General features: G+C 69.6%; 53 protein-coding genes, 2 rRNA genes, 1 pseudogene and 1 riboswitch (1 of these 57 running past the window's edge). Of the genes and pseudogenes, 22 read left to right on the top strand and 34 right to left on the bottom strand.

Annotated features, from left to right (window positions below):
- The first annotated feature begins 53 nt into the window (after positions 1-53).
- On the top strand, positions 54-551 hold the full coding sequence (locus tag OG285_RS31420) for a hypothetical protein (RefSeq protein WP_371792852.1): 498 nt from the start codon (positions 54-56) through the stop codon (positions 549-551).
- 136 nt (positions 552-687) lie between these two features.
- On the opposite strand, the gene OG285_RS31415 is transcribed toward OG285_RS31420, so the two are convergent.
- From OG285_RS31415 to OG285_RS31385, 7 genes are all read right to left on the bottom strand, one after another.
- Positions 688-1,125 (bottom strand): hypothetical protein, encoded by a 438-nt coding sequence (locus OG285_RS31415; RefSeq protein ID WP_356832492.1) that lies wholly within the window; start codon positions 1,123-1,125, stop codon positions 688-690.
- Between the two features lie 125 nt (positions 1,126-1,250).
- Positions 1,251-1,934 carry a uracil-DNA glycosylase gene (gene ung / locus OG285_RS31410; protein ID WP_356832404.1) on the bottom strand — a complete coding sequence of 228 codons (684 nt, stop codon included), beginning with the start codon at positions 1,932-1,934 and terminating at the stop codon, positions 1,251-1,253.
- 148 nt (positions 1,935-2,082) lie between these two features.
- Entirely contained in the window at positions 2,083-2,838 is a 756-nt protein-coding gene (locus OG285_RS31405; protein WP_356832406.1) for an SDR family oxidoreductase, read from the bottom strand.
- 26 nt (positions 2,839-2,864) lie between these two features.
- Complete coding sequence (gene fabG, locus OG285_RS31400) at positions 2,865-3,626, bottom strand: 3-oxoacyl-ACP reductase FabG (RefSeq protein WP_356832408.1); 762 nt, start codon at positions 3,624-3,626, stop codon at positions 2,865-2,867.
- Between the two features lie 145 nt (positions 3,627-3,771).
- On the bottom strand, positions 3,772-4,170 hold the full coding sequence (locus OG285_RS31395; RefSeq protein WP_356832410.1) for a DUF3037 domain-containing protein: 399 nt from the start codon (positions 4,168-4,170) through the stop codon (positions 3,772-3,774).
- Complete coding sequence (locus OG285_RS31390; RefSeq protein WP_371793660.1) at positions 4,167-5,018, bottom strand: HipA family kinase; 852 nt, start codon at positions 5,016-5,018, stop codon at positions 4,167-4,169. The genes OG285_RS31395 and OG285_RS31390 overlap by 4 nt, the downstream gene beginning before the upstream one ends.
- A gap of 489 nt (positions 5,019-5,507) precedes the next feature.
- Complete coding sequence (locus OG285_RS31385; protein WP_371792851.1) at positions 5,508-6,344, bottom strand: lysozyme; 837 nt, start codon at positions 6,342-6,344, stop codon at positions 5,508-5,510.
- 262 nt (positions 6,345-6,606) lie between these two features.
- Here OG285_RS31385 and OG285_RS31380 point away from each other — a divergent pair, with 262 nt between their 5' ends.
- From OG285_RS31380 to OG285_RS31370, 3 genes are all read left to right on the top strand, one after another.
- On the top strand, positions 6,607-6,990 hold the full coding sequence (locus OG285_RS31380) for a VOC family protein (protein ID WP_356832414.1): 384 nt from the start codon (positions 6,607-6,609) through the stop codon (positions 6,988-6,990).
- A gap of 870 nt (positions 6,991-7,860) precedes the next feature.
- Positions 7,861-8,373, top strand: a complete 513-nt coding sequence (locus tag OG285_RS31375; protein ID WP_356832416.1) for a hypothetical protein — start codon at positions 7,861-7,863, stop codon at positions 8,371-8,373.
- Between the two features lie 396 nt (positions 8,374-8,769).
- Complete coding sequence (locus tag OG285_RS31370; RefSeq protein WP_356832496.1) at positions 8,770-9,177, top strand: SRPBCC family protein; 408 nt, start codon at positions 8,770-8,772, stop codon at positions 9,175-9,177.
- A gap of 253 nt (positions 9,178-9,430) precedes the next feature.
- Here OG285_RS31370 and OG285_RS31365 read toward each other — a convergent pair.
- Positions 9,431-10,827: pseudogene (locus OG285_RS31365) on the bottom strand (geranylgeranyl reductase family protein).
- A 250-nt stretch (positions 10,828-11,077) separates the two neighbouring features.
- On the opposite strand from OG285_RS31365, the gene OG285_RS31360 reads away from it, so the two are divergent.
- Positions 11,078-12,253 (top strand): trans-acting enoyl reductase family protein, encoded by a 1,176-nt coding sequence (locus tag OG285_RS31360; protein ID WP_371792850.1) that lies wholly within the window; start codon positions 11,078-11,080, stop codon positions 12,251-12,253.
- Between the two features lie 226 nt (positions 12,254-12,479).
- On the opposite strand, the gene OG285_RS31355 is transcribed toward OG285_RS31360, so the two are convergent.
- Positions 12,480-12,929, bottom strand: a complete 450-nt coding sequence (locus OG285_RS31355; RefSeq protein ID WP_356832422.1) for a spore-associated protein — start codon at positions 12,927-12,929, stop codon at positions 12,480-12,482.
- Positions 12,930-13,075: 146 nt separating this feature from the next.
- Positions 13,076-13,849, bottom strand: coding sequence for a hypothetical protein (locus OG285_RS31350; RefSeq protein WP_371792849.1), 774 nt, complete (start codon positions 13,847-13,849; stop codon positions 13,076-13,078).
- 354 nt (positions 13,850-14,203) lie between these two features.
- Here OG285_RS31350 and OG285_RS31345 point away from each other — a divergent pair, with 354 nt between their 5' ends.
- Entirely contained in the window at positions 14,204-15,118 is a 915-nt protein-coding gene (locus OG285_RS31345; protein WP_371792848.1) for a hypothetical protein, read from the top strand.
- 286 nt (positions 15,119-15,404) lie between these two features.
- Positions 15,405-15,854 carry an SRPBCC family protein gene (locus OG285_RS31340; RefSeq protein WP_371792847.1) on the top strand — a complete coding sequence of 150 codons (450 nt, stop codon included), beginning with the start codon at positions 15,405-15,407 and terminating at the stop codon, positions 15,852-15,854.
- A 93-nt stretch (positions 15,855-15,947) separates the two neighbouring features.
- Here the strand turns inward: OG285_RS31340 and OG285_RS31335 are convergent, their stop codons facing one another.
- From OG285_RS31335 to OG285_RS31325, 3 genes are all read right to left on the bottom strand, one after another.
- On the bottom strand, positions 15,948-17,969 hold the full coding sequence (locus tag OG285_RS31335; protein WP_371792846.1) for a glycosyltransferase family 2 protein: 2,022 nt from the start codon (positions 17,967-17,969) through the stop codon (positions 15,948-15,950).
- Positions 17,970-18,272: 303 nt separating this feature from the next.
- Positions 18,273-18,740 carry a CAP domain-containing protein gene (locus tag OG285_RS31330; protein WP_356832431.1) on the bottom strand — a complete coding sequence of 156 codons (468 nt, stop codon included), beginning with the start codon at positions 18,738-18,740 and terminating at the stop codon, positions 18,273-18,275.
- Positions 18,741-18,965: 225 nt separating this feature from the next.
- The gene (locus OG285_RS31325) at positions 18,966-20,018 is read right to left on the bottom strand and encodes a protein kinase family protein (RefSeq protein WP_371793659.1); all 1,053 of its coding nucleotides are present in this window, start codon (positions 20,016-20,018) and stop codon (positions 18,966-18,968) included.
- 223 nt (positions 20,019-20,241) lie between these two features.
- Between OG285_RS31325 and OG285_RS31320 the strand changes: the two genes are divergently transcribed.
- From OG285_RS31320 to OG285_RS31295, 6 genes are all read left to right on the top strand, one after another.
- The gene (locus tag OG285_RS31320) at positions 20,242-20,490 is read left to right on the top strand and encodes a hypothetical protein (protein ID WP_371792845.1); all 249 of its coding nucleotides are present in this window, start codon (positions 20,242-20,244) and stop codon (positions 20,488-20,490) included.
- On the top strand, positions 20,487-21,200 hold the full coding sequence (locus tag OG285_RS31315) for a maleylpyruvate isomerase family mycothiol-dependent enzyme (RefSeq protein WP_371792844.1): 714 nt from the start codon (positions 20,487-20,489) through the stop codon (positions 21,198-21,200). Before OG285_RS31320 ends, OG285_RS31315 begins: the two co-directional genes overlap by 4 nt.
- Before the next feature lie 307 nt (positions 21,201-21,507).
- Positions 21,508-23,067 (top strand): AMP-binding protein, encoded by a 1,560-nt coding sequence (locus tag OG285_RS31310; RefSeq protein ID WP_371792843.1) that lies wholly within the window; start codon positions 21,508-21,510, stop codon positions 23,065-23,067.
- 141 nt (positions 23,068-23,208) lie between these two features.
- Positions 23,209-24,336, top strand: coding sequence for an NADH:flavin oxidoreductase (locus OG285_RS31305; RefSeq protein ID WP_371792842.1), 1,128 nt, complete (start codon positions 23,209-23,211; stop codon positions 24,334-24,336).
- Between the two features lie 72 nt (positions 24,337-24,408).
- Entirely contained in the window at positions 24,409-24,561 is a 153-nt protein-coding gene (locus OG285_RS31300) for a hypothetical protein (RefSeq protein WP_371792841.1), read from the top strand.
- A gap of 107 nt (positions 24,562-24,668) precedes the next feature.
- Positions 24,669-26,786 (top strand): prolyl oligopeptidase family serine peptidase, encoded by a 2,118-nt coding sequence (locus tag OG285_RS31295; protein ID WP_371792840.1) that lies wholly within the window; start codon positions 24,669-24,671, stop codon positions 26,784-26,786.
- On the opposite strand, the gene OG285_RS31290 is transcribed toward OG285_RS31295, so the two are convergent.
- On the bottom strand, positions 26,787-27,437 hold the full coding sequence (locus tag OG285_RS31290) for a cysteine hydrolase (RefSeq protein ID WP_371792839.1): 651 nt from the start codon (positions 27,435-27,437) through the stop codon (positions 26,787-26,789). It abuts the gene before it with no gap.
- A gap of 140 nt (positions 27,438-27,577) precedes the next feature.
- Between OG285_RS31290 and OG285_RS31285 the strand changes: the two genes are divergently transcribed.
- Together OG285_RS31285 and OG285_RS31280 are read left to right on the top strand one after the other, a co-directional pair.
- Positions 27,578-28,039 carry a pyridoxamine 5'-phosphate oxidase family protein gene (locus OG285_RS31285; protein WP_371792838.1) on the top strand — a complete coding sequence of 154 codons (462 nt, stop codon included), beginning with the start codon at positions 27,578-27,580 and terminating at the stop codon, positions 28,037-28,039.
- Positions 28,040-28,190: 151 nt separating this feature from the next.
- The gene (locus OG285_RS31280) at positions 28,191-28,529 is read left to right on the top strand and encodes a hypothetical protein (protein WP_371792837.1); all 339 of its coding nucleotides are present in this window, start codon (positions 28,191-28,193) and stop codon (positions 28,527-28,529) included.
- On the opposite strand, the gene OG285_RS31275 is transcribed toward OG285_RS31280, so the two are convergent.
- Positions 28,520-29,851, bottom strand: a complete 1,332-nt coding sequence (locus OG285_RS31275) for an aminotransferase class I/II-fold pyridoxal phosphate-dependent enzyme (RefSeq protein WP_371792836.1) — start codon at positions 29,849-29,851, stop codon at positions 28,520-28,522. The genes OG285_RS31280 and OG285_RS31275 overlap by 10 nt on opposite strands.
- A gap of 35 nt (positions 29,852-29,886) precedes the next feature.
- On the opposite strand from OG285_RS31275, the gene OG285_RS31270 reads away from it, so the two are divergent.
- Complete coding sequence (locus tag OG285_RS31270; RefSeq protein WP_371792835.1) at positions 29,887-30,576, top strand: pyridoxamine 5'-phosphate oxidase family protein; 690 nt, start codon at positions 29,887-29,889, stop codon at positions 30,574-30,576.
- 33 nt (positions 30,577-30,609) lie between these two features.
- On the opposite strand, the gene OG285_RS31265 is transcribed toward OG285_RS31270, so the two are convergent.
- The 3 genes from OG285_RS31265 to OG285_RS31255 form a co-directional block, all read right to left on the bottom strand.
- The gene (locus OG285_RS31265; protein WP_371792834.1) at positions 30,610-31,572 is read right to left on the bottom strand and encodes a DMT family transporter; all 963 of its coding nucleotides are present in this window, start codon (positions 31,570-31,572) and stop codon (positions 30,610-30,612) included.
- Positions 31,573-31,756: 184 nt separating this feature from the next.
- Complete coding sequence (locus OG285_RS31260; RefSeq protein WP_356832448.1) at positions 31,757-32,737, bottom strand: EamA family transporter; 981 nt, start codon at positions 32,735-32,737, stop codon at positions 31,757-31,759.
- A gap of 34 nt (positions 32,738-32,771) precedes the next feature.
- Positions 32,772-33,305, bottom strand: a complete 534-nt coding sequence (locus tag OG285_RS31255) for a Clp protease N-terminal domain-containing protein (protein ID WP_371792833.1) — start codon at positions 33,303-33,305, stop codon at positions 32,772-32,774.
- Positions 33,306-33,599: 294 nt separating this feature from the next.
- Between OG285_RS31255 and OG285_RS31250 the strand changes: the two genes are divergently transcribed.
- Positions 33,600-34,028 carry an SRPBCC family protein gene (locus OG285_RS31250; RefSeq protein ID WP_371792832.1) on the top strand — a complete coding sequence of 143 codons (429 nt, stop codon included), beginning with the start codon at positions 33,600-33,602 and terminating at the stop codon, positions 34,026-34,028.
- A gap of 80 nt (positions 34,029-34,108) precedes the next feature.
- Here the strand turns inward: OG285_RS31250 and OG285_RS31245 are convergent, their stop codons facing one another.
- Positions 34,109-34,708 (bottom strand): PadR family transcriptional regulator, encoded by a 600-nt coding sequence (locus OG285_RS31245; RefSeq protein WP_356832453.1) that lies wholly within the window; start codon positions 34,706-34,708, stop codon positions 34,109-34,111.
- 140 nt (positions 34,709-34,848) lie between these two features.
- Between OG285_RS31245 and OG285_RS31240 the strand changes: the two genes are divergently transcribed.
- A complete protein-coding gene (locus OG285_RS31240) occupies positions 34,849-35,658 on the top strand; it encodes a PhzF family phenazine biosynthesis protein (protein WP_356832455.1) in 810 nt (269 codons plus the stop codon).
- A gap of 90 nt (positions 35,659-35,748) precedes the next feature.
- Here the strand turns inward: OG285_RS31240 and OG285_RS31235 are convergent, their stop codons facing one another.
- On the bottom strand, positions 35,749-36,549 hold the full coding sequence (locus OG285_RS31235) for a CPBP family intramembrane glutamic endopeptidase (RefSeq protein ID WP_371792831.1): 801 nt from the start codon (positions 36,547-36,549) through the stop codon (positions 35,749-35,751).
- A 653-nt stretch (positions 36,550-37,202) separates the two neighbouring features.
- Between OG285_RS31235 and OG285_RS31230 the strand changes: the two genes are divergently transcribed.
- A complete protein-coding gene (locus OG285_RS31230; protein WP_371792830.1) occupies positions 37,203-37,457 on the top strand; it encodes a hypothetical protein in 255 nt (84 codons plus the stop codon).
- Between the two features lie 65 nt (positions 37,458-37,522).
- On the opposite strand, the gene OG285_RS31225 is transcribed toward OG285_RS31230, so the two are convergent.
- Positions 37,523-39,046 carry a glutamate--cysteine ligase gene (locus OG285_RS31225; protein WP_371792829.1) on the bottom strand — a complete coding sequence of 508 codons (1,524 nt, stop codon included), beginning with the start codon at positions 39,044-39,046 and terminating at the stop codon, positions 37,523-37,525.
- A gap of 541 nt (positions 39,047-39,587) precedes the next feature.
- Here OG285_RS31225 and OG285_RS31220 point away from each other — a divergent pair.
- Entirely contained in the window at positions 39,588-40,178 is a 591-nt protein-coding gene (locus OG285_RS31220; RefSeq protein ID WP_356832463.1) for a hypothetical protein, read from the top strand.
- A 303-nt stretch (positions 40,179-40,481) separates the two neighbouring features.
- Complete coding sequence (locus OG285_RS31215) at positions 40,482-40,685, top strand: DUF5999 family protein (RefSeq protein WP_356832465.1); 204 nt, start codon at positions 40,482-40,484, stop codon at positions 40,683-40,685.
- A 95-nt stretch (positions 40,686-40,780) separates the two neighbouring features.
- Here the strand turns inward: OG285_RS31215 and gcvP are convergent, their stop codons facing one another.
- The gene (gene gcvP, locus OG285_RS31210; protein WP_356832467.1) at positions 40,781-43,666 is read right to left on the bottom strand and encodes an aminomethyl-transferring glycine dehydrogenase; all 2,886 of its coding nucleotides are present in this window, start codon (positions 43,664-43,666) and stop codon (positions 40,781-40,783) included.
- Between the two features lie 187 nt (positions 43,667-43,853).
- Positions 43,854-43,952, bottom strand: a riboswitch (glycine riboswitch).
- Between the two features lie 140 nt (positions 43,953-44,092).
- On the opposite strand from gcvP, the gene OG285_RS31205 reads away from it, so the two are divergent.
- A complete protein-coding gene (locus tag OG285_RS31205; protein WP_356832469.1) occupies positions 44,093-44,470 on the top strand; it encodes a PRC-barrel domain-containing protein in 378 nt (125 codons plus the stop codon).
- Here OG285_RS31205 and OG285_RS31200 read toward each other — a convergent pair.
- The 12 genes from OG285_RS31200 to OG285_RS31145 all read right to left on the bottom strand — a co-directional run.
- A complete protein-coding gene (locus OG285_RS31200) occupies positions 44,386-45,960 on the bottom strand; it encodes a DNA polymerase IV (RefSeq protein ID WP_371792828.1) in 1,575 nt (524 codons plus the stop codon). The genes OG285_RS31205 and OG285_RS31200 overlap by 85 nt on opposite strands.
- A gap of 56 nt (positions 45,961-46,016) precedes the next feature.
- Positions 46,017-46,589: a MerR family transcriptional regulator gene (locus tag OG285_RS31195; RefSeq protein WP_371793658.1), complete on the bottom strand. Its 573-nt coding sequence runs from the start codon at positions 46,587-46,589 to the stop codon at positions 46,017-46,019.
- A gap of 186 nt (positions 46,590-46,775) precedes the next feature.
- Positions 46,776-47,249, bottom strand: a complete 474-nt coding sequence (locus OG285_RS31190; RefSeq protein WP_164266948.1) for a bifunctional nuclease family protein — start codon at positions 47,247-47,249, stop codon at positions 46,776-46,778.
- A gap of 54 nt (positions 47,250-47,303) precedes the next feature.
- Complete coding sequence (locus tag OG285_RS31185) at positions 47,304-48,047, bottom strand: MerR family transcriptional regulator (protein ID WP_356832473.1); 744 nt, start codon at positions 48,045-48,047, stop codon at positions 47,304-47,306.
- Positions 48,048-48,064: 17 nt separating this feature from the next.
- Positions 48,065-48,931 carry an FHA domain-containing protein gene (locus tag OG285_RS31180; protein WP_371793657.1) on the bottom strand — a complete coding sequence of 289 codons (867 nt, stop codon included), beginning with the start codon at positions 48,929-48,931 and terminating at the stop codon, positions 48,065-48,067.
- A 148-nt stretch (positions 48,932-49,079) separates the two neighbouring features.
- Complete coding sequence (locus tag OG285_RS31175; RefSeq protein ID WP_371792827.1) at positions 49,080-49,979, bottom strand: DUF881 domain-containing protein; 900 nt, start codon at positions 49,977-49,979, stop codon at positions 49,080-49,082.
- A 20-nt stretch (positions 49,980-49,999) separates the two neighbouring features.
- A complete protein-coding gene (locus OG285_RS31170; protein ID WP_164266945.1) occupies positions 50,000-50,332 on the bottom strand; it encodes a small basic family protein in 333 nt (110 codons plus the stop codon).
- Complete coding sequence (locus tag OG285_RS31165) at positions 50,329-51,252, bottom strand: DUF881 domain-containing protein (protein WP_371792826.1); 924 nt, start codon at positions 51,250-51,252, stop codon at positions 50,329-50,331. Before OG285_RS31165 ends, OG285_RS31170 begins: the two co-directional genes overlap by 4 nt.
- Positions 51,253-51,349: 97 nt before the next feature.
- Positions 51,350-53,845 (bottom strand): mannose-1-phosphate guanyltransferase, encoded by a 2,496-nt coding sequence (locus OG285_RS31160; RefSeq protein ID WP_356832479.1) that lies wholly within the window; start codon positions 53,843-53,845, stop codon positions 51,350-51,352.
- A 113-nt stretch (positions 53,846-53,958) separates the two neighbouring features.
- Entirely contained in the window at positions 53,959-54,567 is a 609-nt protein-coding gene (locus tag OG285_RS31155) for a CDP-alcohol phosphatidyltransferase family protein (RefSeq protein WP_356832481.1), read from the bottom strand.
- Between the two features lie 173 nt (positions 54,568-54,740).
- Positions 54,741-54,857 (bottom strand): 5S ribosomal RNA (rrf, locus tag OG285_RS31150).
- A gap of 79 nt (positions 54,858-54,936) precedes the next feature.
- Positions 54,937-57,671: ribosomal RNA gene (locus OG285_RS31145) — 23S ribosomal RNA — on the bottom strand (it continues 390 nt past the right edge of the window).

Below are 57,671 nucleotides of genomic sequence, written 5' to 3'. Positions count from 1 at the left end.
CAATCTCCGCTCCTGGTGCCGGAACGGCGCCTGCGAGCCGCAGAGTTGGGCGGGTGCACCGAACAAAGATCATCACCCTGGCCCTGCTGGGGGCGGCCGTGTCGGCCGCTTCGGGCTGCGTAGCCGTCCCCCCTGCGCCCGCACCATCAGCCGGACCGTCGCGGACGCCCGGTCACCACACCCAGGACACCGGCCCGCAGATCGTGCAGGGACCCCCGGTCGCGGCGCTGGAGACCGTGCCGCCCGGGCCGGGGCCCGGCCACCGGCCCGCCACCGCTCCGCCAGCGCGGCGTTCGGGCGGCGAGGCGGGGGCGGAACCCCGTACCGGTACGGATCCCGCACCGGCCCGCCACACGGTCCGGCCCGCACGCCCCCGTACGGCGCACCCCCGTGCCGCCGACCGCGCGCAGCCGGTCCCGCACCGGCATCCGAAGCACGCGGCCCACCCGTCCGGTGCCACGGCGGATGTCTGCGGGCTCGGCGAAGGCTACGGAGGCTGGACGCCGGACAGCCCACAGGCGCGGATCTGCCACCAGACGTACGGGCGGTGACGCGAGGGCGGTGACGCACCAGCAGGGGCGCACGCGTGCGGGCCCACGGCGTCTGACGTCCGGGCCCGCCCCCACGCCCCCATCCCATCCCATCCGCTCCCATCCGCGCGGCCCGGGCCGATCCGAACGAGAGGCCCTACCCCTCCCCCAGCCGCCACTCCAGCCGCTCGATCGCCGCCCGTACGCCGTCCCCGTAGCCGTCGTCCGCCAGTGCGCCCGTCGCGGACCGCGCCCGGCCCAGATGCACGCGCGCGGCCTCTTTTCGCTCCAGCTTCAGATAGTCGGCAGCGAGGTTGAGATGCAAGGAGGGGTAGAAGCCGCGGACCGCGACCCCCGCGTCGTGGCGGCCGAGGCGCTCGTCGTCCAGGCCCTCGGCCGCGGCCAGCGCCCGCAGGTCCCAGAGCAGTTCGTCCTCGGGGTCGTCCTGGGTGTCCGCCATGTAGTGCGCGAGAGTGCAGCGGTGCAGGGCGTCACCGGACTCGCCGATCTCGTCCCACAGCCCGGCGAACCGGTTGCGGGCCTCCTCCCGGTCGCCGCCGTGCAGCAGCATGATCACTTGGCCGATCCTGCCCATGACGACGTCCCCCGACGTCTCCTGCTGCGACTCCGCCACCGCTGCCTCCTGTACCCGCAGACACACGTATGTCCGGTTTGTCCCGGCTTACCTCCGACGCTAAGGGTTGTCGCCGGTGATTCCGGTCAGCCCAGGTCGGGGATCCGCCAGTCGATCGGCTCGTGGCCCTGCTCGGCGACCGCCTTGTCGATCTGCGTGAAGGGGTGGGAGCCGAAGAACTTCTTCGCGGAGAGCGGCGAGGGGTGGGCGCCCTTCACCACCACGTGGCGCTCCTCATCGATCAGCGGCAGCTTCTTCTGCGCGTAGTTCCCCCAGAGGACGAAGACCGCGGGATCGGGCCGTGAGGCCACCGCGCTGATCACCGCGTCGGTGAACCTTTCCCAGCCCTTGCCCTTGTGGGAGTTGGCCTCCGACGCCCGCACCGTGAGCACCGCGTTGAGCAGGAGGACGCCCTGCTCGGCCCACGGCATCAGATAGCCGTTGTCCGGGACCGGATGACCGAGCTCCTCCTTCATCTCCTTGTAGATGTTCCGCAGGGAGGGCGGCGTCCGGACGCCCGGGCGCACCGAGAAGCAGAGACCGTGGCCCTGACCCTCACCGTGGTAGGGGTCCTGGCCGAGGACCAGCACCTTCACCCTGTCGTACGGCGTGGCGTCCAGTGCGGCGAAGACCTCATCGCGCGGCGGGTAGACCGGTCCTCTGGCCCGCTCCTCCTCGACGAACGCCGTGAGCTCCCTGAAGTAGGGCTTCTCCAGCTCATCGCCGAGTACGCCGCTCCAGGACGCGGGCAGCATGTCGGTTCCGGTCACGTCAACAACCTCCGGTGTGCGATCCGTTCTTCGTCACAGAACCTACCGGCGACCACTGACAACGGCCCCGGACAGGTGTCCGGGGCCGTGCGGTGACCGGGCTTCAGGGGTGGAACCCCTCGGGCGGAGCTTCCGGCAGGACCGGGGTTCAGCCCACGCCGGCGTTGAGGAAGATCCCGCCGTCCACCACGAGGGTCTGGCCGGTGACCCAGCCCGACTGGTCGGACGTGAGGAACGCGGCGGCGCCCCCGATGTCCGCCGGCACTCCGAGCCTGCCCAGCGGGTACGCGGCGGCCGCCTCCGCCTCACGGCCTTCGTACAGCGCCTCGGCGAACTTGGTCTTCACCACGGCGGGCGCGATGGCGTTGACCCGGACGGCCGGGGCGAACTCGTGCGCCAGCTGGAGGGTGAGGTTGACCATCGCGGCCTTGCTCATGCCGTACGCGCCGATGAACGGTGAGGCGGAGACCCCGGCGACGGACGCGATGTTCACGATCGCGCCGCCGTTCTCCTTCTGCCACGCCTTCCAGGTCTGCTGGGCGAAGCCGAGCGCCGAGATGACGTTGGTCTCGTAGACCTTGCGTGCCACGTTCAGGTCCATCTCGGCCATCGGGCCGAACACCGGGTTGGTCCCGGCGTTGTTGACCAGGTGGTCGACCCTTCCGAACGTCTCCATGACCCGCTCGACGGCCACCGCCTGGTGCGCCTCGTCATGGGCCTTGCCCGCGACGCCGATGGCCCGGTCGGCGCCGAGCCTCTCCACGGCGGCCTTGAGCGCGTCCTCATTGCGTCCGGTGATGCAGACCCGGTCGCCGCGGGCGACGAACGCCTCGGCGATGCCGTATCCGATACCGCGGCTCGCGCCGGTGATCAGCGCGACCTTCCCGCTGTCCTGTGCAGTCATGTCCGTCGATTCCCTTGCTTCCCTGATCAGTTGAGCGGGCCGCCGGCGACGTACATGACCTGACCGGACACGAATCCCGCGTCCTCACCGGTGAAGAAGGCGATGGCGTTGGCGATGTCCTCGGGCCTGCCGACGCGCTGCACCGGGATCTGGGTGGCAGCCGCGGCCTGGAACTCCTCGAAGCCCATGCCCACCCGCGCCGCGGTCTGTGCGGTCATCTCGGTGACGATGAAGCCGGGAGCGACGGCGTTGGCGGTGACACCGAACTTGCCGAGCTCCTTGGCGAGCGTCTTGGTGAAGCCCTGCAGACCGGCCTTGACGGCGGAGTAGTTCGCCTGGCCGCGGTTGCCCAGCGCGGAGCTGGAGGACAGGCTGACGATCCGGCCGAACTTGGCGTCCACCATGTGCTTCTGGACCGCCTTGGACATCAGGAACGCACCCTTGAGGTGGACGTTCATGACCGTGTCCCAGTCGGACTCGCTCATCTTGAAGAGCAGGTTGTCCCGGAGGACACCGGCGTTGTTGACGAGGATCGTCGGGGCGCCGAGCTCGGCCGCGACCCGGGTCACCGCCGCTTCGACCTGGGCGCTGTCCGAGACGTCGCAGCTCACGGCGATGGCCCGGCCGCCCGCGGAAGTGATCTTCTCAACGGTGTCCTTGCACGCCGCCTCGTCGAGGTCGAGTACGGCGACGGCGCGGCCCTCCGCCGCCAGACGTACGGCGGTGGCTGCGCCAATGCCGCGCGCGGCCCCGGTCACGATGGCAACGCGCTGCTCGGTGGTGGACATACTGGCTCTCCTCGCCCTCGGATCGCGGCCCTCGATCACTGAGCAACCGCTTAGTACCTTCAGCAGACGAGACGCTAGAAGGCCTGGCACCCGGTGTCAACGGCACACGGGATCAGCAGTGAACGTCACACCGGGTGCCACCCTCTCAGCGCACCAGCAGCCCGAGCAGCCGGTCGGCCTCGGCGGCCGGGTCGGTGGTCAGCCCGGTGTGCACTGGACCGGGCTGTACGACGGTCGAACGGGGCGCGATCAGCCACCGGAACCGGCGCCCCGCGTCGTCGGGGCCCGCCTGCCCCGCCGCCTCGCCGCCGTGACATACCCCTTCGACGGCGCGCAGCGCGGCGCGTACCCCGACGACGTCGGCGTGCGGGTCGAGCATCCTGAGCTTCGCCTCGTCCAGATGTGTGCGCGCGGCGACGAACGACCTGGCCCGGCAGTAGACCAGGACCCCCGCGTTGAACATCTCGCCGCGCTCGACCCGCGGCATCACGCGCACCAGGGCGTACTCGTAGACGTCCCGGCGACCGGAATCAGGCTCGGTCATCGGGTGCCGTCCTTCTTCTCGTCCTGCTGCCGCGCGGGGGGAGCGAGGCGCTCGGAGAGCCAGCCCGGGGCGCGGGAAGGACCGGTGGGCGTCGGCGGCCCGAAGGTGATCCGGGTGTGCACGGAGGCGGCCCGCTCCAGCAGGACCTGCACATACGCGCGGCGCAGCTCATCGGTCGTACCGAATCCGGCCTCCTCCTCCAGCCAGGCGTCCGGGACGTCGGCGGCGACCTCGGTGAGCAGCTCCTCGGTGACCAGTGGCGCCAGCTCGGCGGCGGCGGAGGCCACATCGGGGGCGAAGGTCGCCAGGACGTGGTCGGAGGCGTCGTAGGGCTTGCTGCCGTAGTTCTTGGCGGACGGCCAGTTGTGATGCCAGATCATGGTGGCGCCGTGGTCGATGAGCCAGAGATCGCCGTGCCAGACGAGCATGTTGGGGTTGCGCCAGGAACGGTCGACGTTGTTGATCACCGCGTCGAACCAGACGATCCGCCCGGCCTCCTCGGGACCGACCTGGTAGGCGAGCGGGTCGAAGCCGAGCGATCCCGGCAGGTAGTCCATCCCGAGATTCAGCCCGCCGCTCGCCTTCAGCAGCTCCTGCACCTCCTGGTCGGGCTCGGAGAGTCCGATGACGGGATCCAGCTGCATCTGCACCAGCTCGGGCACGCGCAGCCCGAGCCTGCGGCCGAGCCGGCCGCAGATGACCTCCGCCACGAGTGTCTTGCGCCCCTGCCCGGCGCCGGTGAACTTCATGACGTACGTACCGAAATCGTCCGCCTCGACGATCCCCGGGAGCGAACCGCCCTCACGCAGGGGCGTGACATAGCGGGTCGCAGTCACCTCATCCAGCAATTTCCACGCCACCCAAGTCTCTGGCACTGCAATCCACGAACAGCCCCAAGCGCACACATGCCGGGGAATCTGCCACGTCCACCGGTCGGCGCGCGAACTTGCTCCCGGCCTCCGGCATGAAGGAAGCATAGTAACCGAGCGTGATGGCCGGCGAGGAGTGCCCCCAGCTGCTGCACCGACGTCATCGCCACCTCTTCCCGCACCGGCGGGAAGAGGCGGCCGTCGACGCGTTCCACCCCGGGCGAGGGCCACGGCGCCTCGGAGGAAATCGAGGAAATCAATGATCAGCGCAGAGGGGTCGACGACGCGGTGCGGGCGGAACACCGCCGCCGCGGTTGCGCCGGACTGGCCGACCCTGTGGGCACGGCAGGCGCCCTGCCCTCTTCCGTGCGCGGGGCTACCGCCGCCCCCGGACCCGGCCGGCACGCGGCGTGGTCACGGGCCGGTCCCGGGGGCTGCGCCCACCTGCCGGCGGGCGGGAGGCGCCGGTCAGCCGTTCGCGAGGGCTTTCACGCGGTCGAGATTTCCGTTGAACCGGTCATGGTCACCGACCGTCGCCCCCTTGGAGGTGTACTGCCACACGGTCTGGTACTTCCAGCCCGCGGGCAGGACTCCGACGGACGAACCGTAGTGCGGCACCCACAGCGGATTGGTCCTGCCGAAACCGGAGTTGTTCCCTGTGCAGGACTTCCACCAGTTGGTGGATGTGTACAGGACGACATCCCGGCCGGTCTTCGCCTTGTAGGTCCTGGAGAAGTCCCTGACCCAGTTGACCATGCTCTGGTGACTCAGCCCGTAGCAGGTGGCGCCGTAAGGGTTGTACTCCAGGTCCAGAGCGCCGGGCAGGGTCCTGCCGTCCTTGGACCAGCCGCCGCCGTGAGCGAGGAAGTACCGGGCCTGGGTGGCGCCACTGGAGGTGTTGGGGGTGGCGAAATGGTAGGAGCCCCGGATGATGCCGGCCTTGTACGACCCGTTGTACTGCTGGGCGAAGGACGGGTTCCGGTAACTGGCGGACTCCGTCGCCTTGATGTAGGCGAACCTCACGCCGGACTTCCGCAGCGAGGACCACGCGACGCTGCCCTGATGGCTGCTCACGTCGACACCCTCGGTACCCCGGGCAGCGGTGCGCGCCAGGCCGCTCCTGCTGTTGCCCTCATGTCTGAGGATCTGGGACCCGGCGAAGTCATCCCCGGGGTGAGAGGGCTCGGGGACGCCGGTGGCGGCGCCTGCGGTACTGGACAACACGAGAGCAAGGGCAGGAATACCCACGGCCAGAGTGGCTAGGACAGTCGACATCCGGCGAGGTGTGCAGGCAGGCACAGACATGAGACGCCTCCAAGGGTCGGGCCCAGCCTGCGTGGGTCCGGGGGGACGCCACGTGAGGCGCGCGGAGGAGGCCGTTCACGTCACCCGATACGCCGTACGGTGGACGGCGGTCGAAGGCCGGAACGGCGGAGAGAGCGTGGTGCCGGGGCGGAGGTTCGGTCCGCGGGAGGGGGTGTAGGTGCGTGAGGCGGGCGCCCGGCATTCCCGTCCGGCACACGCAGACCACGGCCGATTCCGGGATTGCCCACCTACTCTGACGGGCATGGCATGCCGCATCAGTGAACTGGTCATCGACTGCGCCGATCCCGACCGGCTCGCCGCATTCTGGAGCGAGGTCCTCGGCTACGTCGAACTCGGCCGGGAGGACGACGGAAGCATCGAGATCGGGCCGTCCGACGCCGGCTTCGGCGGCCCGCAGCCCACCCTCGTCCTCAGTCCCGGCAGCGACGCACGGACCGGGAAGCTTCCCCTGCACATCGACGTCAACGCCACCGACCGCGACCAGGACGCCGAACTGGAGCGGCTGCTCGGTCTCGGCGCCAGGCCCGCCGAAGTCGGCCAGGCCGGCACCGAGAACTGGCACGTCCTGGCCGACCCCGAAGGCAACGAATTCTGCCTCCTGCACCACCGGCTCCAGCCCCTCTGACCCGCGCTTCCCAGCGCCGAACCGCTCGGCCGCAGGGGGAGGCCGGATGTTTGCCCGGCGACCGGATCCGCGCGAAGACCCGGCGCGGCAACTCGACGCGAGAGGACGGAAGTACGGGGCCGGTTCTCCCTTGATGGACATGGCCGCCGAGTTCGGTCACTGCGGCCGTAAGCCGCGCCGACGGCCGCGGAGGAGTCCCGGCCCCGGCAGGCACCATGTCTACGGATCAACGGCGATAGGGCCGGCGCGGTGCGGCAGCCGGAGGGAATACCGAGTGCGGCGGGAGCTCCTCGTCTTCGTCGGGCGGGGGCAGTTCCGTGCTGAAGCGGGGTTCGACGAACAGGTTGTGGTGCTGTGGCGGGGCAGCGGGTACCGGCGTAGGGCGGGCAGAGGCGGTGGTCAAGGTGGTCCATCCGGTCGGGCCGGGGAGGCAACATCGCTGTTGCGGTCCGGCAAGGTGTGCGTCGGCGTGTTCTGCCCGGCTTCCGCTGTCGATGACAACGTCTCACCACCGGGCACGCGAGCGGTCCCAGTAGAGCAGATGTCTGACGTGACGGGCTCACGGCTGGTGACGTGAGCTGCTTCGGGCAGCTGGGCGAGCCCAGTTCGGTGGGCGGAGTCTCAGGCACTTCGGCTTCCGGGCCCGCCACGGCTGGACGTGGCCCTGCTGATGGCCGGTCTCATGCTCTCACTCCAGCGGCCCAGCCTGTGATCCGTTCGGCCCCTGTCCGGCATTTCGTGCGGTCGATTCGCTTCTCTCACGGTTTGCTGTCGTGTCACGGCGCGTCCGGCCGGGCTGTCGGCCCGCAGGACGTACGGGCCGCACCGTCGAGGAGATCACCGGGGACGGACGAGGAAGAGGAGCTCAGCATGCACGCCGACAAGCTCGGGATCTACCTGAACGATCACCTGATGGGTGCCACCTTCGGCGTCGGGCTCGCGCGGCGCATCGCCGGCCAGAACCGCCACTCGGTGCGAGGCCCGGACCTGTGGCGCATCGCCGAGGAGATCGCCCAGGACAGGGAGGCCCTGCTCGAACTCATGGAGACGCTCGGTGTGCCCGCCCGTCGCTACAAGATCTACGGGGGCTGGGCAGCCGAAAGGATGGGGCGCCTGAAACCGAACGGCGCCCTGTACCGGCGCTCCGGACTCAGCACGTTCATCGAGCTCGAAACCCTGCGCCTGGGGGTTGAGGGGAAGACCTTGATCTGGGGCACGCTGCTCGTGGTGGCCACCCGGGACGGCCGTCTGGACGAGTCCCGGCTGAACGGGCTTCTGGACCGGGCACAAGGGCAGATCGACACGCTGGAGACCATGCGCCGCTCGGCAGCCGGAGCCATCTTCACCGGCGAGGCGCGCACCTTCGGTTCTGACGACGCCTGAGACGAAACGGGTTGCCGGGTAAGGGGGTCCGGGCATGCCGCCGGCGCCTCGCCGCTGACTGCATGGCCTGGCTTACGCTCCGGACCGGTTCGCCCGAAGACGCCCCGCCACATGTGCTAGTGAAGCAGGGTCGGCTGGTACGCGGGTGCAGGCGCCGACGGGCACGATTTTGAAGGAACCAACCGAGAGGTAGTCATGGACGGCGGTATGCCCGACCTTACGGCTCAGCAGGTAGCCACCCTCAACGAGATGTCCACGACGCACCGGGGGCGTCCTCTCGACGAGATCAGACCTGCGTTGTCGTCGCGATGGCTTTCCATCGACGGCACACTGCTGGATGACGAGACGCTCACCCGGTTCAGCGAACGCATCACCGCCGGCGGCCACTTCGCGGCCGTGGGATCCAATGCTTCGGCATCGCGGCACATCAGCACACATATCGATCGCCCCGCCGGGGAGGTCTACGCCTATGCGTCGAACCCCGCCAACCTGCCCGAGTGGGCTCAGGGGCTGGGAGGCTCCATCGACAGGATCGATGGGCAATGGATCGCGGAGTCACCCATGGGGCGGGTCGTGGTCGCCTTCGCGAAAGAGAATGAGCTCGGTGTACTCGATCACGATGTCACCCTGCCCTCGGGCGAGGTCGTCTACAACCCGGTGCGAGTGATCGCCGACGCCACCGGGTGCGAGGTGGTGTTCACCCTTCGCCGACAGCCAGGAATGAGTGACGCCGACTTCTGGCGCGACGGGGATGCGGTAGCCGCCGACCTCAGCGCACTCAAGCACGTGATGGAGGGGGCATGACAACCGGCTTCGGCACCTCGCCATGAGCGGCTGCTCCCCCGGGGCTTCTGCAGCGGCACCCGGGCAGCCACGGCGTCCGGCCGTCAGACGAACATCGGCTACGTCGCCGTCTGCGACAAAGCACCGCAGAAGAGACGGAGGAGGGGCGTACGCCAGGACGGCCCTCCTCCGGGTCATGGCATGTGACAGCTGCGGTCCGCGACTGACTCCCCTCTGGCACGCGGCAGTTGGCTGTGCCCCGGCTCGTCCCGGCTCATGGTTTCCGCGTCCCGTGACTCAGATCCGGTGCGGGCACGAGGCGCAGAAGAGTGCGGAGGACGGTGTCGACGGCGTCGTGCGCCGTCTCGTCCGCGGCGTAGGTCAGCGTCCGTGCGAGAAAGCGCACCAGGACGGGTGAAGCCATCAGACGGCGGTTGAGGAGCGGCCGGTATCCGTACCGCCGCAGGACCAGGTCGGCGACCGAGTTGCCGATCCGGTAGTAGGTGCCCCAGCGGCGCTGGATCTCGCGCGGGTACTGCCGCAGTGCCTCCTCGCGCGCCGGTCCGGTGGGCCGCAGCATTGCTAGGGCCACGATGTCGGCCGCTGCTTCGCCCGCTTCCATGGCCTGGCCGATCCCCTCGCCGCTCCAGGGGCTGACCATGCCCGCGCTGTCGCCGACGAGCAGCATGCCGCGGCTGTACTGGGGCCTGCGGTTGAAGCCCATGGGAAGGGCCGCGCTGCGCCACGGTGAGTCGGCGTTCTCTTCCCGCAGTCCCCATTCCTGTGGGAGCCGGGCGAGCCACTGCTCCATCGTGGCCCGCAGGTCGACGGATCCGTGCTGTCGCCGGGCCAGAGCGCCGAGGCCGACATTCACGCGGCCGTCTCCCAGGGGGAAGATCCAGCCGTAGCCGGGCAGGTCTCGCTGCGTGCGGGAGCACAGGAGGTCGGCCCAGAGTTCCAGATAGGGGTCGTCGGTGCGGGTCGCGCTGCGGTAGTAGCGGCGCGCCGCGGTGGCGACCTGCCGGGACGGATCGCGCTGGAGTCCCATGGCGAGGGCTGTTCTGGCCGATGCCCCGTCGGCGGCGATCACGACGGGGGCGCGGTACAGCTTTGGCTGCTTGTCCGCCCCGGCGAGGGCACGCAGACCGGTGATCCGCCCGGCCCGGTCCGTCACGGGTTCGGTGGCTTTGACATGCGTGTGCAGCCGCGCCCCGGCCTCACGGGCGTGACCGGCCAGGATCTCGTCGAAGTCGTGCCGGCTGCGGGTGAGGCCGAAGTCGGGGCGGGCGCCGAGCCGGGGCCAGTCGATGTGGACCTGCCGTCCCTCGCAGACCCAGCGCATCCCCGGGTACGCGTCCAGCCGGGTGCATCGATGTCGATGCCCATCCGCACCAGCTGGTGCACTCCCTGTGGAGTCAGGCCGTCACCGCAGACTTTGTCCCGGGGAAAAGTGCCCTTCTCCAGCAGCACGACGTCCACGCCGGCCCGTGCCAGGTGGAACGCGGCTGCCGAGCCTGCCGGCCCCGCACCCACCACGATCACCTGCGCCTCTTCATCCGCGGGGCCGGTTCCGGCTTGTGACGAGTGTGCTGAGGGCACCTGCTGCCTCCGGGGTTCAGGAGCGGTGCGACTGCGCTGACGCCTGAGCCAGCGCTTCGCCGTCTCGGGCATTGCCGAGTGCTCGGGTACTGCTACCCGACTGGAGGGCGATGCATTCGGCCCGGCGTGGACGACAAGCCCGGCTTCGACGTTCACCACCCTTCACCACGCGGCGCGTTGGGGTTCTTCCCACGGCTGATCCTGATATGGCCATGGAGCCGGTCCTCGTCCAGGTCGCGGGCGGCGCCGTGACCCCTCGCTTGTCGCGCCACCGCGTTGTTCTTACCGTGGGGTAACCGCAACCTGAGGAGAGCGCGAGACCATGGACCGTGCACACGACATCGTCCTGCTCGGTGCGACCGGCTTCGCCGGCGCCCTGACGGCGCGCTATCTGGCCCGCCACGTCCCCGAAGGATGCCGCTGGGCACTGGCCGGGCGTAATGACGAGGGCCTGCGTGAGCTGCGGCGCCGACTCGCGGAGACCGTCCCGTCGGCGGCCGGCGTGCCCCTGCTCCACGCCGACGTGCACGACCCCGGCTCCATGCGGGAACTCGCACACGCGACCCGCGTCCTCGCCACGACGGTCGGCCCCTACATCCAGCACGGCCTCGGTGTCGTCGCGGCCTGCGCGGATGCCGGGACCGACTACGTCGACCTCACGGGCGAGCCGGAGTTCGTCGACACGGCGTACGTCCGGCACCACGCCCGCGCCCTGGAGACCGGAGCCCGGCTGGTACACGCCTGCGGCTTCGACTCCGTCCCGCACGACCTCGGCGTCCAGTTCACCGTCGAGCAGTTGCCGAAGGACGTGCCGCTCCGCGTCGACGGTTTCGTACGCACCAACGCCACCCTCTCCGGTGGCACTCTCGCCTCCACCCTCACCGCGCTCTCCCGGGGGCCGCAGATGATCCGTGCGGCGCGTGAGCGCCGCGCCGTCGAACCCTGGCCGCCGTCCCGCCGGATCTCCACCCGGGCCGGAGCGAGGTTCGCCCCCGAGGTCGGAGCCTGGGCTCTCCCGCTGCCCACCATCGACCCCCAGGTGGTGTCACGTTCGGCCGCCGCCCTCGACTCCTACGGCCCGGACTTCCGCTACCGCCACTACGCCGCGGTCCGCCGGCTGCCGATCGCCCTCGGTACGGTTGCGGGTGTGGCCGGGATGGCGGCCGCCGCCCAGCTCCCCGCCGCCCGGCGCTGGATCTCCGGCCGCCTCGCACCGGGCGACGGCCCGTCCGACCAGCGCCGGGCCCGCAGCTGGTTCACCGTCCGGTTCGTCGGCGAGGGCGGAGGCCGACGCGTCTGCACCGAGGTGTCGGGCGGGGACCCGGGCTACGACGAGACGGCCAAGTTCCTCGGCGAGTCCGCCCTCAGTCTCGCTTTTGACGAACTCCCGGGCCTGGCCGGTCAGTTGACCCCCGCCGTCGCCATGGGTCCGGCCCTGCGGGCGCGGCTGCTGCGAGCCGGTGTGCGGTTCAGGGTGGCTGCGCGACGGGAGGCATGAACCGAGTCCGGAGAAGGGAACCTACTCCACTGAACAGACACTCGTAAGGGTCGCGAACCGCCCCGCCGCACTCTCGGCGGCAGGCAGCCACCGCCCCCGCCGGAAACAGACACTGGCTCATGAGCACGCAGAGACCGGGCCCCGTTCTCACGGGGCCCGGTCTCTCGTACGGACGGGAAACCGCGGCGCGGGAATCAGCCGCCCGCGGCTGGGTGGCCGGCCCGGCTCAGCGGATACCGGTGACCCGGTGCTCCTTCAGCGCGGCGCAGTTGGAGTGCTCGACCGAGACGTAGACGTTGTCGATGCTGCCGCCCCAGCTCACGCAGTAGCCCTTGCCGTAGACGTAGGCCGGTCCCGCGTAGGACGTGTAGTTGCCGTCGTCCCCGGCCGATGTGTCCGTGTCCGGAACGTAGATGTACGTGGACACGTACGTGGCCTTGCCCGGGTTGGCGCGGATGGTCGCGACGCAGTTCTTGCCGTTCGATGAGTTGTACGTCAGGTAGACGGTGCCCAGTGAGCCGATGGGCGCCGAGTTCACGGTCTTGTAGGCGCTGCCACAGGCGCCCTGCGGTGTGATGTTGGGTGCGGCGGAGGCGGTGGTGCTGAGTGCGGTCGTAGCGCCCACCGCCAGAGCGGTCAGCGCCCCGGCGGCCACGATATTGCGTGTGATCCTCATATTTCCCCCTTGCGTCTCCAGGAGCGGTTTGCTCCCACTTGATGGGACCCGCGAAGGGCGCCGATAGTTGTACCCGGTTCGCGACGGGCCCGCCGTGCGGACCCAGCGGCGAGGCCCCGGCGGCCGTTCCGGGCACCGCGTCCCGTTCAGTCGGACAAGGACCGGGTCTCCTCGATGAAGTCGCGCACGATGGTCGCGTTGCGGACGGCGATCCGGCGGTCCTTCGCGTGGTGCGGGCGTATCAGCACTTCCGCCACGCCGGTGGCCCTGGTCTCGGCCAGCTCTCCCCAGCTCAGGGTGGCCGCCGGGCCGCCCCGGTCGGAACTCGGCAGCACCAGGCCGGCATCGGTCACCGACAGGCCACCCAGCTCGACCCGGCCCTCGGTGTCCAGCGTGCCGCGCAGCCGTTCCAACAGCCCCGGACGCAGGCCCTGTTCGATGTCCTGGGCCAGGTCGTACTGACCCACGACGTGCCTCAGCACCAGGGGATGCCGCTTGCCCTTGGGATGCACGGAAATGGTCGCGAACCGTTCATACGTCTCGATCTTGCCCATGAAGCCCGTGATCTCGGCACTCCCGTGGTCCACCTCGGTCGAATCGATCACGCTCCACGGCAACGGCACGGCGGGCGCTGCCGCCTGCACGAGCAGCATTCCACCCTGGTAGACGATGACTTGGCGCAGCCCCGTACGCGGCGGGATGCGCCGGATACCGACGAAGCCCGCCACGAAGATCACCACGACGATCAGTGCGGTCACCCACCAGGACCCCGTTGCCGCGTACGCTCCCCCACCGGCTCCCGCCAGGGGCAACAACAGCAACTCCCGGTGTTTCCAAAGGCGATGTACCCGGTACACCTTCTCCCGGCTGCCCATTCCCTTCAACTCGGCCATCTCGTCGTGCCGTTGAGGTTCATTCACCCGCGCACTATATGACTGTCGTGCGGACGGGAAGACGTCGATGCCTGCCTGACATGTGCGACATCCCGCACCTCCGTGACCCGCCCCTGAACGCCGTTCCCTGTCAACGGCGTTCGCGGCATGGCATGGATGCGCTGCCGCTCTGCTCGCCCGCGGCAGTCTTCACGACAAGCTCACAATGCTTCATCTTGGCAGGTGCTGGTCCAGGCCATAACGTACGTGACGCATTGCGCTCGGTCCTGGCTCGTTTCGAGCAGAAATCGACACAGTGAGTGCGCGGATCGGCGTGGTTCCCGCAGCCGCTTCCATGGGGTCGTGCGGTCGCTCACCGCTGCACTCCGGACGGGAGACACCATGCCCACAAAGTTCCGGATCGCCGCACTGGCTGCCGCGGCGTCACTCGGCGCGGCAGCCCTTGCCGCCCCCGCATCGGCCCACACTCCGCCGGCGACGGTCCTCACCCCGTACGGACGCGTTCCGCAGTCCGATGTCGTGCAGGTCGACAGCCACCAGACCCTCAAGGTCGTCAACGGGCAGGTGGAGAAGGTGGACCTGCGCAACCACGCCGTCCTCGCCCGCCTCGGCGCCGCGGCCTCCGGACCGGCCGCGGCCGACCCCTACCGTCATGCCGCGAGCCTGCGCGCCCAGGCAGGAGTCGCGGCAGCCCCGAGCGACACCGGCCTCGGGGGCAACTGCCCGGCCGACTGGGGCCCGACCGACATCCAGTCGTTCAACACCACCTGGACGGTGCCGCCGAAACCGTCGGACTCGACGAGCACGACGACGTTCTTCATCTGGAACGGACTGGACGGCGGCGCGTTGCAGCCCGTCCTCCAGTGGGGCAACGGAACGGCGGCCTATCAGATCGCGAACTGGTACTACGTCGGCGGCAAGTACGCCCACGGCACCTACCTGAGCGTCTCACCCGGCACGTCCCTGACCGGAAAGATCGACTACGTGTCCGAGAGCAACGGCACCTACACCTACAAGGAGTCGTTCGCCGGATATCCGTCCGCCGACGTCACGGTGAACCGGACCAGCGCCGCCGACGGCGTCATCGAGTGCTTCGAGCCCTACACCGACGGGGACGCATCGAAGAACCCGGATGCACCCGATGTGGCGATGAAGAACATCAACCTGACCGGCCAGCCGGGACACACCGCACCGCCCACCATCGCCTGGACCGGAAACAGTTCCGCGGCGAGCACCAAAGTCGTCAACGACAGCAGTTCCAACGGCGAAGTGGACCTCTACTTCAACGGCATCTAGGCAGCGCCCACGGGCGGCCGGCCTCTCCTCGTCCCGGGCCGCACCGTCCTGATGGCAGCCGACGGAGACCCCGCGAGCGCATGGTCCGAGCATGCGGTCCGGGGTCTCCGTCCGGTCGGCCCCGGTCCTCGCCGCCGCCGTGTGGCCGTGCGGGCGCCGACGGATACCATGGGTGGTACGCGCCGTTTGTCCTTCCCGGGCGTGGTTGCGATCGCTCCTGTACCGGCACCGCGTCTCCTGGCTCCGGAACACCGCTCGCGACCGGATGCATGTGAGAGGAACCAGCGTGATCAAGGTCGAGCGCGTCATCCATCTGCCTCATCCCCCGGAGGCGGTCACCGCCTACCTCGCCGATTTCTCGCGCACCGAGAGCTGGGATCCGGGCACGGTGAGCTGTCGGCGTATCGATTCCGGGCCCTTGTCAGTGGGCGCCGAGTGGCAGAACATCTCGGAGTTCCGGGGGCGCCGGACCGAGCTGCGCTACACGCTGACCCGGCGGGACGCCGGCCGTCTGGTGTTCGTCGGCCGCAACAAGACGGCCACATCGACCGACGATCTGAGCATCGAGGCCCAGGGCGAGGGGACGCGGCTGACGTATCGCGCGCAGATCGCCTTCCACGGTGCCGCGCGCCTCGCTTCCCCCTTCCTGAAGCGCGAGTTCGAGCGACTCGGCGACGAAGTGTCCGAGCAGCTCCCCGCGGCGGTGGACCGGGCCCTGGGTTCCACCCCCCGTTGAGGCGCGCTGCCCCGTCGGCGGTGGACCGTACCGTGAGTACGCCTTCGCCCGAGCCACCCGGGACGCATCGCCGGTCCGTACGCGTGTGCCCCCTCAGGGCTTGACGCGGCGCACGATCGCCTTGACGAGTTCCGTCTTCGCGACCCGCAGCGCGAACCGCCCGCCGGTGCCCGATGCCGACCGCGCGTACCAGGGCAGCCCCCGGTGACGCCATTTGGCCGGGGCGAGGTCCTTGGGGAGCGCGGGCAGCGGCATCGTCCACTCCCCTCGGGCTCCGAGACGGAGTTCGCCGGTCCATACCCCGGCCGCGAGGTCTCGTACGTTCACCCGCGCGGCGAAGTCGTCGCTGTGCGGGGCCCGCAGGACGGGGACGACCGCCACCACCCCGGTGTCTGCGGTGTCTGCGGTGAGAGCGATGGTCAGGGGTACGTCCGGGTGTTCCGCGAGCGTGCTGGTTCCGCTGATCACCAGTTCGGTCGGGTCGTCCGCCGACCAGCGCGCCGTGCCAATGACCAAGTGGGGCGTGACCCGGTGCTTCTTCTCACCGATGTCGAGGGTGAGGTTTCCGTACGGCTTGGTGGTGTGCAGCGTGATCGCGCGCGGGGCGTCACCGGCGCCGGTGACGATGTGTGTGGCGGGTCGGCCGGAGACACCGCCGGCGCGCTTGCTGCCGATGCGGACCTCGCGCGTGATGCCCTGCGCGCCGATCGCCAGACACATGTCCCACAGCCCGTCGGCGAGTGGCTCGCCGGCGGCAGCGGTGGCGAGGTCGACCGCCGCCGCAAACCCTGCCCTCCGGTACGCGTACCGGCCCTGGTCCTCGTCGGCCCCGAGTGCCGGCGTCCCGGTGTGCGTCACGGGAAGCCGGTACTCCGTCCTGCTGTCCCGCTCGCGCAGCACGAGTTCGGTGGTGACGTCCCGCGTCTCGACCCGGTGCAGGTACGCGTGCCCGGCCAGGTGCAGTGTGGTGCCGCGCAGTTCGGCGCGGGCGACGTGGTGGCGCACGCCGAGCTGGGCCGTGACGTCGTAACACGAGTCGGGAACGGGGCGGGCCGGGTCGCGGAAGAAGGGGTAGCGGGCGTACGCGTGGCCGTTCTCGATGAGAACGGGGGTGGACACCTCGGTCCTGGCCAGCTCCCTTTCGAACCGGACGAGCTCGACCACCTCGTCGAGCATCTCGTGCCGTACGAGGTGCAGCCGCAGCCGGGCCATGGCGGAGAGCCGGTCGTTCATCCCCTCGTGCCAGATCAGGGCGACGGTCTCCGCGAGCCGGGCGAGGGTCTTCTCCTGCTGGTCCCGGGGTTCGAGCATGAGGTGACTGAGAACGTTCTGCACCTCGACGGTCAGATGCCGGTGCGCCAGGTGGTCTCGGCCGGGGCCGGGCGGGACGTTCGCGAGGAGTAGGTCGATCATGTGCGGGAGGAAGCGCAGTCTGGGCTCCGAACCCGTGGTGCGCACGGTGGTGTTGCCCCCGTCGTCGCGCAGAGTGCAGAAGAGACAGTCGTAGTCGGCGACGACGGAGATCCCTGATGCGCGAAGGTATGCCAGGGCGGTGAACGGCTGGTCCTCGCCGATGGGCAGGCCGGTCGGAAAGCGCAGGCCGTGCTGTTCCAGCAGCTCGCGGCGGAACAGCTTCAGCGGGTTCAGGGCCCAGTAGACCCGCGAGCTGTAGACGTCGGTCTTCGGCTGGTTGCGCTTGAACATCGACATGGGCAGGCTGCGTCCGCCGATGCCCACCATCTTGCCCAGCACGATGTCGGTACCGTTCCTCCGGGCCATGGCCACCATGCGCTCCAGGGCTTCCGGCCCCAGGTGGTCGTCGGCGTCCAGGAAGAAGACGAACTCACCCCGGGCGTGGTCGAGCCCGACGTTGCGAGGGGCCGAAGGGCCACCTGAATTCTCCTGGTGGATGACCCGTATGAGGCCCGGGTACAGCGCGGAGAGGCGTTCGAGCTCCTCCCCCGTTCCGTCGGTGGATCCGTCATCGACCGCGATGACCTCCAGCACGTCCCGGCCCGTCGTCTGTTCGGCCACGGAGCTTATGGAGCGCGTCACATAAGGCATCGCGTTGTAGGCAGCGACGATCACCGAGACGGTGGGTCTGACCATCTTCATGCTCTCCAAGGCACGGGATGCACCCCACTTTTCACTGACTCCGATGTCAGCGCCGCCGGCTCCCTCGCGGGCGCCGACTGCGCACACTTAAGAGAAGGTGAGGGTCCAATGAGAATTGTGAAGGTAGCATGAACTGATCATGACTTCACCGCCGTTCTCTCGCGAAACCCGGTCCCGACGCATGCCATCAACAGCCGGTTGTGCGGGGCACGTTGCACGGGGCACCGACGACCGCCGGACTGCCCACAGTCACGCCCCGCCCGCGTCTGGTCCCGCCGCGCCCGCACCACACTCCGTAGCAGGTCAGGGGGCGGCGAAGTCCTGGACCCACAGGCGATGAGAAGGCGGGCCCTGCACGGCGACACCGGTGTGCCGATAGGAGCAGTTGAGAATGTTGGCCCGGTGTTCGGGGCTGCGCAGCCAGCCCCGAACGGCTTCTTGGGCGTCACGGGGGCCGAGAAACAGGTTCTCGCCCGCCAGGTGCCAGCGGTAGCCGACCCTGCGGATGCGCCCTCCGGGTGTGGAGCCGTCGCTGCCGGTGTGGGAGTAGCGGTCGTTCCGGATCAGGTCCCGCGCCTGGTGACGGGCTGCGCGACTGATCTGCGGACTGATCCGGAGAGGAGCGCACCCGCTCTGCGCGCGGGCCGCATTGACCAGGCGCAGAACGCGCCGCTCGGCTGCTGCGGCGGTCTTGGCGCGGGCCACGACTGGGGGTGCGGCGACAAGAAGTGATGCCAGGACCAGCACGAGCACGGTGATCGCTTTCCTCACAGCAGACCCCTTTCGTGGTGCGGACGCGGAGACTGCGCCGTCCTGGACGACCGACGTTCGACAGGCGCGCCGTTGATCATTCAGATGCCACGTGACCGGTTTGCGCAAGGGGGCGATATGCCGAATCGTTTCGGTGAGCGCTTGGGTAGATTTCCCGAGCCTCTCAAGCCTCTTGGTTTCATAAAACGTTCGCCTCACGCCTGGGTGCCGAGTGGCCATGAAGCCTCAGCAGTGACGTGACTCGAAGATCCGGTGGATTGACTCCCACGGATACGGAATCTCCCGGCTCTCGTCCTGCAGCCTTCCGTAGAACTCCGTCACAACCGCCGCGAGCGGCGCATGTCGGGTGAGGATCGCCATGGCTTCAGACGGGCCGGGCGGAGGGTGTTCCCCTCCGGCGCAGGCGCGTATCAGTGCCTCGCGCTCCACCCGCCCGTACCCGTAGAGGTGAGTGATCAGCCAGTTCACCAGGTAACTGAGCGTGTACGCGCGATCGTACGTTCTGTGCCTGTCGAAGAATTCGGCCTCGGCGGCCGACAGGTCGAACCGGGAGGAGAGCGCCAGGCCGTAATCCGTGAAGTAGAGGCGCCGGCCGTCAGTCAGAATGTTCTGGAAGTGGGCATCCAGGTGCAGGAGTCCGTGGTCGTTCATGAAAGCGGTACCGCCCACCAATTCCCTCTCCACCAGGGAAAGGGCCCGGTCGGCGGTCTGGTCGCCGGCCCGTACCTGCTGGGTCAGCCACGCGTGAAGTGTCTGAGGGATGTACTCCAGAAACAGCACCAGGCTCGCCGAGGACTGCTGGACGGCCTCGATACGCCGGCGCACCTCCGGTCCGCCTCCCCAATAGGACACGGCCCGCTCCACGTCGGCCAGTTCCTCCGGAAGTGCCGGTGCCGTATCCGGCAGTACGCGCCAGTGATACATCAGCGGGAACCCCTGGCGCTGGCCCGCCAGCACCCAGTTCGTGGTCATGGTGTGAGCAGCGAGCTCCCGCCACGCCCCGAAGCCCGGACCGCCGATGCCGTACTGGCAGAAGACGGGCAGGCCGAATACGTTCGCCGTGGACCGGACGTGTTCGGGCCGAAGCTCCACATCGGTCAGGGGCACCCGCTTCACGAAGACCGGCGTACCGGCCACCTCCAGGAGCGCCGAGCTGCCACCGATACCGGAGCCGAGCGGTGTGGCGGTGTCCATGAGTTCACTCAGCCCCCGGTCACTGCACAGGGACAGGGACGTGGAAACGGTGCCGTACGCAGCCCGACGCGCACCGGTCAACACAGCAGGGCCCTCCGTCGCGTCCACTACCGCTCATTCTGCAGGGTCCGGTCAGTCACGGCGCCGCCCCCTCACCACTGCGTCACCATCTCCTCCAACGGGGGCCGTTCGACCTGGACAGGCTTCAACAGTGTGTGGCAGCGTCAGCGGTGCATGGAATTCCAATTCCACTATGCGAAAGCCTGTCTGGCGGAGCAATGACGGACCTACGTCGATGAGGGGGTGCATGTCTGTGGTGGGACCGCTTTCGCTGGGTCAGCTCCCGGACCGGCACGACATCCTCCGGGATCTTCTGAGCACCCGGCAGCATGAGGCGAACAACGCCGCGCTCCGGGCACTCCCCCACGGCGTCGGCAGGGAGCAGGCCCGCACGGCCTTATGTGCCGCCGTCGCCCGCCAGGTCGCGGCAGCGGTGGAGATGCCGGTCTCCAGCGTCGTCCTCGCGGCCTACGTCCGCAGCAAGGAGTCCCGTTGAAGGAGATCGCCCCCACCCGGGATTCGTTCCAGGAGATCGCCGCCGCGGCGGGCCGGCTGCTGTCCGGGCTGACGGGGCTCCACGACACAGATGTCCCGAAGCCCTCCCGGCTGCCCGGCTGGACCCGCGGCCATGTTCTCAGCCACCTTGCCCGCCAGGCCCCCGCACTGGAACGGCTGCTGGAGTGGGCCCGTACCGGGGTGGAGACACCCCAGTACGCGAACCGGGGGGCCCGCAACGCGGAGATCGAGGCGGGCGCCCACCGTCCCGCCGCGGTCCAGCTGGCCGCCGTCCGGGAGAGCTCCGCGCACTTCCAGCACGTCATCGAGACGCTGCCCGCCGCCGCCTGGCGGGCGACGATCAGGCCCTTCACGGGTGAACTCTGCACCCCGCAGCGGATCCTGGTCATCCGGCTGCGCGAACTCGAACTGCACCACGTGGATCTGGACATCGGCTACGGGTGGGACGACATTCCCGCGTCGGCGCGGCAGATCATCCTGGCCGATGTCCTCGGCTACTACGCCGAGGCCGACGGTGTACCGGACTTCACCCTGCGCGAGACCGGTGGCGATGTGCTCGGCCGGTTCGGTACGGGCGGCCCGGTCGTCACCGGTTCGGCCGCGAACGCACTCGCCTGGCTGGCCGGCCGGTCCGGCGGGACGGGACTCACACCCGCGGCCGGTCTCCCCGTACTCCCGCCGTGGCTCTGACCGTTGGCGTCGGACGAACCGCCGGGCGGGGGCGACGCAGCAGGGGCCGAGGCAGCAGGGGTCGGCGCGGCAAGGACCGATGAGTCGGGAAGGCGAGCGGACATGGCGGATACGGACCTCCCACATGCGGGCGCCCGGCACCCCGGTGGGCAGGAGCACTCCGATGTTCAGCTGTTCAGCCGCGCGTTCACCGCGCGACCCGAACCGCCACGCACCACCAGCATCTCCCGCACCGTCCACCTCCCGCATCGTCCACCTGCGGAACCGACACGTCCGGCAGGACCCCGACACCCGAGAAGGACAGACCTTGAGCCTGACCGCCCGACGGCACACCCTCGACGACTGGTTCACGGCATCGGTCGCGGTCCACGGCGACCGCGCCGCGCTGGAGACCGGCGACACCGTGCTGACCTACACCGAACTCTCCCTCCTCGCCGACCACTTGGCGGCAGCGCTCTCCAGCGGCCGGGGCGGGAAGCCGCCGCGCAGGGTGGGGCTGCTGGCAGGTCGCAGTGTCGTCGCCTACGCGGGGTACCTGGCCATCCAGCGCATCGGCGCCACCGTCGTGCCGCTCGGTCCCGCGTATCCCGCCGGGCGGAACGCCGGGATCGTGCGTCAGGCGTCGCTCGACGCGGTCCTCAGCGACGGGACCGCCGAACAGCCCGGCCAACTGGGTGTGCCCGCACTTGAGATGACGGACGGCGAGCTGCTGCGCCACCTCGGCTCCCCCGCCCCGGAGACGTCCGTCGCCGGGGCGGGCCCCGATGACCTGGCGTACATCATGTTCACCTCCGGATCCACCGGGGTCCCCCAGGGCGTCCCCATCCAGCAGCGGAACATCTGTGCCTACCTCGCCCACGCCGTACCGCACCGCGGAGCCGGCCCCGGCGACCGCTTCTCGCAGACCTTCGAGCTGACCTTCGACCCCTCCATCCTCGACATGTACACCGCGTGGGGCAGCGGCGCCACGCTGGTCGTACCGGCCCGTGCCGAGCTGCTGGCACCGGTCCGCTTCGTCAACCGGCACGCCCTCACCCACTGGAACTCCGTGCCGTCGGTCATCTCGCTGGCGAAACGGCTGCGCGCGCTCGGCCCCGGAAGCATGCCGACGCTGCGGGCCAGCATGTTCTGCGGGGAGCCGCTGACACTCCAGCAGGCGCGGGCCTGGCAGCGGGCCGCGCCGAACAGTTCCCTGGAGAACGCCTACGGTCCGACCGAACTCACCGTCACCTGCACCGCGTACCGGCTGCCCGAGGACCCGGGGCACTGGCCGGCCCCCGCCAACGGCACGGTGCCGATAGGGACCCTCAGCCCCGGGATGGAACACCGCCTGTTCAGGAGCGAGCTGTGCGTCCGCGGTCCGCAGCGCTTCCCGGGCTATCTCGACCCGGACAACAACGCCGGCCGGTTCCTCGAAGCCGACGGGGCCCCGTACGATCCGGCCGGCGCACTCACCGACGCGCACTGGTACCGCACCGGCGACCGCGTCGCCCTGCTGCCGCCCGACGAACCCGCCGGGTCACGTGACCTGCCGCTGGTGCACATCGGGCGGAGCGACCAGCAGATACAGGTGCACGGGTACCGGGTCGAACTGGGCGAGGTCGAAGCGGCGCTGCGCGTACAGCCGGGAGTCAGCGGCGCGGCCGCCGTCCCGCTGGCCACCCGGGCGGGCACCGAGATCGCCGCCGCCTACACGGGGGCCACCGACAGTGAGAACGATCTCCGCGTGGCGCTCCACGACCGCCTCCCCGCCTATATGGTGCCCGCCGTACTGGCCCGGCTGGAGGCCCTGCCGCTGAACGCGAACGGCAAGGTCGACCGTGCGGCGCTCGGCGCGGCCCTGGGCGCGGGGCCGGGGGCGCGGTGAGCACGGAGGAGGGCAGCGTGGCGCACGGGCGTATCCGGGGTCACAGCGGGACGGCGGAATGACCGGGGCCTGTCTCCGGTTGACCCCGACGGCACCCACCGTGCCAGTTCCGGCCAGCCGTTTCCCCGAGGAGCCCGCCAAGTGACCACCACCGCCTCCGCCGACCGTGCGGCCCAGATCCTGTCCCGGCCCGTCGTCCTGAACGGCCTGACCGTTCCGAACCGGATCGCGATGGCGCCCATGACCCGGCAGTTCTCCCCCGGCGGCATACCGGGCGAGGACGTGGTCTCGTACTACGCGCGCCGGGCCGCAGCCGGTGTCGGCCTGATCGTCACCGAAGGCACCTACGTCGATCACGCGTCGGCCGGGGAGAGCGACCGCGTCCCCCGCTTCCACGGCGAGGACCAGCTCGCGGGCTGGGCGAGGGTCGCGGACGCCGTGCACGCGGCGGGCGGCACGATCGTGCCCCAGCTGTGGCACATCGGCATGGCCCGCAACGCCGGGCAGCCACCGTTCCCCGACGCCCCGGCCATGGGCCCCTCCGGCCTCCGCCTCCCGGAAGGGACCGGGGACGACGGCAAGGCCATGACGCAGCAGGACCTGGACGACGTGATCGGCGCGTTCGCGCAGGCCGCGGCCGCCGCCGAGCGCATCGGCTTCGACGGGGTCGAGCTGCACGGCGCCCACGGCTACCTCATCGACCAGTTCCTGTGGCAGGGGACCAACCGGCGGACCGACGCGTACGGCGGTGACCCGGTGGCCCGCACCAGGTTCGCGGCGGAGATCGTGGCCGCGGTGCGCGCGGCGGTCTCGCCGTCGTTCCCGGTGATCTTCCGCTTCTCCCAGTGGAAGATGCAGTCGTACGAGGCGAGGCTCGCCGGGACCCCCGAGGAGCTGGAGGCCCTGCTGACCCCGCTGGCCGGAGCCGGAGTGGACGCCTTCCACGCCTCCACCCGCCGCTACTGGGTCCCGGAGTTCGACGGATCCGACCTCAACCTCGCCGGCTGGACGAAGAAGCTCAGCGGCAAGCCGGTCATCACGGTCGGGTCGGTGGGCCTGGACGACGAGTTCACCGGCGCTTTCCGCGGCCAGGGCTCGCGGGTCAAGGGGATCGAAAACCTCCTCGACCGTCTGGAGCGCGACGAGTTCGACCTGGTCGCCGTGGGCCGTGCGCTGCTGCACGACCCCCAGTGGGCGGCCAAGGTGCTGGAGGGACGGTTCGGTGAGCTGGCCGCGTACGACCCGGCGGCCCTGAGCACGCTCAGCTGACCCGAGCCCCGCTGCCCACCCGGAGCCGGTCGGGTCGCGGACCCGGATGCGCGAGCGAGCAGCCCCACTGATATGTTCTCCGGCACACAGGACGCGTACCGGCCGCCGCAGCGGCAGCCCGCCGGTCAGGTGCCCCGCACCCGGCAGCCCGTCCCGTATGACGTACACACCGAGATCGTCGGCCTCGACGGTCCCCGGAAGCGCCCCTCCCACGCACCGTCGTGAGAGGGGCTGCTGTGATTTCGGCGCGTGTCCGCCGGGGCGCTCCGGGGAGGGAGGGCGACGGTCTTTTCTGTTTCCCGCCCGGTCACGCCCACGGAAGGCATGAAGCCATGGACATCGATGGATTCTCCCGCCAGTTCGCCAGGACCCGCCGCTTCACCCTCGGTGCCCCGCGGCAGTTCACCGTCTCCCCCGACGGCGAACGGGTGCTCTTCCTGCGGTCCGCGAGCGGCACCGACGCTCGCGGCCTGCTCTGGATGTACGCGCACGGGCAGGAGCACCTGCTCGCCGGGCACCCCGCGCCCTCGGCGGGTGTGACCGCGTACGCCACGGACCGGGACGCGCGGGTCGTCGCCTGGAGCGCGGACGGCGAACTCTGGACCGTCCGTACGGAACCCGGCCCGGATCCCCGCCCCGGCAGCGCCCCGGACCTGCCGGAGCACAGCGAGGCCACCGGCGTCCCGCGCCGCATCCGCACCGCCGGCCCGGTGACCGACCCCCGGCCCTCACCCGACGGCACCCTGATCGCTTACGTCACCGGCGGCGCCCTGCACGTCGTACGGACCGACGGGACCGGTGACCGGCTGCTGGCCGCACCCGAGGACGCGGATGTCACCTACGGGCTCGCCGACTACTGCGCGATGGCCTCCATCGGCAGGTCACGCGGGTACTGGTGGTCCCCGGAGAGCGATGCGCTGCTCGTCGCCCGGGTCGACACCTCGATGGTGCGGCGCCGCTGGATCGCCGACCCCGCCGCCCCGGAGAGAGAGCCCGTCGCCATCCGCTACCCGGCGGCCGGCACCCCCAACGCCGAGACCTCGCTGCTCGTGATCACGGCCGGGGGCGACCGCACCCCGGTCCGGCTCCCCCGCACGGCACCCGAAGGACGGACACCGGCCGGCGCGTGGCACGCCCCCGCCTTCGAGTACCTGGTCTCCGCGTCCTGGGAGGACGCCGGCCCCGTCGCCGTCCTCCAGACCCGGGACCAGCGCACGGTGTGGGTCGTCGCCGCCGACCCGGCGGGCGGCGGGTACGAGGTGCGGGCCCGGGTGTCCGACGAGACCTGGGTGGCATTCCCGCCCGGTACGCCGCTGCGCACCCCCGCAGGTGTCCTGGTTCTTCCCTCGGTACGCGGCGACGTGCGCGGAATCCGGATCGGCGATGCCGTCAGCCCCGACGGACTGTACGTCCGCGAAGTGGTGGGCCCGGTGGGCGAGCGGGTCTTCTTCACCGCGGGCGAGGAGCCGACGGAGGTCCATGTCTGGTCGTACGAGGAGGGCCCCGGGTTCACCCGGCTGACGGAGGAGCCCGGTGTGCACACGGCCGCCGCCGGTGGACCCACACTGGTCGTCGACAGCAGGACGGAGAGCGGCCAGGCGGTGACGGTCCGCCGGGCCGGGCGGCCGGACGGACGGATCGCGGTGCTCACCGAGGAGCCGCTCGTCACCCCGTTGCCGGTCCATCTCACCCTCGGCGCACGCGAGTTGCGCAGCCGACTGCACCTCCCCTCCTGGTACCAGCCCGGTCAGGAGCGGCTGCCGGTCCTGCTCAGCCCGTACTCGGGCCCCGGTCTGCAGGTGGTGACGCGGGGGCGCGGCTGGTACACCGCCGTCTGCCAGTGGTACGCCGAGCAGGGCTTCGCCGTGCTGGCCACGGACGGACGCGGCACCCCCGGGCGGGGCATCGCGTGGGAGCGGGCCATCGTCGGCGACCGGCTGGGGCCCGTGCTCGACGACCAGGTCGACGCCCTGCACGCGGCCGCGGAGCGGTACGACGCCCTGGGCCTGGGGCGGGTGGCGATCCGGGGCTGGTCGTACAGCGGCTATCTCGCCGCGGGGGCCGTGCTGCACCGCCCCGACGTGTTCCACGCGGCGGTCGCGGGCGCCGCGCCCGCGGACCGGCGGCTGTACGACAGTTACTGGGAGGAGCGCTTCCTCGGCCACCCGGACGTCCAGCCCGAGGGGTACGAACGCTCCTCGCTGCTCCCCCACGCGCACCGGCTCTCCCGGCCGCTGATGCTGGTGCACGGGCTGGCCGACGACAATGTGGCCCCCGCCCATACCCTGCGCCTGTCGGCCGCCCTGCTGGCCGCCGGCCGGCCGCACACCGTTCTGCCGCTGTCCGGTACGGGGCACCTGGTGCACGGCGAGGGCGTGGCTGACCGGCTGCTGCTGCTCGAACTCGGTTTCCTCAAGGATGCGTTGGCGCGGCGGACCGAGGGGATCTGATCAGCCTTCCGCCGGGTTCCCGGGCCGCTTCCAGCTCGCGAGTACGTCGTCGGTCGTGGTGATCGTCGCGACGAGCGCGAGGGTGTTGCGGATCATCGCGGGGGTGTAGTCGGCGGGCACCCCCGCGATGGCGTCCGCCGGCACCACCACCGTGTAGCCGAGATTGACGGCGTCGAAGACCGCGTTGGGGATGGCCACGTTCGCCGAGACCCCGGTGACGACCAGCGTGCGGCAGCCCATGTTGCGCAGCAGCGCGTCGACGTCCGTGCCCGCGAGGGGCGAGAGGCCGTGCAGTCTCCGTACGACGAGGTCCGTGTCCGCCACCTCGACCGGTTCGGCCACCCGGACCGCCGGCGAACCCGTGTGCTGCTGGACGGGGAGGCGTCCGGCCGCCCGGAAGAGCCGGGCGTTCCGGTTGGCGCCCCGCCCGTCGGGGCGCCGTTCCGCCACCGCGTGCATCACCTGCACCCCTGCTTCATGGGCACGGGCGACCAACTGGGCGACGCGTTCAAGGGCTCCCGACTCCCGTGCCTCGGAGGCCAGTTCGGGCAGGGCGCTGGTCCGGCCGACCACGCCCTCCTGGCACTCGACGGTGAGCAGGACCGCCGTGGCGGGATCGAGCTGCTGCGCAAGCTGTTCGGACGACGGCATGGGGCCTCTCACCTCTCGTGGAACCCGGCCCGGCGGGCGGGGCCGGGCGCGCGAGGCTAACGCCCATTGCGTGATGACGGAAGAGACCCCATGCTTTCTGACACTTAGTCAGGAGCCGCCGAAACAAGGGGAGAAGCCGTATGACCGACACCCAGCGCCGAGGCCGCAGGATCATGATGACGGACGCTGAGCGCGACGCCTTCCTCGGCGAGCAGCGCACCTGCCGGGTGGCCACCGTGTCGGCCGACGGCCGTCCGCACGTCGGCGCCCTCTGGTTCCTCTGGGACGGGACATCACTGTGGCTCTACTCGCTGACCCGCAGCCGCCGCTGGGCCCAGCTGTCCGGGGACCCGCGCCTGGCCGTGGTGGTCGACGACGGCGAGGAGTACGGCGAGCTGCGCGGCGTGGAGCTCTCGGGCAGCGCGGTCGTGGTCGGCGAGACACCCCGTACGGGAGAGCCCTGCCCCGAACTCGACGCGCCGGAGAAGCTGTTCGCACGCAAGAACTTCGGGATGGATCTCATGCCGTACGACGGGCGCCACGCCTGGCTGCGTCTGACCCCGGACGCCGTCGTGTCCTGGGACTTCCGCAAGCTCGGCTGACCGGGCCGGCCGCTGCCGGTGGCACACCGGCTCGCAGTGCCGCAGATCGCTGCCGCGCCCGCACGGGGCCGGGTGTGTGCCGCCGGCCGGTGGCCAACGGCACGGTCGCGCCCCGCAGGGTGCCGGGCGCGATACGCCCCGGTCCGCCGTCGTGAACGGTCAGCGCGCGGTGAGCGGTCAGGGCCGGGATGCCCAGGGCGGCGCCGAGTCCGGACGGAGCATGGCCGGGCAGGGCGACGGCATGCCCGTCAGGGACCGGCGTGTACTGCTGCGCCGTTCCCCAGGGCCGCTCCCAGGCGGCCTCCCAGATCCACACCCGCGGTCCGACCCGCGCCGGATCGACCCCCGGACCGACGGCGTCGATCACCCCGGCGCCGTCCTGGTGGGGCACCTGCTCACTCATGCCGGCGGCGATGCGCGGCTGCGGCTGCGGCAGTCGGTCGGGTTGATGCCCGAGCACGGGCAGAGCGGCGGGGCCGGTCAGTCGTAGCGTCTGCCCGGCGCGGGTCCGGCCGCCGACGCGATGGCGTCGGCCACCGGGCCGATGTCGTCCGGGCCCAGCGCGGAGACCGTGACGCGCACCCCGGGTGGCGCCGCCATGCGGAAGCGGGCGCCGGGGGCGACGGCCCAGCCGGAGTGCAGCAGCCGTGCCACCGCCCCGGTCTCGTCCGGCACCGGCACCCACACATTCATTCCGCTGCGGCCGCAGGCCTCGATGCCCCGCTCCGCCAGGGCCCCGACGAGCGACTCCCGGCGCCGCCCGTACGACAGCGAGACCTCGGAGACATCGACGGCCCCCGAGGTCCACAGGTGGACGACCGCGCTCTGGAGCAGATGGCTGACCCAGCCGGGACCGAGGCGCTGGCGGCCCAGCACCCGGTCCACCGTGACCGCGTCACCGGTCAGCACGGCGAGCCGCAGATCGGGACCGTACGCCTTGGAAACCGACCGTACGAAAGCCCAGTTGTCCGCTGCCGCGGCCAGCGGGCTCAGCGGCAGGTCGACGATCCCGTGCCCGTGGTCGTCCTCGATGAGCAGGACACCGGGACGGTCCCGCAGAACGGTCCGCAGCGCCTCGGCGCGCGCGGAACTCACCGCCGCGCCTGTGGGGTTCTGCGCGCGGGCGGTGACCACGACCGCGCGGGCCCCTTCACGCAGCACCCGCTCCACCTCGCCGGGCAGCGGCCCCTCGCCGTCGAGCCCCATCGGCACCGCGCGCAGCCCCAGCGCGGGTACGAGATCCAGCAGAGCACCCCAGCCCGGATCCTCGATGGCGACGGAGTCACCCGGTTTGAGGTGCGCGGCCAGCACCCGCTCGATGCCGTCGAGCGAACCGGACACCACGGCGACCGGTCCGTCCGGGACACCGTCGGCGCCGAGGGCGGCGCGCGCCAGCCGTTCGAGCTCCGGGTCGACGCCCGCCTGCCCGTACATCACGGCCCGCCCGTCGCTGCGCGTGGCGGCGGCGGCCAGCGCATCGGCGAGCGGGGGCAGCAGGGCGCGGTCGGGACTGCCCGATGCGAGGTCCCGCACCCCGGCAGGGATGTCGGCCCTGATGGATTCGCGCGCCGTGCTGGCGGGCCGGGGCCGCACCCGGCTCCCCCTGCGCCCCGCCGTGGCGATCACACCACGGTCGCGGAGCATCCGGTACGCGGAGCCGACGGTGTTCGGATTGACACCCAACTGCACCGCCAACTCCCGCAGTGGTGGCAGCAGTTGCCCCGGAGCGAGCACGCCGGAGCCGACCGCCCGCTCCACGCTCGCCGCGATGTCCGTTGCACGACTGCCTTCGATCCCATACTCTCCTAGCACAAACAACATTATGCACTAATGCAATGGAGTACGCAATGTCCGAGACCCCTCCCGCCTCGCCCCAGCAGCAGGACGCGCCCTACGTGCCGACCGAGCGGACGGTGCCCACCCGCTCCCGGGAGCGCGCCTCGTACGATCGTGAACTGGTGCACTCGGTCCTGGACGAGGGATACGTCTGCCACTTGGGATTCGTCCGCGACGGTGCGCCCGTCGTACTGCCGACGCTGTACGCACGGGTCGGCGAGCGCCTCTACATCCACGGCTCGACGGGCTCCCGTCCGCTGCGGGCGGCAGGCGTGCCGGACCCCGGTATGGCTGCCTGCCTGACGGTCACTCATGTCGACGGACTCGTCCTGGCGCGGTCCGCCTTCCACCACTCGATCAACTACCGCTCCGTGGTGGTCCACGGCACGGCCCGCCAGGTCACCGACACCGACGAGCGGCGCACCGCTCTCGACGCGATCGTCGAGCAGGCGGTGCCCGGCAGGTCGCACGACTCACGCCCGGCCGACGCCAAGGAACTGGCGGCCACCGCCGTGGTCCGCCTGGACCTGGACGAGGTCTCCGCCAAGGTCCGCACCGGCGGCCCCAGCGACGAGCCCGAGGACCTCGCCCTGCCGTACTGGTCGGGTGTCGTACCGCTGAGCCGCGGATACGGCGCACCGGTTCCCGCGGACGACCTCGACCCGGCCATCACCCTGCCGGATTACCTCGCCCGCCTCTGAGAAACGGGCGAGGGGCGGGCGGCCCGGGCCGGCTCAGACCGGTACCGGCCGCCGCCGCGCGGCCGCCGCGCGCATCTCCCCGCAGGCGAGAGCGACCACTGCCGCGAGCAGCAGAAGCGTGCCGAGGGCGGTGCCCGCGGTGAGCCGCTCCCCGAGCAGGGCGACGGCGATGACCGCGGCGCTCACCGGTTCGAGCAGCATGATCACCGAGACCGTGGCGGACCGGACGACCGCGGCTCCCGCGAAGTACAGCACGTACGCCAGCGCGGTGGGGATCGCGGCCACATAGGCCAGCAGACCCACCACCCGGCCCGGTTCGACGGTGTGCGGAAGAAGCCCCTCGGCCACGGCGAGCGGCAGCAGGACGACGGTACCGACGGCGAGGGACCAGGCCGTCGTCGACAGCGGGTCGCCGCCGCCGCTGCTCCGGCCGAGCCACCGGGTCAGCAGGGTCATCGCCGCATACCCGGCGGCGGAGAGCAGCGCCCAGCCGACCCCGGCGGGACGTACGGCTCCGGTGCCGCTGCCCAGGACCAGCACCGCGAGACCGCCGAGCGCGCCCGCGACCGCGGTGACCCCGCCGCACCCCAGCCGCTCCCCCATGGTCAGCCGGGCACCGGCGGCGATGAGGACGGGACCGGCGCCGAGGGTGATGACGGTGGCCACGGCGAGCCCGGTGAACTGGACCGCGGCGAAGTAGGCGACCTGGAAGAGCGTGAACGCCAGGCCGGTAGCGGCGGTGCGCAGCGCCCGGCGTACGCGGGATCCGGTGCGGCGGTACACCACGCCCGGGCGGCGCACGGCCCGCACGGCGAGCAGCAGCACGAGGCCGCCCGCGCAGCGCCAGAAAGTGAGGGAGACGGGCCCGAGATCACTGGCCCGGTAGAGCAGCGAGGCCGCGGCCCCGGCGGTGCCCCACGCCGCTCCGGCAACGGACAACTGGATGAGACTGCGGCGGACGGACAGCCCGACGGCAGGGTTCGGCGCATGCGTCACGTACGTGCTCCATGAGGGATGACTGGGAAAGGGAAATGGCGGTCGCTGAACTCCGTGCGCGGGCAGCGACGAGCCGCTCGGGAACAACCCGAGCCCGGTCTCCGTCAGTGGATGCGGCCGCCCGCGCTATGCGGCGGGGGGCGGCAGTACGGTGAGATGCATGGCCGAACCTTAACGGAAGGCGCTACGTCGCGCTCCGGCCCGTGGGCAACTCGGCCCCCACGGCGGGTGTTGCGCCGGCCACCGGGCCGGAAGGGGGTTTCGGGGCCGAGGACTGGGCGACGAACGCACCGAGCAGCACCACCACCCCGCCCGCGATCTGCGGCGCGGAGAGGTGCTCCCCGAGCAGCACCCAGGCGAGCACGGTCGCGATGACCGCTTCCAGGCAGGCAACCACCCCGGCCACCTGCGGGGAGAGCCTGCGGACCGAGACCACGCCGAAGACATAGGCGACGACGGTGGCGATCAGCACGATCCAGCCGAGGAGCAGCCAGGCCGGCACCCGTGTGCCGTTCATCTCGGCCTCGCCGGCGAGCAGTGACCAGTCCATCCGCCACGGGCGCGCGATCACCGTCAGCAGGGCGGTACCGACGAGGAGTCCGTACGCGATGACGCCCAGCGGATCGGCCCGGTCCGCGCCGTCGCCGCCGTGGTCCGACAGGACGAAGTAGCCGACCTGGCAGCAGGCGGCGCCCAGCGCGAGCAGCAGCCCGAGGGCATCGAACCTCAGCCCGGACCAGACCTCGACCACACAGGCGAGCCCGCCGGCCGCGAGCACCACCCCGAAGGCGGCGGCGCGCGTCACCGGCCTGCGCTGCACGAACCGGACCCAGCCCAGGACGAGCGCGGGTGCCAGATACTCGACCAGCAGGGCGACACCGACGGGGATACGGGAGAGAGCCGCGAAGTAGCAGGCCTGCACACCCGCGACGGCGAGCAGTCCGAAGCCGAGGAGCAGCACGGGCCTGCGCCGTACGAGGCCGCGGTGGCGCCAGGCGACGGGCAGCATCACCAGGGCGGCCCCGGACACCCGGAGCCAGACCACATGCAGCGGGTCGAGCCCGGCCTCGATCAGCGGCTTGGCCGCGACACCCGAGCCGCCGAACGCGAAGGCCGACACCAGGGCGAGTCCCAGGCCGACGCTCTTTCCCTGAGACGCACGCATCGGGACATCATGGCAGGCGCGGTCAGGAGCGTCATCACCGACGGACCTGGCGGGTGCCGTCCTCCAGGCGCTCCGCGAGCAGCCCGGCGTCCACCCCTGCGCGGCCCAGCACCTCCACGGCACGGCACTCGCGGTCGCGGGCGAGCGCGGCCAGCAGGTCGAGGCCGCTCGCCCGCCGGTTCCCGCGCCGCCCCGCTCTCGTCAGGGCGCCCTCCATCGCGGCGACAGCCGCGGGAGACCAGCCGGTCACGCCGGGCTCGGCCACCACCGGGACGGCTCCCGAGTCCTCGACCGATCCCTGCCAGCGGAGCCCGTAGCCGATGCTGCGCTGCACGAGGTAGCCGAGCACCTTGGCCACCTGGGGCCCGCTGTCGAAGGCGGCCCGCACCTCGGGGTCGGTCTCGATCACCGAGTGCAGCAGATGGGCCGTGTCGATCTGCCGGTCGCCGTCACGCAGCGCACGCCGGCGTGCGCCTGCCACGACCGTCGCCAGTTCCACGGTGAGCCTGGCTTCGATGTCGGCTCGGGACGGGGCTGGCTGGTCGTCCGGCGGGGTAGGGCTATGCACATCTCCCAGCTCATCAGCCCGCCGCGTCCGGAACATCCCCGCCGGGGAGCATTTACCCGTCCGACAGAAGGTGGGCACACCCGACCGGACTCTCCTCCTTACGGATGAGACGGTGATTGATCACGAATCGGACGCACGCCCCCCGGCGCCGGGCACCCGGGCCGCCACGGCCCGCCCCCTCCGTGTCCGCCGGCCGACCGGGCCGCCGCGATCTGACGGTTCATCAGTATTGAATGTTCCGGGACCAGGAGCTACGTTCCGCGACATCACAACCCGACGAGAAGGGGTGGTCGCATGGCCGAAGTCAGCGCCGAGGCTCGGATCGAAGCACCGGCCGGGAAGGTCTGGTCCCAGCTGACCGACTTCAGCGCGTACGGCGAGTGGAACGCGACACACACCAGCTTCCCGAAGGGCGGCCCGGCCGCGCTCGCCGTGGGGGCCACCTTCGAGGAGAACATGAAGCTCATGGGCTTCCCCGCGGAGGTGAACTGGACGGTCTCGGAGCTGACACCCGCGGCGCTGCTGGTCACGCGCGGCAAGGGGCCGATGGGCGTCAGCCTCGCGATGCGCTACTCGCTCACTCCGGACGGTGACGCCACCGTGGTCCGCATCGACGGCGAGTTCACCGGTGCCGCCGTGTCACTGATGGCCGGCAAGCTGAAGGACTCGGCGACCGCCGCGCTCCAGGAGTCGCTGCGCAAACTCGCCGGGCTGGTGGCCTGAGCCCAGGAGACGGCTCCCGTACGACGGCGGCGCCCCCACGGAGGTCCATGGGGGCGCCGCTTCGACCGCAGTGCACGTTCTCAGTCCTCGTCGGCCAGAATCAGATAGAGCTTCTTCCGGGACTCACCGATCACAGCCATCGCCTTCTTGCGCTGTTCCGGCGTACCGGTCCGCCACACCTGACCGAAGGCTTCCATCAGGCCGAAGCCGGCCTGCCGGATCTCGTTCATCGTCTCCCAGTCACCACCGCGCCCGGCCTCCTCCCAGGGAGCGTCCGGCCCCTCGTCGGCGGCCGTGCGACCCGGCTCGGTGAGCGTGAACAGCTTCTTGCCGCCCTCGCTCTCGCTGGTGATCAGACCCTCGTCCTCCAGCAGCTGGAGCGTCGGATAGACGGACCCGGGGCTCGGGCGCCAAGCCCCGCCACTGCGCTCGCCGATCTCCTGGATCATCTCGTACCCGTGCATCGGGCGGTCCTTGAGCAGCGCCAGGATCGACGCGCGTACGTCACCGCGGCGCGCCCTCCCCCGGGGCCCGCCCCTGCCGCCGCCGCGCCCGCCGAACGGGCCGCCGAACTGCGGACCGAACGGGCCGAAGGCGCCGCGGCGCTCCTCGAAGTCGCCCCCGCCGTGACGGCCGGGGCCGCCGCGCCTCTGTCCATGTGCATGTCCATGGGGATACATCGCACTCACTTCCTTACATCGTTGATCTGTCGCGATGCGTCAACGATATATCGGTAGCTTTCGTTTGGCAATCCTTTCCGGGCCACGTCCCCGCGAGTGGCCTTGGCCTGCGGTGTTGCCGCGCGCCTACGGTCTGTCCCATGCGCATACGAACCGTCGACGCCTTCACCGACCGCCCCTTCTCCGGCAACCCGGCGGGGGTACTGCTCCTCGACTCCTTTCCGGACGACGACTGGCTCCAGCACGTGGCGGCGGAGATGAACCACTCCGAGACCGCCTTCGCCCACCCGCTGCCCGCCGGCGGCGAGGCCGACTGGGCACTGCGCTGGTTCACCCCGGCCACCGAGGTCGACATGTGCGGCCACGCCACCCTCGCGACCGCCCATGTCCTGCACACCACGGGCGCGACGACGGGCACCGTCCGCTTCACGGCGCGCTGCGGGCTCCTCACCGCGACGAGCCGCGAGGACGGCACGATCACCCTCGACTTCCCCACGTCGCCACTCACCGAGGAAGCCGTCCCGGCCGGCCTCGGCGAGGCACTGGGCGCCCGGATCACCGGGGTGCGGGACACCGGGCCGCACATCGGGGACCTGCTCGTCGAGGTCGCCGACGAGCAGACGGTCCGCTCGCTGTCGCCGGACTTCGCCGCGCTGACGGCCCACTCCCGGCGGGGCATCATCGCGACGGCCGAGGCGGACGATCCCTCGCTCGGCTACGACTACGTGTCGCGCTGCTTCTTCCCCCGCGTCGGTATCGACGAGGACCCGGTGACCGGCAGCGCCCACACCGCGCTGGCGCCGTTCTGGTCCGCCCGGCTCGGCCGCGACGATCTGACGGGCCTCCAGGCCTCGGCCCGCTCCGGCCTCGTACGGACGTCGCTGCGCGGCGGACGGACCCTGCTCACCGGCAGCGCGGTCACCGTCATCGACGGCGAGCTGCACGCCTGAGCAGGACGGAGACAGGAAGGGCCCGGAACCGGAAACGGTGAGGGGGGTGTACGGCAGTCCCGTACACCCCCCTCACCGCACCGCAGCCGCTTACCCGGTCGGCAGCCAGCCCACCTTTCCGGCGAGCAGCGCGTACCCGACGAACGCGCCGATGTCGAGCAGCGAGTGCGCGACGACCAGCGGTCCCACCCGCCCCCACCTCCGGTAGAGCAGCACGAACACCACCCCCATCGCCACGTTTCCGAGGAATCCGCCGACCCCCTGGTAGAGGTGGTACGACCCGCGCAGCACCGCGCTCGCCGCCAGGACCGCCACCGGGGTCCACCCGAACTGCCCCAGCCTGCGCAGCAGATAGCCGACGACGATGACTTCCTCCAGTACGGCGTTCTGCACCGCCGAGAGGATCAGCACCGGGATCTTCCACCACACGTCGGGCAGCGACTCCGGCACCACGGTCAGGTTGAAACCGGTGGCCCGCGCACCCAGGTAGAAGGCGAGGCCCACACTCCCGATCCCCGCCGCGATCAGCACCCCGCGGCCGAGGTCGGCCCGGAGCCGTGTCCGGTCGAAGCCGATCGCCCGCAGACCCGACCCCTCGCGCAGCAGCAGATGGACGACCAGCGCGACGGGCACCAGGGCCGTCGCGATGCCGAAGAGCTGCCAGGCCAGATCCAGCCATGGCCGCCCCGGCGCGTACGACCCGTTGAGATTGGCGGCCTGGTGCTTGAGCCCTCCCGGTTTCGTCAGTGCCCCGATAAAACCGATCAGCGCCGAAACGCCGCTCGCGCCGAGCGAGAGTGCGAGTACCAGCACCGTCTCGGACCGCAAGAACCGCTGCGACACCCCCTGTGTGGGAACAAAATCAGCCACGCGCTCGCCCTCCGCCTGCACACCTGCCTCCAGTTGGCCAATCGCGCCTCGTCCCCGCCACCGTGCCACCAGGGTCTCGAATACAGGTGCGAAGATCGCGCACGACAGGCCGGGGGACGGGCGCCAATCCGATGGCGCACTCCCCCTTTTCCTTGTTCGGCTTCAGGGGAGGAGCACCACCGCATGGGACGTCACAGCTTGCCCGATGACCTCGCGGCACGGGCAACCCGGCCCCGCTCCGGGGCGCGGCGGCATCGTTCCGTCGCCATCGCCACCGCGCTCGTCCTCGGTGTGGCCGCGGGTACGGGTGCGGCTCTTGAGCGTGGCATGTTCGGCCTCTCCGGGCCCTGCCCGGGGTCCACGGTGAAACTGCGCATGGTGGCCTCGCCCGATATCGTCCCGGCGGTACGCACCGCTGCGGGCCGGACCCGCAAGGACCACGTGCAGTCCGACGGACAGTGCCCTGGACATCGCGGTCACGGCACGCGACTCCTACAAGGTCGCCCACGACCTGGGGACCAGCACCACCGAGCCGGGGTACCGGATATGGCTGCCCGACTCCAGAAGACCCGTACCCGGGCCGGGCTCACAGCGGCGGCCAACGGCTCGGGCGCCATCCACATCGGTGCCGCCGGCCCGGCCCGCAGCGCCACCGGGCTGCTCGCGCTCAGCAGGTGGTGGTGCTCACCGACGGCGTCAACGAGGACGGCCACAGCATCTCCCGCAGTGCCCTGGTCGCCAGGCTCCACGAGCTCAACGACCCCAGGCACCCGGTGCCGTTGATCATGGTCGCGGTGGGACCCGACACCGACAGGACCGAGGTGGAGCAGGTCGCCAGGGCGACGGGCGGCGCGGGATACCAGGTGAGCGACCCCTCTCGGATCAGCTCGGTCCTGCTGAAAGCGGTCATGGAGGTCGGCGGGCGCTGACCCGGGCGGGCCCCGCGCTGACCCGGCGTTGTCCGGGCGCGGAGCAGCCCGCCCCGGCCGTACGGTCACCGGCCGCGGACCGTCACCGCCGCCGGAATGCCCTCCGGCCACGAGTGCACCGGTTCGCCGCCCGCCATCAGCTCGGCGTACCGCCGGGTGGTGAGCGCCAGCGCCTCGCGCCGCCCGAGGCCGGTCTCCAGCGCCCGGTGGAACGTGTCCACCTGCCAGGAGGCACCGTTCGTCCGGCGCCTGCACCGTTCCTCGATGACGCCGAGATAGCGGTCGCGGTCCCGGGCCTCGATCCCCCAGGCATCGAGCCCCGCGGCGGCCAGCGGCAGCAGCTCCTCCCTGACCAGGCGCACCGCGGGCACCGCCGTGACGCCGCCGGAGCGCCCGGTCCGAGGCCACTCCAGTTCGGCGTCGATGCCGTACCGGCAGGCCGCGTCGAAGTTGCGTGCCGCGGCTTCGAAGGGCAGCCGCTTCCACACCGGACGCGGATCGTCGGCGAGCGCCCTCACGAGCCCGTAGTAGAGCGCCGCGTTGGCCAGCACGTCCGTGACGGTGGGCCCGGCGGGCAGCACCCTGTTCTCGACCCGCAGATGCGGTACGCCGTCGGCCACGTCGTACACCGGGCGGTTCCAGCGGTAGACGGTGCCGTTGTGCAGGACGAGCTCCTGGAGGCCCGGCACCCCGCCGTCGTCGAGCACCCGCAGCGGGTCCTCGTCGTCGCACAGCGGCAGCAGCGGCGGAAAGTACCTGAGGTTCTCCGCGAAGAGCTCGTACGCCGAGTCGATCCAGCGCTCCCCGAACCAGGTCCGCGGCCGCACCCCCTGGGCCCGGAACTCCGGCGGGCGCACATCGGTCGCCTGGAGGAAGAGCGGCGGCCGGGACTCCCGCCACAGCTCCTTGCCGAACAGGAAGGGCGCGTTGGCGCCGAGCGCGATCTGGACGGCGGCGACGGCCTGCGCCGCGTTCCACACGTCGGCGAAGCGCTCCGGGGTGACCTGAAGGTGCAACTGCACCGACGTACAGGCCGCTTCGGGCGCGATCGAGGAGGACGTGCAGGTCAGCTGTTCGACGCCGGTGATGTCGAGGTCGAAGTCCTCGCCGCGGGCCGCGCGCATCTCATTGTTGAGGAGGGTGTAGCGGTCGGCCGCCGAAAGGTTGGCGGAGACCAGATCCTGCGGGCCGAGGGTCGGCAGGATTCCGATCATCACGATCCCCGCGCCGACTTCGGATGCCTTCCTGTGCGCGTACGCGAGACCGGTACGCAGCTCCTCGGCCAGCTGGTCGAAGACACGGCCGCCCAACCGGTGCGGGACGATATTCACTTCGAGATTGAACATCCCGAGTTCCGTCTGGAAATCATGGCTCGCGATCCGGTCGAGAACCTCCGCATTCATCATCCTCGGCATGCCGTCGGCGCCCGCGAGATTGAGTTCGATCTCCATCCCCATCATATTTCTCGGGCGGTCGAACCTCTTCTCCTCCAGCAATCGCTCCAGCACCTCCAGACACTGCTGAAGCTTCCTGCGGTACCGCTGCCGGCCCGACGGACCGACTCCGTCTGCATCCAGCTTCTCGCCCATCGGTGCCCCCCTTCCACCCGTGTGCGGCCACAGCGGCCGCCCGGGTCACGGTCGATAATGCCCACCCCCGGTGATCCGTAACTCCCCGCCCGGAGCCGGGAGCGAGTAGGGTGGCCAGAAGATGCCATGTGGCACATTCGCCAGGCATGACGCCTGGAGCAGTTTCCAACTCCGTGAAGCCTGTGAAGTTCTGTGGACCCGGTTCTGTGGAGCCGGTGAAAACGACCGACGGTTTTCGGCCGACCACTCACACGGCAAACCGTGAGGCCACAAAGAGTGCACGTACGTTAAATCGGGATAATCTCCGCAGGGGAAAGACCGAATACCGACTTGTTTGCAATATTCACGTCAGCTAGCTGAAACACCGTGTGAACACGTGTCGTATAAACTCCGCAAACGAGGCAGAGAGTTGGCGCCCCGGCCCCCGGAGAGTGCGGTACCCCTCCACGCCCCACGGCCCCCCTCTGCCCCTGCCTGCTGACAGTGCCGTCCGCACCGCCCACGCATCAACGTGTCTCCGAAGTGAGAGGCGACCCACATCATGCCGCTGTATGTCCCTCCGGCTCCCGCGCCGGCCCTGCGCAGCGTCCTCGCGGCACTCGGCTCCCCCACTGCCGTACGCGAGGCCCGAACCCCGGCGCTCCGCTCGGCCCCGGGGCCGCTCACCCCCGAACTCCCCCTGCCCGTCTATGTGCTGGACCAGATCATGCCGAGCGGCGGGACCCCGCGTACCCGGCTCACCGGCTGGCGCTTCCTGATCCACAGCGGCGACCGCGCCGTGGCCGCCGCGGACACGAAACTCACCGCCGACGGCTGGACCTTCTCGCACTTCTTCGAAGGTCCCTACGCCACCGCCACCGGGAGCGCTCTGCGCCAGGCCGAGGCGATGGACACACCGTTCCAGCCCAGGCTGCTGTCCGTGCCGGAGCTCTACATGCTGACGCTGTGGCTGCACGGTGACACCGGGGCCGATGCCTCGGCCTCCGGCACGATGCCGGCCCCCACCGATCTGCTCGTGCCCCTCGCGCCCGCACCGCCCGGTATCGCCGCGCACCGCCCGCACCAGGTCGCGGACCTGCTGCCGGTGATGACGATGCGGCTGTCGCCCCCGCTGCTGAGCTCTCCCGCCTGACGGCCGCGATCACACCACCGGCGTGCCCCGTGACCACCTCAGGTCGCGGGGCGCGGCGCTCCTCCCACCCATCCGGACTAGCCCGGTCGGGCCACCTCCGAACCACCCGAAGAGCCAGTCGAGTTGAGCTGAACCGTCCGCACGGGTGATGCGTCCTTATGCTGTAGCAAGTGGTGCCGTGAAATCCCTGCGGATCGACGCCCGTGGGGCAACACTGGGACCACCGACTGAATACGGGGGGCGGCCATGAAATCCGCATCGAGCCGCAGGACACTCACTACAACGCAGCGAAAGAACGCATCCATGTGCCAGCACCAGCCCACCTGCCCGTCAGCCGCCTCCGCCGACCGGGAGGCCGCGCTCCTCGTGGCGCACCATCCGGAGCAGGGCTGGAGTCTGCTGTGCAACGGCGTTCTCATCTTCGAGGACACCGGTGAACTGCTGCCCGACGGCCGGATCATCGCGCCGCACCGCCCGGTGGGTTCGGGACTGGCGACCGCGGCCTGATCCCCTGCTCCATCCCGGAAAACAGAACAGAACTGGCAGAGACGACGAAGGGCCGGCCCGGGTGACATCCCCGAACCGGCCCTCCCGCATGTCCGTCAGCTGTCGTACGCGTCCAGCGGCGGGCAGGAGCAGACCAGGTTGCGGTCGCCGAAGGCCCCGTCGATCCGGCGCACCGGCGGCCAGTACTTGTCGGCCGGCGAGACACCGGCCGGGAAGACGGCCTCCTCGCGGGTGTACGCGTGGGTCCACTCACCGCCCAGCGCCGCCGCGGTGTGCGGGGCGTTGCGCAGCGGGTTGTCGTCCGCCGCCCACTCGCCCGACGCGACCTTCTCGATCTCGGCGCGGATCGCGATCATCGTGTCACAGAACCGGTCGAGCTCCGCCAGGTCCTCGCTCTCGGTGGGCTCGATCATCAGCGTTCCGGCCACCGGGAACGACATCGTCGGCGCGTGGAAGCCGTAGTCGATGAGGCGCTTGGCGATGTCGTCGACACTCACACCCGTCGCCTTCGACAGCGGCCGCAGATCGACGATGCACTCGTGCGCGACCAGCCCCTGGGGGCCCGTGTACAGCACCGGATAGTGCGGTTCGAGACGCTTGGCGATGTAGTTGGCGGCCAGCACCGCGACCTGCGTCGCCCGCTTGAGCCCCTCACCACCCATGAGACGTACGTACGCCCAGGAGATCGGCAGGATGCCGGCCGAGCCCCACGGTGCGGCCGAGACCGGACCGACGCCCGTCGCGGGACCGGCGGTCGGCTGGAGCGGGTGGTTGGGCAGGTACGGCGCCAGGTGGGCCCGTACGCCGACGGGGCCGACACCGGGGCCGCCGCCGCCGTGCGGGATGCAGAAGGTCTTGTGCAGATTGAGGTGCGAGACGTCCGAGCCGAACTTGCCGGGCTTGGCGAGCCCGACCAGCGCGTTCAGGTTGGCCCCGTCGACGTACACCTGGCCGCCCGCGTCGTGCACGGCGGCGCAGATGTCGGTGATGTGCTCCTCGAAGACACCGTGGGTCGACGGATAGGTGACCATCAGCACGGACAGCTCGTCGCGGTACTGCTCGATCTTGGCGTTCAGGTCCTCGACGTCGACGTCGCCGTCCTCGCGGGTCTTCACGACGACGACCTTCATACCGGCCATCACGGCGCTGGCGGCGTTGGTGCCGTGCGCCGACGACGGGATGAGGCAGACGGTACGCGCGGTGTCCCCGTTGGCGCGGTGGTAGGCCCGCACGGCCAGCAGACCGGCCAGCTCGCCCTGCGAGCCCGCGTTGGGCTGGAGCGAGACCTTGTCGTAGCCGGTGACCTCGGCGAGCTGTTCCTCCAGCTCGTGGATGAGCGTCAGATAGCCCTGCGCCTGCTCGACCGGGGCGAAGGGGTGCATCGCACCGAACTCGGGCCAGGTGACCGGCTCCATCTCGGTGGTGGCGTTGAGCTTCATGGTGCAGGAGCCGAGCGGGATCATGCCGCGGTCCAGCGCGTAGTCGCGGTCGGCGAGCTTGCGCAGGTAGCGCAGCATCGCCGTCTCGGAGCGGTGCTGGTGGAAGACCGGGTGGGTGAGGACGGTGTCCTGGCGCAGCAGCCCGGCGGGCAGCGCGTCGGCGGTCCGCTCGTCGAGCGCCTCGATGTCGCCCGCGGCGCCGAAGGCGGCCCAGACGGCGGCGAGCTGGGTGCGCGTGGTGGTCTCGTCGCAGGAGACGGAGATCAGGTCGGCGTCGACCTGGTGCAGGTTGACCCCGCCCGCGCGGGCGGCGGCGGCGACCTCGGCGGCCCTGCCGCCGGTCCGTACGGTGAGGGTGTCGAAGTAGTCGCCGTGCACGACGTCGACGCCCGCGGCCCGCAGCCCCTCGGCGAGGATGGCCGCGTACCGGTGGGTGCGCCGGGCGATCTCCCGCAGACCGTCCGGGCCGTGGTAGACCGCGTACATCCCGGCCATCACGGCGAGGAGCACCTGCGCGGTGCAGATGTTGCTGGTGGCCTTCTCGCGGCGGATGTGCTGCTCACGGGTCTGGAGGGCCAGCCGGTAGGCCTTGTTGCCGTCGGCGTCGACGGAGACACCGACGAGCCGCCCCGGCAGGCTGCGCGCGAACTTCTCGCGTACGGCCATGAACCCGGCGTGCGGACCGCCGAAGCCCATCGGGACGCCGAACCGCTGGGTCGTACCGACCGCGATGTCGGCGCCCAGCTCCCCGGGCGAGGTGAGCAGGGTCAGCGCCAGCAGATCGGCGGCGACGGTGACGACGGCGCCCAGCTCGTGCGCCTGCTCGATGACGGGGGCGATGTCGCGGACACGGCCGGAGGCGCCCGGGTACTGGAGCAGTACGCCGAAGACGCCGCGCTCGGCCACCGCGGCGGGGATGCCGTCTCCGAGGTCGGCGACGACGACCTCGACACCGGCCGGCTCGGCCCGAGTCCGGATCACTGCGACGGTCTGCGGCAGGGCGTCGGCGTCGACCAGGAAGACACCGTTCTTGACCTTGCCGACGCGGCGCGCGAGGGACATCGCCTCGGCCGCGGCGGTGCCTTCGTCCAGCAGCGAGGCGCCCGAGGTGGGCAGGCCCGTCAGGTCGGCGACAACGGTCTGGAAGTTCAGCAGCGCCTCCAGGCGCCCCTGCGAGATCTCCGGCTGGTAGGGCGTGTACGCCGTGTACCAGGCGGGGTTCTCCATGACGTTGCGCAGGATGACCGGCGGGGTGAACGTGCCGTAGTAGCCGAGGCCGATCATCGGGGCGAGGACCTGGTTGCGGTCGGCCAGGGAACGCAGCTCGGCGAGGACCTCGGCCTCGGTCCGCGCGTCCGGGAGGTTCAGCGCCTCGGCGCTCTTGATGACCTCGGGCACGGCGGCCGAGGTGAGCTCCGAGAGCGATCCGTAGCCGACCTGGGCGAGCATCTTGGCCTGGGCCTCTGCGTCGGGCCCGATATGGCGCTGCTCGAAGGGGATGCCACGCTCCAGCTGGGAGAGCGGAATGCGGTGGGCAGTCATGGCGGAGGCCTCCTGGTCGTTACGACCTGCGAGGGGTACCACGGCACGGGTACCCGGACGGCCTCCCCCTCTGTCATCTCAACCTGAGAGTTTCACGGGCCCGTCGCTCGACGTGCCCGCTTTCACCGTCGGTGAGGTAGGGATCCGGACGTGCCCGCCCGACGCCCGCCCTGCTTTCCAGAGTGACCTCGTCCGCGCGGTACGTGTGCCTGAGAGATTCCGGGGAGGATTTGCTCCTTCGGCGCCCACGGACAAAGCGTCCGAAGGGCTCTCCCGCGCGGGGTCAGCAGCCACTGGTCAGCCTACCAGCGAGCCACTTCGCACGGTGTTCGAGTGGCCGATACCACGGATCTGGACTTCCCTGAGGGGGAGACCTTCGCAGGGGGCGGGGTACATCGTGATCCGTTGCGATCAGTTGGAGGGACCGTGCAGACCGACATAGATCCGCGCAGCCTGATCGGACGCAAGGCGTTCGACCGCAGTGGCCTCAAAATAGGCACCGTGGACGAGGTCTACCTCGACGACGCCACCGGAGTGCCCGAGTGGGCCGCGGTCCGCACCGGGCTGTTCAGCCGGGACGCGTTCGTCCCCCTGAAGCCGAGCGAACTCGTCAGGGAAACCCTGCGGGTGCCCTTCGACCGCACCCTGATCAAGGAAGCACCGGACTTCGGTGTCGGCCGCCATCTCTCGCCCGAGCAGGAGCTCCAGCTCTACCACCACTACGGGCTCGGTATCTCCGCCCCCACGCCGCCGCCCCCCGACCGGGACTTCGGCCGGCTCGCGGGCGAAGAGGAACGCACCTGACCCTCCGGATCCGCCCCCGGCGGTGCTGTCTCCTCAGGACCCTCCGGATTTCCGGGCTTCTCGCCGGTGTCCGCTTCCCTCCCCCCTGGCGTCCCGTCCGGTCCGTCCGGATCCGGATCGGCCGGGGCAGCCCGGACCAGCGGCAGCGGATCCGACGGCCTGAGGGCGGGATCATCGACCCCGAAGGTCCGCACCCGGCCGGGCCCGGTCGCGTACGGGTCCTCGAAGCGCACCGTCACCCGGCCGACGCCGCTGCCCTGCACCCATCCCGCGCCGTACTCGTCGTGGTGCACGTCGTGCCCGGCGAGCCAGCGGCGCCCGGTGCCGGCCGGCGGCTCGTCCGGAGACGGCGCCGGCGCCGCCGCGGGCCCGGACGGCGCCTCGTCCACCGTGGACTCCCGCACGGCGGCCCGCTCCGTGGCCGCCTGCGCGAACAGGTCCTCCTGGGTGAAGTCCGCGAGGCCGGTGACGCCCACCCCGAGCAGCCTCACCCCGCCCGTGGTGTCCACGCTCTCCAGCAGCCGCCCCGCGGCCTCCCGTACGACCTCAGGGTCGTCCGTGGGCCCCCGGAGCGTCTCGGACCGGGTCAGCGTCGAGAAGTCGTACCGCCGGACCTTCAGCACCACCGTCCGCCCGGACCGCCCGGCGGCCCGCAACCGCTCCACGCACCGGCCTGCCAGCCGCACCACCTCCGCCCGCACCCGCACCCGGTCGTGCAGGTCCACATCGAAGGTGTCCTCCACCGAGACCGATTTGGTGTCCCGCTCGGACACCACAGGGCGGTCGTCGTGGCCGAGCGCCATCCGGTACAGCGAGGCGCCGTGCGCCTTGCCCAGCAGCCGGACGAGCTCGTCCTCACCGGCTTCGGCCAGATGGGACACGGTGGTCATCCCGGCCCTGCGCAGATGCTCACCGGTCGCCGGACCCACGCCCGGCAGGATCCGTACGGACAGGGGCGCCAGCAGCTCGCGCTCGGTGCCCGGCTGTATCAGGACCAGACCGTCGGGCTTGGCCCGCTCCGACCCGATCTTCGCCAGCATCTTGGAGCCGGCGAGACCCACCGACCCGCTGAGCCCCGTCACCGCCAGGATGTCCCGGCGCAGCTGCTCACCGGCGCGCCGGGCCGATCGCGTGCCGTCGGCGACCCCGCCAGCCTCCAGGTCCACGAAGGCCTCGTCCAGACTCAGCGGCTCGACCAGCGGCGAGAGACGGCCGAGCAGCTCCATGACCTGGATGCTCACCTCTCGGTAGAGCGCGAAGCGCGGCACCAGGTAGGCGGCGTTCGGACAGAGCCTGCGGGCCTGCGCCATCGGCATCGCCGAATGCACCCCGAACCGCCTGGCCTCGTACGAGGCCGTCGACACGACTCCGCGCGGTCCCAGTCCGCCGACCACCACCGGCTTTCCGCGCAGGCTCGGCTTCGCCGCCTGTTCCGCGGCGGCGAAGAAGGCATCCATGTCCAGATGCAGGATGGTGGGCGCGGCTCTCACACCACCGATGCTGCCTCACGGCACTGACAATCGGGCCCCCGCAGCGCGGAGGCCCGTCAGACGGCGCGGTTGCGGCGCCGGGCCAGCTCGTCGGACGGGTTGTGGCCGATCAGGGTCTCGCCGGTGTCGACCCGCTCGCCGTGCAGCTGCGAGAGGGCGCTCTCCACGTCCCGCCACACGACTCCGACGGCGATCCCGAAGATTCCCTGGCCCCCCTGCAGAAGGCCGACCACCTCGTCCGGCGAGGTGCACTCGTACACCGTCGCGCCATCGCTCATCAGCGTCATCCGGTCGAGATCGCGGGGGCCCCGGTCTCTGAGGTGGTGGACCGCCGTACGGATGTTCTGGAGTGCCACACCGGTGTCCAGGAACCGCTTCACGATCTTGAGGACGACCACGTCCCGGAAGCTGTAGAGACGCTGGGTGCCCGACCCCTGGGCGGGCCGCACGCTCGGCTCGACCAGTCCCGTACGCGCCCAGTAGTCGAGCTGCCGGTAGGTGATACCGGCCGCCGCGCAGGCGGTCGGCCCCCGGTAGCCGACGGTGTCGGTCGTCGGTTCGGCCGTTGAGCCGTGAAGCGGATACGGCACTCCGACCCCCGGACCCAGTCCGGGGAGATCCCCTGCCACATCTTCGCCGGTGCTTCTCACGCCGACCTCCGTCCTTGAACTGCCCACTCGACGGTAGGCAGTCACTTGAGGTGCGTCAACGATCGCCACACTCGGCACGCCGAGTGATAATCACCCTAAGAGGGGTTTCGTGTGCCCCTCTTCCGGGAACGGCTTGCCGGATGCGCTGACGACCCGAGCGGAGCGTCACTGGCTGTTGGTCCCGAAGTCCTCCGGAGAGATCTGGTCGAGGAACTCGCGGAACTTCTCCACCTCGTCCTCCTGCTCGTCCGGGATGGCGATTCCCGCATCGTCCAGCACCCCGTCACTGCCGTAGATCGGCGTCCCGGTGCGCAGGGCGAGCGCTATGGCGTCGGAGGGCCTCGCACTCACCTCGACCCCGCTCGCGAAGACCAGCTCCGCGAAGAAGACCCCGTCACGCAGGTCGGTGATGCGTACTTCCGTGAGCTCCTGGCCGACCGCTTCGAGGACATCCTTGAAGAGGTCGTGGGTCAGCGGCCTTGCTGGAGCCATGCCCTGCTGGGCGAAGGCGATTGCAGTCGCTTCACCAGGGCCGATCCAGATAGGGAGATACCGGTCGCCTCCCACTTCACGCAGGAGCACGATCGGTTGGTTGGAGGGCATTTCCACCCGGACACCCACAACGTCGAGCTCGTTCACACAGCAACCCTAGGACGTGCCCGGCAGGTTTGGGTAGTCGGGGCACCCTCATGATCAGTACAACCGCACCCGGAGCGAGGTCTGCACGAGGGCCGCGTGCAGCCGTACGGTCAGTGCTGCCAGGTCCTTCGTGGTGGTTTCCGCATCGGCTCTGGTCTGCGGATTGCGATTCAGCCGAAGGGGGGCGACGACCTGCTCGATCAGCCCGGACTCACGATCCGCAGCCGCTTTCATGGCACGCAGATGCCGCGGTTCCAGACCGAACCGGCCCAGATCCGCCACGATCCCCGCCACGTTCACGGCCTCCGCGTCGTACCCGCCCTCCGGGAGCGGTGACAGCAGGCCGTACGACTCCCACTCCGCGAGCTCGTCCGCGCTGATCCCGGCGGCCGCGAGCAGCTCGTCCCGGCCCACGCGGGACGCCGTGGGCTCACCTGCGCCGCCGTCCGGCGCTCCGTCCGCGGGCTCGCGGACGGCACCGGGCGCCGGGAGCTGGATCTGCTCACCGCGGCCCAGTGCGTCGAGGTGGTCCCTGATGACCTTCAGCGGCAGATAGTGGTCGCGCTGCATCCTCAGGACCTGAGCCAGCCGCTCGACGTCCGCGGTACCGAACTTCCGGTACCCGGACGACGTGCGCTGCGGCTCGACCAGCCCTTCGGCCTCCAGAAATCGGATCTTGGAGATCGTGACTTCGGGAAACTCTTCCCGGAGCAGATTCAGGACGGTGCCGATACTGACCAGCCGGTCGTCCTCGGTGGCGGTGCCGTCGCCGGCACCGCCCTTCGGTGATTGCAGCATGGACCTTCCCTGACGGGTCACACGCCCCGCTGGCTCGCGTAGAAGACCAGCCGGTACTTGCCGATCTGAACCTCGTCCCCGTTCGCGAGCACGACGGCGTCGATGCGCTCACGATTGACGTACGTGCCGTTCAGGCTGCCGACGTCCGAGACGGTGAATCCGCCGTCGGCACCCCTGCGGAACTCCACATGCCGCCTCGACACCGTGACGTCGTCGAGGAAGATGTCGCTCTGCGGATGGCGGCCGGCCGTGGTCAGATCGCTGTCCAGCAGGAAGCGACTGCCCGAATTCGGACCGCGGCGCACCACGAGGAGCGCCGAGCCGAGGGGCAGCGCGTCGACGGCCGCCTGGGCCTCGGGAGAGAGCGAGGGCGACGCGGTCTGCCCGGTCACCTCCGCCTCGTACGCCTCCAACCCCGAGATGGAGATCGTCGAAGTGGTCTCCGAGGGCCGCTCGGGCACCCCGGCGCGCAACGGCGCTCCGCAGTTGGAACAGAACCGACTGTCCTCGGCGTTGCGGTGGCCGCACCTCGTGCAAACCGGCATGGATGCATCCTCCTGCCGCGACTGCCCTGCGTGGGCGTTGGTTGCGTACGGATCGGAGGACAACCCTCGACCCGTACTTGAGGTTGATGCTTCACCAAAACCTATGCGGCCCTGCCCCGCAGGGTCAACAGACGACGCACCCTGACCACCCGAAATGTCGTCGCCGGGCCGGCCGACCTCGTCCCGGAACAGCGGGCGGTCGCCACCCTGGTCCTCGCCCTCCACATGACGTGGGGCGCGGTGCCGTGCACTGTCCTCACGTGCACTCTTGCCGAACAACTTCCCAAACAACTTCACGGGCGATTCCCCTTGACCGAAACAGACCCGCCCGTGGGGCAGGACGAACTCTCAATGAACACACCTGCCGAACCGGACATCCTTACAACGTCCGTATCCCCCAGACAGTTTCCACCACGCACCCCGCTATCGGTGCGCCGACCCCCCGCAACCCCGTGCCCCAGTCCCACGGCCCTCACGCGCCCCCGCCTCACTGCGCGGAGGACCGAGCGTAGCCAGGGCGCTTCGCCGGTCGCAAGGCGTCCACAACGATCTTCTGCTCAGGCGTCACAGTGGCTGTGGCCTGCTCCTTCTCCAGAGTCTGCACCACTCCGCCCGGAATATTCAGCGCAGGCTCCAAGTCGGCCGGTTTCCCGATGACCTTGAAGGTGTACGGCGCGCTGATCTTCTCCGTATCCACCTGGATCCCGCCGTCCACGTCGGAGAAGTACGTGTCCCCCACGACCCGGACACCGTTGACCTGGATCGCCTCGGCGCCGGCCGCCCGCAGCTCCTGGATGGTGTCGAGCAGCATGTCCGCCTGGACCGTCTTGTGCGGGTCGTTGACGAGCAGGGTGATACCCGGGCCCTGGGCGGCCACCGTGCCCGCCAGGATGCCGAGCTGACGTGCTTTCTCGCTCGTCTGCTTGCGGGCCTCCTCGGCCTGGTCCGAGCTGCTCTCCAACTCGGTGCGCTGGCTCTGCAGCCGCTGCTTCTCGTCGTCCAGGCGCTGGGTTCGGTTGTCGAGCTCGTCGAGGATCCGCACCAGGTCCTCCTGGCGTGCGCCGCGCAGCGGGCTGTTGTCACTGTTGGAGCGGACCTGGATGGCGAGTCCGAGACCCAGTACGAACAGCAGCAGGGCGACGACAAGTTGGGCCCTGGTGACCCGGGGCGGCCAGAGGGCGGCGATCAGCCGCTGCCGACCCGCCTGCCTGGGCTGCGCCGCCGGCGTCGCCCCCGAGGCAGAGCCCTGCGGTGTCCCGGCGGGCCTCTCCTCGGGCAGTGCGCCGGGAAACGCACGGGGCACTCCGCCGGGGCCCTGCGGCGGCTCCTGCCGGCTCTGCGGGTCACCCGGGTTCTGCGGGTCGGGCGGGTTCTCTTCGTTGCTCATCGGTTCGTCACCCATCGGCCTCACGCCCGGAACACATGCCTGCGAATGGCCGCGGCGTTCGAGAAGATGCGGATGCCGAACACGACGACGACGCCGGTGGACAACTGTGCGCCGACGCCCAGTTTGTCGCCGAGGAACACGATCAGCGCGGCCACCACGACGTTGGACAGGAAGGACACGACGAAGACCTTGTCCACGAAGATTCCGTCGAGCATGGCCCGCAGTCCGCCGAAGACCGCGTCGAGGGCGGCCACGACGGCAATGGGGAGGTAGGGCTCGACCATCGCCGGCACTTCGGGCCGGACCAACAGTCCGACCACGACTCCCACGACGAGGCCCAGTACGGCGATCACGATGTGCCCTTCCCTGTGTCGGCCGCGCCTTGGTCGGTGCCGGCGGCCTTCGGCTTTGCTGTACGTACGATCAGGCTCGCGGCCGCAGGAAGGCGCACGTCGGCCTGATCGGAAATGCTGGTGCGGATGGAGTAGCTGTCCTTCAGGACTTTCAGGTACTGCCCGCCGACACTGTCATCGAATTCGCTGAGCAAGTGCTTCCCGTTCCCCACCGCCAGCACCGTGTAGGGCGGTACCAGCGGCCTGTTGTCGACCAGTATGGCGTCACCGGCGGCGCGGATCGCCGACAGAGCGGTGAGACGCTGCCCGTTGATGGCGATGGCCTCGGCGCCGGACTGCCACAGCGCGTTGACGAACTGCTGCATATCGCGGTCCCGTACCCGCCCCGTGTCGGAGAACCCGGGGCTCTCGCGCGGCCCGCCGCCGTCGCTCTGCTCGCTGTCCTTGGCATCGTCGATGACCAGCTTCACGCCCGGCCCGTGCACCGCTGTCGCGCCGGACAGCAGCGCCACCAGCCCGCCCTGGTCGCCCCCGTGCTTCTGCAGTGCCTTGCGCTGCTGTTCACTCACCGTGTCGCGCAGCCCGTCGACCTTCTTCTGCTGTGCGTCGGCGGACGAAGTCTCCGAGTCGATACGGTCGATGAGCTCCTGGCGCTCCTTCGCGACCGTCGGCGCCGTCACCCTGGCCTGCGCAGCGCCGACGGTGACCACGACCGCGGCGAGCACAAGACCCGCGGCGAGACCGAGCTTGGCCCGCAGTGAACGCGGCATCCCCGCACTGCCCTCGGCCCTGCGCCGGGCGGTCGCCTCGGCATAGCCGTCGTCGAGGCTGTGGTCCATCACGTTGTTGAGCAGCGACATCGACGCGTCGGGACGCGGGGTCGGGGAGGCTGCGCTCCGAACGGGGGGCTGCTTCGGCATGCCGCACATCGTCGCACGCCGCAGCCGCGGGCTCCCAATGGCCCCGTCGGTGTACCGGACGGCCCGGGGTCATGCCGTCCGGTACACCCCTACGACCTCACTGACCTGCACCGTCCACGATCGACGACCACTCGTCGAGCAGCACCTGGGCGGACGCGTCGTCCGGTCCTTCCGCCCACAGATGAGTGACGGCCTCGGCCGGGGCCGGCAGCACCATCACCCAGCGGCCGTCGGGTTCGACGACCCGTACCCCGTCCGTGGTGTCCACGGCCCGGTCGGCGGCCGCCTCCACGACCCGGCGCATGACCAGGCCCTTGACGGCCCACGGGGTCGCCAGGTCGCGGCGGAGCACATGGGCCCGCGGAATCCGGGCGTCGATCTGGCTGAGCGTCAACTGCGTACGCGAGACGAGCCCGATCAGCCGGACGAACGCCGCCGTCCCGTCGAAGACACTGCTGGACTCCGGGATGATGAAGCCACCGCGCCCGTCACCACCGAAGATGGTGGAGTCCTCGCGGCCCACCCGGGTCAGGTCATCGGGTGAGGTGGTCGTCCACTCCACCTGGGTGCCGTGGTACGCGGCGACCTGCTCGGCGATCCTCGTGGTCGTCACCGGCAGCGCGACGCGGCCGCTGCGCCGCTCGGCGGCGATCAGATCGAGCATGACCAGCAGGGCCCGGTCGTCCTCGATGATCCGCCCTCGCTCGTCCACCAGGGAGAGCCGCTCGCCCACCGGGTCGAACCGCACTCCGAACGCCGCCCGCGCCGAGGCCACGATCTCGCCGAGGCGGACGAGCCCGGCCCGCCGGGTGTCCGCGGTCTCCGTGGGCCTCGACTCGTCGAGTCCCGGGTTGATGACCAGAGCGTCGACACCGAGGCGGCCGAGAAGGCTGGGCAGGACGAGCCCGGCGCTGCCGTTGGACGCGTCGACCACGACCTTGAGCCCGGCGTCCGCGATCCCCGTGGTGTCCACGTTCCGGAGCAGGGAGCCGGTGTACGAGTCGAAGACGCTCGCCGGGAAGTGCAGGTCCCCGATCTCACCGGGGAACGCACGCCGGTACTCCTGGCGCGCGTACACCCGGTCCAGCTTGCGCTGCCTGCCCTGCGAGAGGTCTGCCCCGCGCTCGTCGAAGAACATGATGTCCACGGAGTCGGGCACACCGGGCGAGGTCCGGATCATGATGCCGCCCGCACTGCCGCGGGCGGTCTGCTGCCTGGCCACGGGCAGCGGCACGTTCTCCAGGTCCCGTACGTCGATGGCACTCGCCTGAAGGGCGGAGATCACCGCCCGTTTGAGGGCACGCGCACCACGCGAGTGATCACGTGCGGTGGTGACCGTGGAGCCCTTCTTTAGCGTGGTGGCATACGCGCCCGCCAGCCGTACGGCCAGCTCAGGGGTGATTTCGACATTCAGGATCCCGGAGACTCCACGAGCGCCGAACAGATGCGCCTGGCCGCGGGATTCCCAGATCACCGAGGTGTTGACGAACGCACCGGCCTCGATGGTCTTGAACGGATACACCCGCACATTGCCCTGGATGATGGATTCCTCACCGACGAGGCACTCATCACCGATGACGGCGCCGTCCTCGATGCGGGCGGCCCGCATGATGTCGGTGTTCTTCCCGATCACGCAGCCACGCAGGTTGGACTGCTGACCGATGTACACGTTGTCGTGGATGACAGCCTTGTGCAGGAAGGCGCCGGTCTTGACGACCACGTTGGAACCGACGACGGTGTGTTCCCGTATCTCCACGCCCTCTTCCACCTTGGCGTAGTCGCCGACGTAGAGAGGCCCTCGGAGTACGGCGTCGGGATGCACCTCGGCGCCCTCCGACACCCATACGCCGGGAGAGATCTCGAAGCCGTCGATGTCCACATCGACTTTTCCTTCGAGGACATCGGCCTGGGCCTTCACATAGCTCTCGTGAGTGCCCACGTCCTCCCAGTAGCCCTCGGCGATATAGCCGTAGACCCGCTTCCCGTCCTTCATGAGCTGGGGGAAGACATCACCGGACCAGTCGACCGACACGTCTGCCTCGACGTAGTCGAAGACCTCGGGTTCCATCACATAGATGCCCGTGTTGACGGTGTCGGAGAAGACCTGGCCCCAGGTCGGCTTCTCCAGGAAGCGCTCGACCTTTCCCTCTTCGTCCACGATGGTGATGCCGAACTCCAGCGGATTCGGCACCCGGGTCAGGCACACCGTGACAAGTGCGCCCTTCTCCTTATGGAAATTAATCAAATCCGTCAGGTCGAAGTCGGTGAGTGCATCCCCGGAGATCACCAGAAAGGTGTCGTCCTTGAGCGCCTCTTCCGCGTTCTTGACGCTTCCTGCGGTGCCGAGCGGCTTCTCCTCGTTCGCGTATGTGAGCTCCATACCGAGCTCTTCACCATCGCCGAAGTAATTCTTGACGAGGGACGCGAGGAACTGCACGGTGACGACCGTTTCACTGAGCCCGTGCCGCTTCAACAGCCGCAGCACATGTTCCATGATCGGTCGGTTGACCACCGGCAGGAGCGGCTTGGGCATACTTGAGGTCATAGGGCGAAGACGTGTGCCTTCGCCACCAGCCATCACGACGGCCTTCATGTCGGAAGCGCCCTCCTTGAGATGTCGACAGTCCAGCCGACTTCACCCGTCCAGTGAGGACACTCGGGCGTCATACGCAATCCGGCCACGCTGCACGGTGCGCATCGACGAGTTCAATCGGCTGCTACATCCGCCTTCACGAGCCGGCGGACTTGTACCACATACAGGATTCCTGCCCACCAATACAGCGTTGTACCCCACCCTGCGAACGCCCATCCGAGAATCGACGCCAGGGTGCTCAGCCAGCCGCTCCCGTCGCTGAGCAGGAGCAACGGGAACGCGTACATCAAGTTGAAGGTAGCTGCCTTGCCCAGAAAGTTCACCTGGGGCGGCGGATAGCCGTGCCTGCGCAGGATTCCCACCATGACCAGAAGCATCAGCTCACGGGCCAATAGTGCCGCGGTCAACCAAATCGGCAGGATCTCCCGCCAGGTCAGACCGACCAGGGTGGAGAGAATGAAGAGACGGTCCGCGGCGGGGTCGAGGAGCCGTCCCAGGTTGCTGATCTGGTTCCAGCGGCGGGCCAGCTTGCCGTCAAGATAATCGCTCACACCGCTGAACATGAGCACCAGCAGTGCCCATCCGTCGCTCTTGGGCCCCCCGAACTCGGGCCGGAGAATCAGCCACAGGAAAACGGGCACACCGACCAGGCGGGCCATGCTGAGGATGTTGGGGATGGTGAGTACCCGGTCCGTCTGAACACGGGTCTCCTGGACCTCCACCCGGGGGCCTCCTGTGAGGAACGTACGAACGATGCTCCCTGACCTTACCCTCAGCGGAGGCCCGCCAAGTCACAGGGGTCAGCGGACAGATGCCGGCCTGGGTGTGAACTGCATGTGGACGCAAAAATGCCTCAGCCCCGGACCATAACGGTCCGGGGCTGAGGCTAAAAATTGTTCGGCGGCGTCCTACTCTCCCACAGGGTCCCCCCTGCAGTACCATCGGCGCTGAAAGGCTTAGCTTCCGGGTTCGGAATGTAACCGGGCGTTTCCCTAACGCAATGACCACCGAAACACTATGAAATTAACCAACACCGGATAACAACACGGTCGTTCGTTATTTCAGAACTAACACAGTGGACGCGAGCAACTGAGGACAAGCCCTCGGCCTATTAGTACCAGTCAGCTCCACCCGTTACCGGGCTTCCACATCTGGCCTATCAACCCAGTCGTCTACTGGGAGCCTTAACCCCTCAAAGGGGGAGGGAATACTCATCTCGAAGCAGGCTTCCCGCTTAGATGCTTTCAGCGGTTATCCTTTCCGAACGTAGCCAACCAGCCATGCCCTTGGCAGGACAACTGGCACACCAGAGGTTCGTCCGTCCCGGTCCTCTCGTACTAGGGACAGCCCTTCTCAATATTCCTACGCGCGCAGAGGATAGGGACCGAACTGTCTCACGACGTTCTAAACCCAGCTCGCGTACCGCTTTAATGGGCGAACAGCCCAACCCTTGGGACCGACTCCAGCCCCAGGATGCGACGAGCCGACATCGAGGTGCCAAACCATCCCGTCGATATGGACTCTTGGGGAAGATCAGCCTGTTATCCCCGGGGTACCTTTTATCCGTTGAGCGACAGCGCTTCCACAAGCCACTGCCGGATCACTAGTCCCGACTTTCGTCCCTGCTCGACCCGTCGGTCTCACAGTCAAGCTCCCTTGTGCACTTACACTCAACACCTGATTGCCAACCAGGCTGAGGGAACCTTTGGGCGCCTCCGTTACTCTTTAGGAGGCAACCGCCCCAGTTAAACTACCCATCAGACACTGTCCCTGATCCGGATCACGGACCGAGGTTAGACATCCAGCACGACCAGAGTGGTATTTCAACGACGACTCCACAACCACTGGCGTGGCCGCTTCACAGTCTCCCACCTATCCTACACAAGCCGAACCGAACACCAATATCAAACTGTAGTAAAGGTCCCGGGGTCTTTCCGTCCTTCTGCGCGAAACGAGCATCTTTACTCGTAGTGCAATTTCACCGGGCCTATGGTTGAGACAGTCGAGAAGTCGTTACGCCATTCGTGCAGGTCGGAACTTACCCGACAAGGAATTTCGCTACCTTAGGATGGTTATAGTTACCACCGCCGTTTACTGGCGCTTAAGTTCTCAGCTTCGCCACACCGAAATGTGACTAACCGGTCCCCTTAACGTTCCAGCACCGGGCAGGCGTCAGTCCGTATACATCGCCTTACGGCTTCGCACGGACCTGTGTTTTTAGTAAACAGTCGCTTCTCGCTGGTCTCTGCGGCCACCCCCAGCTCACCAAGTAAATTGGATCACCAGAAATGGCCCCCCTTCTCCCGAAGTTACGGGGGCATTTTGCCGAGTTCCTTAACCATAGTTCACCCGAACGCCTCGGTATTCTCTACCTGACCACCTGAGTCGGTTTAGGGTACGGGCCGCCATGAAACTCGCTAGAGGCTTTTCTCGACAGCATAGGATCATCCACTTCACCACAATCGGCTCGGCATCAGGTCTCACCCACCATGTCATCCGGATTTACCTGGACAACGGGCTACACCCTTACCCCGGGACAACCACCGCCCGGGCTGGACTACCTTCCTGCGTCACCCCATCGCTTACCTACTACCACCTTGGTTCAGCGGCTCCACCACTCCCCTTTGCCCGAAGGCTCCAGGACGGCTTCACGGCCTTAGCATCAGAGGATTCAGTATTGGGCGTTTCAAAGCGGGTACCGGAATATCAACCGGTTGTCCATCGACTACGCCTGTCGGCCTCGCCTTAGGTCCCGACTTACCCTGGGCAGATCAGCTTGACCCAGGAACCCTTAGTCAATCGGCGCACACGTTTCTCACGTGTGTATCGCTACTCATGCCTGCATTCTCACTCGTGAACCGTCCACAACTCGCTTCCGCGGCTGCTTCACCCGGCACACGACGCTCCCCTACCCATCCATACAGGCGTTAGCCCTATGTGTATGAATGACACGACTTCGGCGGTACGCTTGAGCCCCGCTACATTGTCGGCGCGGAATCACTTGACCAGTGAGCTATTACGCACTCTTTCAAGGATGGCTGCTTCTAAGCCAACCTCCTGGTTGTCTCTGCGACTCCACATCCTTTTCCACTTAGCGTACGCTTAGGGGCCTTAGTCGATGCTCTGGGCTGTTTCCCTCTCGACCATGGAGCTTATCCCCCACAGTCTCACTGCCGCGCTCTCACTTACCGGCATTCGGAGTTTGGCTAAGGTCAGTAACCCGGTAGGGCCCATCGCCTATCCAGTGCTCTACCTCCGGCAAGAAACACACGACGCTGCACCTAAATGCATTTCGGGGAGAACCAGCTATCACGGAGTTTGATTGGCCTTTCACCCCTAACCACAGGTCATCCCCCAGGTTTTCAACCCTGGTGGGTTCGGTCCTCCACGACCTCTTACAGCCGCTTCAACCTGCCCATGGCTAGATCACTCCGCTTCGGGTCTAGAGCGTGCAACTCAAACGCCCTATTAGGACTCGCTTTCGCTACGGCTTCCCCACACGGGTTAACCTCGCTACACACCGCTAACTCGCAGGCTCATTCTTCAAAAGGCACGCAGTCACGACTGACCGTACAAGTACGACCAGCGACGCTCCCACGGCTTGTAGGCACACGGTTTCAGGTACTATTTCACTCCGCTCCCGCGGTACTTTTCACCATTCCCTCACGGTACTATCCGCTATCGGTCACCAGGGAATATTTAGGCTTAGCGGGTGGTCCCGCCAGATTCACACGGGATTTCTCGGGCCCCGTGCTACTTGGGAGTCACACAAGCAAGCCGTTGATGTTTCAGCTACGGGGGTCTTACCCTCTACGCCGGACCTTTC

The organism is Streptomyces sp. NBC_01471 (assembly GCF_041438865.1).
GTDB lineage: Bacteria > Actinomycetota > Actinomycetes > Streptomycetales > Streptomycetaceae > Streptomyces.
This window is presented reverse-complemented; position numbering and strand designations above follow the sequence as displayed.

Bases quoted from the DNA above. Each gene is read 5' to 3' on its own strand.
- OG285_RS31415 (WP_356832492.1), bottom strand. From the start codon at position 1,125: ATGGGCAGGATCGGCCAAGTGATCATGCTGCTGCACGGCGGCGACCGG.
- OG285_RS31405 (WP_356832406.1), bottom strand. From the start codon at position 2,838: ATGACTGCACAGGACAGCGGGAAGGTCGCGCTGATCACCGGCGCGAGC.
- fabG (WP_356832408.1), bottom strand. From the start codon at position 3,626: ATGTCCACCACCGAGCAGCGCGTTGCCATCGTGACCGGGGCCGCGCGC.
- OG285_RS31395 (WP_356832410.1), bottom strand. From the start codon at position 4,170: ATGACCGAGCCTGATTCCGGTCGCCGGGACGTCTACGAGTACGCCCTG.
- OG285_RS31385 (WP_371792851.1), bottom strand. From the start codon at position 6,344: ATGTCTGTGCCTGCCTGCACACCTCGCCGGATGTCGACTGTCCTAGCC.
- OG285_RS31380 (WP_356832414.1), top strand. From the start codon at position 6,607: ATGGCATGCCGCATCAGTGAACTGGTCATCGACTGCGCCGATCCCGAC.
- OG285_RS31375 (WP_356832416.1), top strand. From the start codon at position 7,861: ATGCACGCCGACAAGCTCGGGATCTACCTGAACGATCACCTGATGGGT.
- OG285_RS31360 (WP_371792850.1), top strand. From the start codon at position 11,078: ATGGACCGTGCACACGACATCGTCCTGCTCGGTGCGACCGGCTTCGCC.
- OG285_RS31355 (WP_356832422.1), bottom strand. From the start codon at position 12,929: ATGAGGATCACACGCAATATCGTGGCCGCCGGGGCGCTGACCGCTCTG.
- OG285_RS31345 (WP_371792848.1), top strand. From the start codon at position 14,204: ATGCCCACAAAGTTCCGGATCGCCGCACTGGCTGCCGCGGCGTCACTC.
- OG285_RS31335 (WP_371792846.1), bottom strand. From the start codon at position 17,969: ATGAAGATGGTCAGACCCACCGTCTCGGTGATCGTCGCTGCCTACAAC.
- OG285_RS31320 (WP_371792845.1), top strand. From the start codon at position 20,242: ATGTCTGTGGTGGGACCGCTTTCGCTGGGTCAGCTCCCGGACCGGCAC.
- OG285_RS31300 (WP_371792841.1), top strand. From the start codon at position 24,409: ATGTTCTCCGGCACACAGGACGCGTACCGGCCGCCGCAGCGGCAGCCC.
- OG285_RS31295 (WP_371792840.1), top strand. From the start codon at position 24,669: ATGGACATCGATGGATTCTCCCGCCAGTTCGCCAGGACCCGCCGCTTC.
- OG285_RS31290 (WP_371792839.1), bottom strand. From the start codon at position 27,437: ATGCCGTCGTCCGAACAGCTTGCGCAGCAGCTCGATCCCGCCACGGCG.
- OG285_RS31285 (WP_371792838.1), top strand. From the start codon at position 27,578: ATGACCGACACCCAGCGCCGAGGCCGCAGGATCATGATGACGGACGCT.
- OG285_RS31270 (WP_371792835.1), top strand. From the start codon at position 29,887: ATGTCCGAGACCCCTCCCGCCTCGCCCCAGCAGCAGGACGCGCCCTAC.
- OG285_RS31260 (WP_356832448.1), bottom strand. From the start codon at position 32,737: ATGCGTGCGTCTCAGGGAAAGAGCGTCGGCCTGGGACTCGCCCTGGTG.
- OG285_RS31250 (WP_371792832.1), top strand. From the start codon at position 33,600: ATGGCCGAAGTCAGCGCCGAGGCTCGGATCGAAGCACCGGCCGGGAAG.
- OG285_RS31245 (WP_356832453.1), bottom strand. From the start codon at position 34,708: ATGTATCCCCATGGACATGCACATGGACAGAGGCGCGGCGGCCCCGGC.
- OG285_RS31240 (WP_356832455.1), top strand. From the start codon at position 34,849: ATGCGCATACGAACCGTCGACGCCTTCACCGACCGCCCCTTCTCCGGC.
- OG285_RS31225 (WP_371792829.1), bottom strand. From the start codon at position 39,046: ATGGGCGAGAAGCTGGATGCAGACGGAGTCGGTCCGTCGGGCCGGCAG.
- OG285_RS31220 (WP_356832463.1), top strand. From the start codon at position 39,588: ATGCCGCTGTATGTCCCTCCGGCTCCCGCGCCGGCCCTGCGCAGCGTC.
- OG285_RS31215 (WP_356832465.1), top strand. From the start codon at position 40,482: ATGTGCCAGCACCAGCCCACCTGCCCGTCAGCCGCCTCCGCCGACCGG.
- gcvP (WP_356832467.1), bottom strand. From the start codon at position 43,666: ATGACTGCCCACCGCATTCCGCTCTCCCAGCTGGAGCGTGGCATCCCC.
- OG285_RS31185 (WP_356832473.1), bottom strand. From the start codon at position 48,047: ATGCTGCAATCACCGAAGGGCGGTGCCGGCGACGGCACCGCCACCGAG.
- OG285_RS31175 (WP_371792827.1), bottom strand. From the start codon at position 49,979: ATGAGCAACGAAGAGAACCCGCCCGACCCGCAGAACCCGGGTGACCCG.
- OG285_RS31165 (WP_371792826.1), bottom strand. From the start codon at position 51,252: ATGCCGAAGCAGCCCCCCGTTCGGAGCGCAGCCTCCCCGACCCCGCGT.
- OG285_RS31160 (WP_356832479.1), bottom strand. From the start codon at position 53,845: ATGAAGGCCGTCGTGATGGCTGGTGGCGAAGGCACACGTCTTCGCCCT.